45 protein-coding genes (2 of these 45 cut by a window edge) are annotated in these 57,671 nt (G+C 70.6%); 21 read left to right on the top strand and 24 right to left on the bottom strand.

Features of this window, described 5'->3' with window-relative positions:
- The 8 genes from uvrA to MMB17_RS17885 all read left to right on the top strand — a co-directional run.
- Positions 1–1,583, top strand: partial view of an excinuclease ABC subunit UvrA gene (gene uvrA, locus MMB17_RS17920; protein ID WP_238311131.1) — the 3' portion only. The gene continues 1,414 nt to the left of window position 1, outside the view; the window shows 1,583 of its 2,997 coding nt (coding positions 1,415–2,997); the start codon falls outside the window, past its left edge; its stop codon occupies positions 1,581–1,583.
- A gap of 521 nt (positions 1,584–2,104) precedes the next feature.
- Entirely contained in the window at positions 2,105–3,046 is a 942-nt protein-coding gene (locus tag MMB17_RS17915) for a transporter family protein (RefSeq protein ID WP_241099762.1), read from the top strand.
- 200 nt (positions 3,047–3,246) lie between these two features.
- The gene (locus MMB17_RS17910) at positions 3,247–5,154 is read left to right on the top strand and encodes a PhoX family protein (protein WP_241099761.1); all 1,908 of its coding nucleotides are present in this window, start codon (positions 3,247–3,249) and stop codon (positions 5,152–5,154) included.
- A gap of 64 nt (positions 5,155–5,218) precedes the next feature.
- A complete protein-coding gene (gene glyS, locus MMB17_RS17905; protein ID WP_241099760.1) occupies positions 5,219–7,393 on the top strand; it encodes a glycine--tRNA ligase subunit beta in 2,175 nt (724 codons plus the stop codon).
- A 60-nt stretch (positions 7,394–7,453) separates the two neighbouring features.
- Entirely contained in the window at positions 7,454–7,711 is a 258-nt protein-coding gene (locus MMB17_RS17900; RefSeq protein ID WP_338041749.1) for a type II toxin-antitoxin system ParD family antitoxin, read from the top strand.
- Complete coding sequence (locus tag MMB17_RS17895; RefSeq protein ID WP_241099759.1) at positions 7,708–7,998, top strand: type II toxin-antitoxin system RelE/ParE family toxin; 291 nt, start codon at positions 7,708–7,710, stop codon at positions 7,996–7,998. Before MMB17_RS17900 ends, MMB17_RS17895 begins: the two co-directional genes overlap by 4 nt.
- A gap of 18 nt (positions 7,999–8,016) precedes the next feature.
- Positions 8,017–8,502 (top strand): YaiI/YqxD family protein, encoded by a 486-nt coding sequence (locus MMB17_RS17890; RefSeq protein WP_241099758.1) that lies wholly within the window; start codon positions 8,017–8,019, stop codon positions 8,500–8,502.
- 97 nt (positions 8,503–8,599) lie between these two features.
- A complete protein-coding gene (locus tag MMB17_RS17885; protein ID WP_241099757.1) occupies positions 8,600–8,836 on the top strand; it encodes a hypothetical protein in 237 nt (78 codons plus the stop codon).
- Positions 8,837–8,923: 87 nt separating this feature from the next.
- Here the strand turns inward: MMB17_RS17885 and MMB17_RS17880 are convergent, their stop codons facing one another.
- Positions 8,924–11,071 carry a sodium-translocating pyrophosphatase gene (locus MMB17_RS17880; protein ID WP_241099756.1) on the bottom strand — a complete coding sequence of 716 codons (2,148 nt, stop codon included), beginning with the start codon at positions 11,069–11,071 and terminating at the stop codon, positions 8,924–8,926.
- A 295-nt stretch (positions 11,072–11,366) separates the two neighbouring features.
- The gene (gene otsB / locus MMB17_RS17875; protein WP_420847284.1) at positions 11,367–12,167 is read right to left on the bottom strand and encodes a trehalose-phosphatase; all 801 of its coding nucleotides are present in this window, start codon (positions 12,165–12,167) and stop codon (positions 11,367–11,369) included.
- A gap of 143 nt (positions 12,168–12,310) precedes the next feature.
- On the opposite strand from otsB, the gene MMB17_RS17870 reads away from it, so the two are divergent.
- Positions 12,311–13,534, top strand: coding sequence for a serine hydrolase domain-containing protein (locus MMB17_RS17870; RefSeq protein ID WP_238311124.1), 1,224 nt, complete (start codon positions 12,311–12,313; stop codon positions 13,532–13,534).
- An 85-nt stretch (positions 13,535–13,619) separates the two neighbouring features.
- Positions 13,620–14,108, top strand: a complete 489-nt coding sequence (cynS, locus tag MMB17_RS17865; protein WP_238311123.1) for a cyanase — start codon at positions 13,620–13,622, stop codon at positions 14,106–14,108.
- Positions 14,109–14,141: 33 nt separating this feature from the next.
- Here cynS and MMB17_RS17860 read toward each other — a convergent pair whose 3' ends face one another.
- The 7 genes from MMB17_RS17860 to MMB17_RS17830 form a co-directional block, all read right to left on the bottom strand.
- The gene (locus MMB17_RS17860; protein ID WP_241099755.1) at positions 14,142–15,077 is read right to left on the bottom strand and encodes a LysR family transcriptional regulator; all 936 of its coding nucleotides are present in this window, start codon (positions 15,075–15,077) and stop codon (positions 14,142–14,144) included.
- A gap of 228 nt (positions 15,078–15,305) precedes the next feature.
- Entirely contained in the window at positions 15,306–15,596 is a 291-nt protein-coding gene (locus MMB17_RS17855; RefSeq protein ID WP_238311250.1) for a formate dehydrogenase subunit delta, read from the bottom strand.
- Between the two features lie 109 nt (positions 15,597–15,705).
- Positions 15,706–18,561 carry a formate dehydrogenase subunit alpha gene (fdhF, locus tag MMB17_RS17850; RefSeq protein ID WP_241099754.1) on the bottom strand — a complete coding sequence of 952 codons (2,856 nt, stop codon included), beginning with the start codon at positions 18,559–18,561 and terminating at the stop codon, positions 15,706–15,708.
- Between the two features lie 10 nt (positions 18,562–18,571).
- On the bottom strand, positions 18,572–20,131 hold the full coding sequence (locus MMB17_RS17845; protein ID WP_241099753.1) for a formate dehydrogenase beta subunit: 1,560 nt from the start codon (positions 20,129–20,131) through the stop codon (positions 18,572–18,574).
- A complete protein-coding gene (locus MMB17_RS17840; RefSeq protein WP_238311119.1) occupies positions 20,128–20,601 on the bottom strand; it encodes a formate dehydrogenase subunit gamma in 474 nt (157 codons plus the stop codon). Before MMB17_RS17840 ends, MMB17_RS17845 begins: the two co-directional genes overlap by 4 nt.
- 257 nt (positions 20,602–20,858) lie before the next feature.
- Positions 20,859–21,083: a hypothetical protein gene (locus tag MMB17_RS17835; protein WP_238311118.1), complete on the bottom strand. Its 225-nt coding sequence runs from the start codon at positions 21,081–21,083 to the stop codon at positions 20,859–20,861.
- 140 nt (positions 21,084–21,223) lie between these two features.
- Positions 21,224–22,381, bottom strand: a complete 1,158-nt coding sequence (locus tag MMB17_RS17830) for a COX15/CtaA family protein (protein WP_241099752.1) — start codon at positions 22,379–22,381, stop codon at positions 21,224–21,226.
- Between the two features lie 137 nt (positions 22,382–22,518).
- Between MMB17_RS17830 and MMB17_RS17825 the strand changes: the two genes are divergently transcribed.
- The 3 genes from MMB17_RS17825 (at position 22,519) to MMB17_RS17815 (ending at position 24,159) form a co-directional block, all read left to right on the top strand.
- Positions 22,519–22,731: a DUF2842 domain-containing protein gene (locus MMB17_RS17825; protein WP_238311116.1), complete on the top strand. Its 213-nt coding sequence runs from the start codon at positions 22,519–22,521 to the stop codon at positions 22,729–22,731.
- Between the two features lie 202 nt (positions 22,732–22,933).
- Entirely contained in the window at positions 22,934–23,368 is a 435-nt protein-coding gene (locus tag MMB17_RS17820) for a hypothetical protein (RefSeq protein ID WP_241099751.1), read from the top strand.
- A gap of 236 nt (positions 23,369–23,604) precedes the next feature.
- Complete coding sequence (locus MMB17_RS17815; RefSeq protein WP_241099750.1) at positions 23,605–24,159, top strand: hypothetical protein; 555 nt, start codon at positions 23,605–23,607, stop codon at positions 24,157–24,159.
- A 30-nt stretch (positions 24,160–24,189) separates the two neighbouring features.
- Here MMB17_RS17815 and MMB17_RS17810 read toward each other — a convergent pair whose 3' ends face one another.
- Complete coding sequence (locus MMB17_RS17810) at positions 24,190–25,236, bottom strand: polysaccharide deacetylase family protein (RefSeq protein WP_241099749.1); 1,047 nt, start codon at positions 25,234–25,236, stop codon at positions 24,190–24,192.
- Between the two features lie 168 nt (positions 25,237–25,404).
- Between MMB17_RS17810 and MMB17_RS17805 the strand changes: the two genes are divergently transcribed.
- Positions 25,405–26,619 (top strand): GNAT family N-acetyltransferase, encoded by a 1,215-nt coding sequence (locus tag MMB17_RS17805; RefSeq protein WP_420847283.1) that lies wholly within the window; start codon positions 25,405–25,407, stop codon positions 26,617–26,619.
- Between the two features lie 69 nt (positions 26,620–26,688).
- On the opposite strand, the gene MMB17_RS17800 is transcribed toward MMB17_RS17805, so the two are convergent.
- Entirely contained in the window at positions 26,689–29,142 is a 2,454-nt protein-coding gene (locus MMB17_RS17800; RefSeq protein WP_241099748.1) for a GumC family protein, read from the bottom strand.
- Between the two features lie 197 nt (positions 29,143–29,339).
- Here MMB17_RS17800 and MMB17_RS17795 point away from each other — a divergent pair, with 197 nt between their 5' ends.
- The 3 genes from MMB17_RS17795 to MMB17_RS17785 all read left to right on the top strand — a co-directional run bounded on the left by MMB17_RS17795 (position 29,340) and on the right by MMB17_RS17785 (position 33,141).
- Positions 29,340–29,924 (top strand): polysaccharide biosynthesis/export family protein, encoded by a 585-nt coding sequence (locus tag MMB17_RS17795; RefSeq protein ID WP_238311111.1) that lies wholly within the window; start codon positions 29,340–29,342, stop codon positions 29,922–29,924.
- 319 nt (positions 29,925–30,243) lie between these two features.
- Entirely contained in the window at positions 30,244–31,467 is a 1,224-nt protein-coding gene (locus MMB17_RS17790) for a glycosyltransferase family 4 protein (protein ID WP_241102227.1), read from the top strand.
- A gap of 78 nt (positions 31,468–31,545) precedes the next feature.
- Positions 31,546–33,141: an undecaprenyl-phosphate glucose phosphotransferase gene (locus MMB17_RS17785; RefSeq protein ID WP_241099747.1), complete on the top strand. Its 1,596-nt coding sequence runs from the start codon at positions 31,546–31,548 to the stop codon at positions 33,139–33,141.
- Between the two features lie 9 nt (positions 33,142–33,150).
- Here the strand turns inward: MMB17_RS17785 and MMB17_RS17780 are convergent, their stop codons facing one another.
- Both MMB17_RS17780 and MMB17_RS17775 read right to left on the bottom strand, forming a co-directional pair.
- A complete protein-coding gene (locus MMB17_RS17780; RefSeq protein WP_241099746.1) occupies positions 33,151–34,371 on the bottom strand; it encodes a phosphopentomutase in 1,221 nt (406 codons plus the stop codon).
- 11 nt (positions 34,372–34,382) lie between these two features.
- Positions 34,383–36,047 (bottom strand): ABC transporter ATP-binding protein, encoded by a 1,665-nt coding sequence (locus tag MMB17_RS17775; protein WP_238311108.1) that lies wholly within the window; start codon positions 36,045–36,047, stop codon positions 34,383–34,385.
- 272 nt (positions 36,048–36,319) lie between these two features.
- Between MMB17_RS17775 and MMB17_RS17770 the strand changes: the two genes are divergently transcribed.
- Complete coding sequence (locus MMB17_RS17770) at positions 36,320–36,526, top strand: hypothetical protein (RefSeq protein ID WP_241099745.1); 207 nt, start codon at positions 36,320–36,322, stop codon at positions 36,524–36,526.
- Between the two features lie 373 nt (positions 36,527–36,899).
- Here the strand turns inward: MMB17_RS17770 and MMB17_RS17765 are convergent, their stop codons facing one another.
- From MMB17_RS17765 to MMB17_RS17755, 3 genes are all read right to left on the bottom strand, one after another.
- Positions 36,900–40,694, bottom strand: coding sequence for a hypothetical protein (locus tag MMB17_RS17765; protein WP_241099744.1), 3,795 nt, complete (start codon positions 40,692–40,694; stop codon positions 36,900–36,902).
- Between the two features lie 429 nt (positions 40,695–41,123).
- Entirely contained in the window at positions 41,124–42,119 is a 996-nt protein-coding gene (glpX, locus tag MMB17_RS17760; RefSeq protein WP_241099743.1) for a class II fructose-bisphosphatase, read from the bottom strand.
- Positions 42,120–42,301: 182 nt separating this feature from the next.
- Positions 42,302–43,624 carry a homoserine dehydrogenase gene (locus MMB17_RS17755; protein WP_238311102.1) on the bottom strand — a complete coding sequence of 441 codons (1,323 nt, stop codon included), beginning with the start codon at positions 43,622–43,624 and terminating at the stop codon, positions 42,302–42,304.
- 398 nt (positions 43,625–44,022) lie between these two features.
- Between MMB17_RS17755 and MMB17_RS17750 the strand changes: the two genes are divergently transcribed.
- Entirely contained in the window at positions 44,023–44,880 is an 858-nt protein-coding gene (locus tag MMB17_RS17750) for a manganese catalase family protein (protein ID WP_238311101.1), read from the top strand.
- 70 nt (positions 44,881–44,950) lie between these two features.
- On the opposite strand, the gene MMB17_RS17745 is transcribed toward MMB17_RS17750, so the two are convergent.
- Together MMB17_RS17745 and MMB17_RS17740 are read right to left on the bottom strand one after the other, a co-directional pair.
- Complete coding sequence (locus MMB17_RS17745) at positions 44,951–46,285, bottom strand: globin-coupled sensor protein (RefSeq protein WP_241099742.1); 1,335 nt, start codon at positions 46,283–46,285, stop codon at positions 44,951–44,953.
- 177 nt (positions 46,286–46,462) lie between these two features.
- Positions 46,463–47,140, bottom strand: a complete 678-nt coding sequence (locus MMB17_RS17740; protein ID WP_241099741.1) for a ceramidase domain-containing protein — start codon at positions 47,138–47,140, stop codon at positions 46,463–46,465.
- 111 nt (positions 47,141–47,251) lie between these two features.
- On the opposite strand from MMB17_RS17740, the gene xth reads away from it, so the two are divergent.
- On the top strand, positions 47,252–48,046 hold the full coding sequence (xth, locus tag MMB17_RS17735; RefSeq protein ID WP_241099740.1) for an exodeoxyribonuclease III: 795 nt from the start codon (positions 47,252–47,254) through the stop codon (positions 48,044–48,046).
- Between the two features lie 37 nt (positions 48,047–48,083).
- On the opposite strand, the gene MMB17_RS17730 is transcribed toward xth, so the two are convergent.
- The 3 genes from MMB17_RS17730 to MMB17_RS17720 are packed head-to-tail and all read right to left on the bottom strand — an operon-like array spanning position 48,084 to position 51,231.
- Positions 48,084–49,373, bottom strand: a complete 1,290-nt coding sequence (locus MMB17_RS17730) for a type III PLP-dependent enzyme (protein WP_241099739.1) — start codon at positions 49,371–49,373, stop codon at positions 48,084–48,086.
- On the bottom strand, positions 49,366–50,961 hold the full coding sequence (locus MMB17_RS17725) for an AMP-binding protein (protein ID WP_241099738.1): 1,596 nt from the start codon (positions 50,959–50,961) through the stop codon (positions 49,366–49,368). The genes MMB17_RS17730 and MMB17_RS17725 overlap by 8 nt, the downstream gene beginning before the upstream one ends.
- A gap of 6 nt (positions 50,962–50,967) precedes the next feature.
- Complete coding sequence (locus tag MMB17_RS17720; RefSeq protein ID WP_238311095.1) at positions 50,968–51,231, bottom strand: acyl carrier protein; 264 nt, start codon at positions 51,229–51,231, stop codon at positions 50,968–50,970.
- Between the two features lie 400 nt (positions 51,232–51,631).
- Here MMB17_RS17720 and MMB17_RS17715 point away from each other — a divergent pair, with 400 nt between their 5' ends.
- On the top strand, positions 51,632–52,216 hold the full coding sequence (locus MMB17_RS17715) for a hypothetical protein (RefSeq protein ID WP_241099737.1): 585 nt from the start codon (positions 51,632–51,634) through the stop codon (positions 52,214–52,216).
- 4 nt (positions 52,217–52,220) lie between these two features.
- On the opposite strand, the gene MMB17_RS17710 is transcribed toward MMB17_RS17715, so the two are convergent.
- The 3 genes in view from MMB17_RS17710 to MMB17_RS17700 are tightly spaced (each overlapping or abutting the next) and all read right to left on the bottom strand, a layout consistent with a single transcriptional unit that may run on beyond the window.
- The gene (locus MMB17_RS17710) at positions 52,221–53,120 is read right to left on the bottom strand and encodes a transglutaminase family protein (protein WP_241099736.1); all 900 of its coding nucleotides are present in this window, start codon (positions 53,118–53,120) and stop codon (positions 52,221–52,223) included.
- Positions 53,117–55,651, bottom strand: a complete 2,535-nt coding sequence (locus MMB17_RS17705; RefSeq protein WP_238311092.1) for a circularly permuted type 2 ATP-grasp protein — start codon at positions 55,649–55,651, stop codon at positions 53,117–53,119. The genes MMB17_RS17710 and MMB17_RS17705 overlap by 4 nt, the downstream gene beginning before the upstream one ends.
- On the bottom strand, positions 55,648–57,671 hold the 3' portion of the coding sequence (locus MMB17_RS17700) for a transglutaminase family protein (protein WP_241099735.1). Its footprint extends 1,249 nt past the window's final position; only the last 2,024 of its 3,273 coding nucleotides appear in the window; the start codon falls outside the window, past its right edge; the stop codon is at positions 55,648–55,650. The genes MMB17_RS17705 and MMB17_RS17700 overlap by 4 nt, the downstream gene beginning before the upstream one ends.

Below are 57,671 nucleotides of genomic sequence, written 5' to 3'. Positions count from 1 at the left end.
GCGAGGCCCATCGCTGGTTCTCGGAGATCGCCTCGAAGCTCACCGACAAGCAGAACGAGATCGCCGTCCGGATCCTCAAGGAGATCCGCGACCGCCTGACCTTTCTCGTCGATGTCGGCCTCGAATACCTGACGCTTGCCCGCGGCTCGGGTTCGCTCTCGGGCGGCGAGAGCCAGCGCATCCGCCTCGCCTCGCAGATCGGCTCGGGGCTGACGGGCGTGCTCTACGTGCTCGACGAGCCGTCCATCGGCCTGCACCAGCGCGACAACGAGCGCCTGCTCGGCACGCTCAAGCGCCTGCGCGACCTCGGCAATTCGGTGATCGTGGTCGAGCACGACGAGGACGCGATCCTGCAGGCCGACTACGTGGTCGATGTCGGCCCCGGCGCCGGCATCCATGGCGGCGAGATCGTCGCCCAGGGCACGCCCGAGCAGCTCCTCAAGGACCCGGCCTCGCTCACCGCGAAGTACCTCACCGGCGAACTCTCCGTGCGCACGCCGAAGGCGCGGCGCAAGCCCGGCAAGGGGGCGCTGAAGCTCGTCGGTGCCCGGGGCAACAACCTGAAGGACGTCGAGATCGAGATCCCGCTCGGCACCTTCACCTGCGTCAGCGGCGTCTCGGGCGGCGGCAAGTCCACCCTGGTGATCGACACGCTCTACAAGGCGACGGCGAAGAAGCTGAACGGCGCCCTGGAGCATCCGGCGCCCTTCGAGCGGCTGGAGGGGCTCGAGCATCTCGACAAGGTCATCGACATCGACCAGTCGCCGATCGGCCGCACGCCGCGCTCGAACCCTGCAACCTATACGGGTGCCTTCACCCCGATCCGCGACTGGTTCGCCGGCCTGCCCGAGGCCAAGGCCCGCGGCTACCAGGCGGGGCGCTTCTCCTTCAACGTGAAGGGCGGGCGCTGCGAGGCCTGCTCGGGCGACGGCGTCATCAAGATCGAGATGCACTTCCTGCCGGACGTCTACGTCACCTGCGACGTCTGCAAGGGCAAGCGCTACGACCGTGAGACCCTGGAGGTGAAGTACCGGGGCAAGTCGATCGCCGACGTGCTCGACATGACCGTCGAGGAGGCGGCCGAGCTGTTCAAGGCGGTGCCGGCGATCCGCGACAAGATGGAGACGCTGAACCGCGTCGGCCTGCACTACGTCCGCGTCGGCCAGCAGGCCACCACCCTGTCGGGGGGCGAGGCCCAGCGCGTGAAGCTCTCCAAGGAATTGTCGAAGCGCGCGACGGGGCGCACCCTCTACATCCTCGACGAGCCGACCACGGGCCTGCATTTCCACGACGTCGCCAAGCTCATGGAGGTGCTCCACGAGCTGGTCGACCAGGGCAACACGGTGGTGGTGATCGAGCACAACCTCGAAGTGATCAAGACCGCCGACTGGGTGATCGACATGGGCCCCGAAGGCGGGGATGGCGGCGGCACGGTGGTGGCGCAGGGCACGCCGGAGGAGATCGCCCGGTCCAAGGCGAGCCATACCGGCCGGTTCCTGCGCGAGGTCCTGGCCCGGCGCCCGGCCTCGGCCGCGGAATCGGCGCCGCCCGGCCGCACGAAGCGGCGCCAGGCGGCGGAGTGAGGCGAATCGCGGGACCGGATCTTCGCGTTCCGGTTGTCGGGCGCCGGGCGATTCGAACCGGGGAACCCGTGTGATCCGGGGTGACCCGGGCGCGGCCTGGTCACGGGCGGGGCAGGCTGCTGCCGGGGCTCGCCGCCGGACGGCGCCGGGAGCGCGCCACGACGTCGCCGCAGGCGCCCGCGCGTCCTGCGCCAAACGGCTGAGCTTCATGTGGTATTTTGCCGGAAGTGCGGGCCGTACAAGTGGACCGCCGGGTGACTAAGTATGCTTAACTCTTTGTTAAGCCCCTGTTGCGGCGCCGCAAAAATGCGACTTTTGCGCAACGGTAGGTTCCGAACTGCCGAGATTGCAGGCAACGCCCTGTCATTCCGGAGCGCAGTGTAGAATAGTTCCCGACGTTGAGACTTGAGGTGGGGCCGTAAGGGGGCGCCCGGCGCTGGCAGTACGGACGGGAAAAGTTCGGCTGAAGTCGACGGGGGCTACGGGGCGGTCGCCTGAAATCCTTGGGAAGGAACCAGAAAATGATGAAGAACTGGCTCGCCGCGGGCGCCTTCGCGCTCACGGCCGGTATGACGGCCACGGCCGCGCAGGCCCAGACGACCACGGTCCCCGGCGAGCAGGTCGGTCTCGCCACCGGCGCCCCGCTTCCGGAAGGCGTCTACGCCATCAACACCTTCACCTACCGCAGCCAGGACAACGCGGCGGTCGACACCGCGGTGAACATTCCGATCCTGCTGTGGTCGACCCCCTGGACGCCCTTCGGCGGCCGTATCGAGCTCGCCGTCGCTCCGCCGACCGTGTTCACCTTCAGCCGCGCTGCCGGCGGCCGTGACACCTCGATCAACGTCGGCACCTTCATCGGCGGCATCTGGGCGTTCGACCTCGGCGGCAACATCGGCGTCAGCGTCCTGTTCGGTACCTACCTGAACGAGCTCAACGCCGGTCGCGGCGGCGGCCTCAACATCCTGGCCTCCAACACCTACCGTGCCGGCGGCGCGATCAGCTACACCGGCGACGGCTGGAACCTGACCGCCAACCTGACCTACAACTTCTACGACACTCCCGGCCGCTTCGATGGCCCGAACGGCATCCCCGCCTTCTTCGGCCCGGTCGGCATCTCGGACGCGCTCAACCTCGACCTGACCGCGACCAAGAAGTTCGGCAAGTTCGAGATCGGCGCCATCGGCTACGGCACCGTCAACCTCGACCCGAACGCGATCACCTTCCCGGCCGGTCTGGGCGTCCTCGGCAGCCGCGTCGGTCGCGGTGGCCGCTTCGCCCTCGGTGGCCTCATCGGCTACGACTTCGGGCCGTTCACGGTGCAGGCCTACGTCGCCCGCGACGTCGTGACCTCGGCCGGCGTCTCGGAGAGCACGGACGGCTGGTTCCGCATCATCGCCCCGCTCTACACCCCGGCCCCCGCCGCGGCTCCGGCCCCGGCCCCGCTGGTCCGCAAGTACTGATTTCGCGCATCGGGGCGCCGCGCGGCGCCCCGCTGTCGATCTCGACGAGACCGCCCGGCTCCTGGCCGGGCGGTTTTTTCATGCCCGCCGTGCACCGGCCCTCGGCCGAGCCGGCGCGGGGGGCGTCGTCGGAGCGTCATCGGAGCGACATGCGGCGGCTTTAGCGCCGGGCTTGAACCCGATCGGAGAGTGAGGCCGCGATGTCCGACCCGAAAGCCGCCCCGAGCCTCGACGCGGTGATCGCCCGCCGCTTCTCCCGGCGCGACCTGATGCGCGGTGCGCTGGCCGCCTCCCTCGCCGCCGGGATCGGCTCCGAGGCGCTGTCCGGCCTCGCCGCCGCGGCCGAAGCCCCGGCCGAGACCCCGGCCTTCGACTTCCCCGAGCTTCCCGCCGGCGTCGACGCGCATCTGCATGTGGCCGAGGGCTACGAATCCCAGGTTCTGCTGCGCTGGGGCGACCCGCTCTTTCCCGATGCCCCGGCCTTCGACCCCGCCGCCCAGAGCGCGGAGCGCCAGGAGCGGCAATTCGGCTACAACAACGACTTCGTGGGCTTCATTCCCCTCGACGGCAGCGCCGCGCGCGGCCTGCTCGTGGTCAACCACGAATACACCAATGCCGAGCTGATGTTCCCCGGGCTGAACGCCGCCGACCGCAAGGGCGTGATCGCCGGCATCGGCGCGGATCAGGTCGCGATCGAGATGGCGGCCCATGGCGGCTCGGTGGTGGAGATCCGCCGGGAGGACGGTCGGTGGCGCCCGGTTCCAGGCTCCCCCTATACCCGCCGCATCACCGCGCGGACGCCGATCGCCCTCACCGGGCCGGCGGCGGGCCATCCCCGCCTCGTCACCGAGGCCGACCCGACCGGGCGGCGGGTCGAGGGCATGATCAACAACTGCTCCGGCGGCGTCACCCCCTGGGGCACCTGGCTCTCGGGCGAGGAGAACTTCCCCTACTACTTCCTCGGCGCCCTGCCCGAGGGCCATGCGGAGGCGCGCAACGCCAAGAGCATGACCATGGGCACGCCCCAATACGGCTGGGGCCGCTTCCATCCGCGCTTCGACCTCGCGAAGACGCCGAACGAGCCCAACCGATTCGGCTGGGTCGTGGAGATCGATCCCTTCGATCCAGCCTCGACCCCGAAGAAGCGCACGGCGCTCGGCCGCTTTCGGCACGAGGGCGCGGCCGGCATCACCGCGGCGGATGGGCGCTACGTCGTCTATCTCGGCGACGACGAGCGCTTCCAGCACGTCTACCGCTTCGTCAGCGCGGCCAGGGTCGCCCCGGATCGGGCCGGCAATGCCGATCTCCTCGATTCCGGTACCCTCAGCGTCGCCCGGTTCGAGGCCGACGGGACCGGGCGCTGGCTGCCCCTCGTCCATGGCCGGAACGGGCTCGATGCCGGCAACGGCTTCGACTCCCAGGCCGACGTGCTGATCGAGACCCGCCGTGCGGCCAAGCTCCTCGGCGCCACGCCGATGGACCGGCCCGAGGACATGGAGGCCAACCCGAAGACCGGGCGGGTCTACGTGATGCTCACCAACAACGCGAAGCGCACGGCCGAGCAGGTCGACGCCGCCAATCCGCGGCCGCTGAACCTCTTCGGCCACGTCATCGAGATCACGCCGGAGGGCGGCGACCAGACCGCGGAGACCTTCCGCTGGGAGGTGATGATCCAGTGCGGCGATCCCGCCAAGCCGGAGGTGAAGGCGACCTTCTCGCCGCGCACCACGGCGGATGGCTGGTTCGGCATGCCCGACAACTGCGCCTTCGACGGCCGGGGCCGCCTCTGGATCGCCACCGACGGCAACAACCGCCGTGCCACGGGCCGGGCCGACGGCATCTGGGCGATCGAGACGGAGGGGCCGCGCCGGGGCACCGCACGCCACTTCCTGCAGGTGCCGGTGGGCGCCGAGATGTGCGGCCCCTGCTTCACGCCGGACGACGAGACCTTCTTCGTGGCCGTCCAGCATCCCGGCGAGCCCGACGAGGAGGGTGCGCTCGGCAGCTACGAGAAACCCTCGACCCGCTGGCCCGACTTCGCGGACGGCGTGCCGCCCCGGCCCTCGGTGGTGGCGGTGACCCGGACGGGCGGCGGACGGATCGGCTGAACCGTCGCAGGTCGGATCATCTCCCGTCTCGACGCCGCCCGGACGGGCGGCTATTCCCGCGCCTATGCCTGACCTCCTTCTCGAACTCCTCTCCGAAGAGATCCCCGCCCGCATGCAGCGGCGCGCGGCCGAGGATCTGAAGAAGCTCGTCACCGACGCGCTGGTCGAGCGCGGCTTCCTCTACGAGGGCGCCAAGGCCTTCGCGACGCCGCGGCGGCTGGCGCTGCATGTGGCCGGCCTGCCGGCCCGGGGCGAGGCGGTGCGGGAGGAGCGGCGCGGTCCCCGCGTCGGCGCGCCGGAGGCGGCGGTTCAGGGCTTCCTGAAGAGCGCGGGGCTCGACAGCCTCGACCAGGCCACCACGGTCACCGACCCGAAGAAGGGCGAATTCTACCTCGCGGTGATCGAGCGGCCGGGCCGGGAGACGCTGGACGTGCTGGCCGAGATCCTGCCGGGCATCGTCAAGAGCTTCCCCTGGCCGAAATCGATGCGCTGGGGCGCGGCCTCGGCCCAGCCCGGCGCGCTGCGCTGGGTGCGTCCGCTGCAATCGATCGTGGCCACCTTCGGCCCGGAGACGGAGACGCCGGAGGTGGTGCCGTTCTCGGTCGACGGTATCGCGGCGGGCACCACCACCCGCGGCCACCGCTTCCTGGCGCCCGGCCCGATCGAGGTGCGCCGCTTCGACGATTACGTCCAGGCCCTGGAGCGCGCCCACGTGATCCTCGACGCCGACCGGCGCAAGGACATCATCCTGCACGACGCCAAGGATCTCGCCTTCGCCCGCGGCCTCGACCTCGTGGAGGACGAGGGCCTGCTCGAGGAGGTGGCGGGCCTGGTCGAGAAGCCGGTGGTGCTGATGGGCTCCTTCGACCCGCGCTTCCTGGAGATCCCGGCCGAGGCGATCCGGGCGACGATCCGCGCCAACCAGAAATGCTTCGTGCTGCGCAGGAGCGGCTCGGAGGAACTGGCCCCGGCCTTCATCCTCGTCTCGAACCTCGTCGCCTCGGATGGCGGCGCGGCGATCACCGCGGGCAACGAGCGCGTGGTGCGCGCCCGGCTCTCGGACGCGAAATTCTTCTGGGAGACCGATAAGGCGACCAAGCTGGAGGACCGCCTCCCGAAGCTCGACGCCATCGTCTTCCACGAGAAGCTCGGCACGCAGGGCGAGCGGATCGCGCGCATCGCCAAGCTGGCGCGCCGGATCACCGCTGAGATCGATGTTCACTACGACACCGCTCCTGTCGAGCGTGCGGCACGGCTGGCCAAGGCCGATCTCGTCACCGAGATGGTCGGGGAGTTCCCGGAGTTGCAGGGCCTGATGGGCCGGAAATACGCGACCCTTCAGGGCGAAGATCCACGCGTCGCGGCGGCCATCGAAGAGCATTACAAGCCCCTCGGCCCGAGCGATCGCGTGCCGAAGGACATCGTCTCCGTGGCGGTGGCGCTCGCCGACAAGCTCGATACCCTGGCCGGCTTCTGGTCGATCGACGAGAAGCCCACGGGCAGCAAGGATCCGTTCGGCCTGCGCCGCGCCGCCCTCGGCGTCATCCGGTTGATCCTCGAGAACGAGCTGCGGTTGTCGCTCTTGGACGGCCCGATCTGGGATGCCTTCGATGGGCTGCCGGGCAAGTTCGCCGTCGCCCTCACCCTGTCCGGGGACGAGGCGCTCGATGCGGCCGCGTTCGAGGGAGATCTCGTGGATCCGCGGGCCAAGGATCTCCTCGCCTTCTTCGCCGACCGCCTCAAGGTCTATCTGCGCGACCAGGGCGCGCGCCACGACCTGATCGACGCCGTCTTCGCCCTGCCCGGCCAGGACGACCTGCTGCTCGTCGTCCGCCGCGTCGCGGCCCTGGGCGAGTTCCTGGGCAACGACGACGGCAAGAACCTCCTCGCCGGCTACAAGCGCGCGGCCAACATCCTGCGCATCGAGGAGAAGAAGGACGGCGTCGCCTACGATGCCGCGCCCGACGCGGCGCTCGCCGCCTCCGGGCAGCCGGAGGAGCGGGCGCTGGCCGAGGCCTTGGCGTCGGCGCGCCAGGAAGCCTCCGCGGCGGTCGCCGCCGAGGATTTCGCCGGGGCGATGCGGGCGCTGTCGCGGCTGCGGGCGCCGGTCGACGCCTTCTTCGAGAAGGTCACCGTGAACGCCGAGGATCCGGCCCTGCGCCGGAACCGCCTGCTGCTCCTCAACGCCCTGCGCGCGGCCACCCGCGAGGTGGCCGAGTTCTCGCGGATCGAGGGCTGAGGGCCCTCGCGCGCCCTTCACAATCCCCCGGGGGATCGTCATGATCGCCCGGAGGAGCGCATGATGGCGACGCTGAACCTGTCCCTGCCCGAGCCGATGAAGGAGTGGGTCGAGGCGCAAGCGCGAAGCGGGCGCTTTTCCGATGCGGGCGAATATCTTCGGGCCCTGATCCAGCGGGATCGGGAGACCGCCGATGCCCGGGCCGAGCTGGAGCGGCTCGTCGCCGAGGGCTTCGACAGCGGCGTCAGCGAGCTCTCGATGGACGACGTCCTGGACATGGCGCGGCGGGAGGCACGCATCGCGTCGCAGACCCGGTGACGATCCGGCTCAGCCGCAGGGCCGTCGGGGACATCATCGAGATCTATACCCGGGGGGCGCAGGAATACGGAACGCAGCATGCGGAGCGCTACGGTGCCGGGCTGCGGGCGTTGTTCCGGTTGCTCGCCGCCAATCCGGGCATCGCGCGTCGGCGCACGGAATTCTCGCGCCCCGTTCGCCTGCATCCGTATCGCGCGCATCTCGTCGCCTATACCGAGCAGGAGGACGGCATCCTGATCGTCCGTGTGCTCCACAACCGGCAGGACTGGCCGCGACACCTGTCCTGATCCCATCCTGCAGGTGCCATGGAACAAGCTGCTCCGGCCTCTCCCATCGCGATCTACGTCGATGCCGATGCCTGCCCGGTGAAGGACGAGACCTTCCGCGTGGCGGCCCGCTACGGGCTGCACGTCTACGTCGTCGCCAATGCCTTCATGAACCTGCCGCGCGAGCCCTGGATCGAGCGCGTGGTCGTCGGCGACCGGCTGGACGAGGCGGATGACTGGATCGCGGAGCGGGTCGGCCCCGGCGCCATCGTGATCACCGCGGACGTGCCCCTGGCGAGCCGCTGCGTGAAGGCCGGCGCCGTGGCCCTGGCGCCGAACGGCAAGCCCTTCAGCGACTCCTCGGTCGGCATGGCGCTGGCGACCCGCAACCTGATGCAGGAGCTGCGCGAGGCCGGCCTGGTCACCGGCGGCCCGAAGCCGTTCTCGCGCCAGGACCGCTCGGCCTTCCTCGGCGCCCTCGACCGGGCGGTGATGCGCCTGCGGCGCGAGCGCGGCCTGTCCTGAGGGCGTAACCCCCATCACGAGCCGCTACCACACGTTGTGGAACGCTCTCGTTTGTTTCGCCGTTGCTCGCGATGAATCCACCCCTTTGGAGGAATTCATGCGCAAGAATCGTCTCTTCGCTGCCGCGGCCCTCACCCTGTTCGGCGTCTCGGGCGCCGTCGCCGAGACCACCGTGATCCACCGCGACGAGGGCGTCGTGGTCGACCGCCCGGCGACCACCTCCTCCACCACCGTCGAGCGCCGCGAGCATTCGGATGGCTGCGCCAGCAAGACGGTCTCGAAGGAGAACGACATGGGCGACCGCAAGACGGTCACCAAGGAGAGCTGCGACTGATCCCGGTCGGTCGGGTCCCCTGACGAAGGAACCCCGCCGCGGGCCACCGCGGCGGGGTTCTGTTGGCCGGGCGCGGCTCGGGCCGCGTCAGGAATGCGCCAGCACCGCCAGCAGCAGCAGGGCGATGATGTTGGTGATCTTGATCGCCGGGTTCACCGCGGGGCCGGCGGTGTCCTTGTAGGGGTCGCCGACGGTGTCGCCGGTCACCGCCGACTTGTGGGCCTCCGAGCCCTTGCCCCCGTGATGCCCGTCCTCGATGTACTTCTTGGCGTTGTCCCAGGCGCCGCCGCCGGAGGTCATCGAGATCGCGACGTAGAGCCCGGTGATGATCACGCCGAGCAGCATCGCGCCCACCGTGGCGAAGGCCTGGCTCTTGCCGGCGATCGACTGGATCACGAAGAACAGCACGATCGGCGAGAGCACCGGCAGGAGCGAGGGGATCACCATCTCCTTGATGGCGGCCCGGGTCAGCATGTCGACCGCCCGGCCGTAATCGGGCCGGTCGGTCCCCTGCATGATGCCGGGCTTCTCGCGGAACTGGCGCCGCACCTCCTCCACCACGGCGCTGGCCGCGCGGCCCACCGCCGTCATGGCGATGCCGCCGAAGAGATATGGGATCAGGCCGCCCAGCAGCAGGCCGACCACGACGTAGGGGTTCGAGAGCGAGAAATCGACGCTGACGCCCTGGAAGAAGCGGTACTGCGTCGGGCTCGCATGGGCGATGAAGTAGTTCAGGTCGGAGGTATAGGCGGCGAACAGCACCAGGGCGCCGAGGCCGGCCGAGCCGATGGCATAGCCCTTGGTGACGGCCTTGGTGGTGTTGCCGACCGCGTCGAGGGCGTCGGTCGCCTTGCGCACGTCCGAGGGCAGGCCCGACATCTCGGCGATGCCGCCGGCATTGTCGGTGACCGGGCCGAAGGCGTCGAGGGCGACGATGAAGCCGGCCAGCGCCAGCATCGCCGTGACCGCGATGGCGATTCCGAACAGGCCGCCGAGCGCGTAGGTCGCGATGATGCCCGCCACGATCACGAGGGCCGGCAGCGCCGTGGATTCGAGCGAGATCGCCAGCCCCTGGATCACGTTGGTGCCGTGGCCGGTGACGGAGGCGTCCGCGATCGAGCGCACGGGCCGGAAGTTCGTGCCCGTGTAGTACTCGGTGATCACGACGATGAGCGCCGTGATCGCGAGGCCGAGCACCGCGCAGCCGAACAGGGCGCCGGAGGTGAAGGTCACGCCGGTATTGGTCTTGAATTCGGTCCCGAAACCGCCGAGCAGGGTCAGGTTCACGAGCGCGATCGCCACCACCGAGAGCACGCCCGCGGCGATGAGGCCCTTGTAGAGGGCGCCCATGATCGACTGGTTGGCGCCGAGCTTCACGGCGTAGGTGCCGGCGATCGAGGTGACGATGCAGGCCGCACCGATGGCGAGCGGGTAGAGCATCATCGCTTCGAGCACGTTGCGGCCGCCCATATCGGTCTGGCCGGCGAAGAAGATCGCGGCGAGCACCATGGTGGCCACCGTGGTCACGGCGTAGGTCTCGAACAGGTCGGCGGCCATGCCTGCGCAGTCGCCGACATTGTCGCCCACGTTGTCGGCGATGGTGGCCGGGTTGCGCGGGTCGTCCTCCGGGATGCCGGCCTCGACCTTGCCGACGAGGTCGCCGCCGACATCCGCGCCCTTGGTGAAGATGCCGCCGCCGAGGCGGGCGAAGATCGAGATCAGCGAGGCGCCGAAGCCCAGGGCCACCAGCGCGTCGATCACCTCGCGGCTCGCCGGGGCGAGGCCCGCGCCGCGGGTGAGGTAGAGGTAGTAGAAGGCGACGCCGAGCAGGGCGAGGCCGGCCACCAGCATGCCGGTGACGGCGCCGGACTTGAAGGCGACCTCGAGGCCGCCGCCGAGCGACTGGGTGGCGGCCTGGGCGGTGCGGACATTGGCGCGCACCGAGACGTTCATGCCGATGAAGCCGGCGGCCCCCGAGAGCACCGCGCCGATCAGGAAGCCGATCGCCACCTTGATCCCGAGGAACCAGGCGAGAAGCACGAAGAGGACGAGGCCGACGAGGCCGATCGTGGCGTATTGGCGCCGGAGATAGGCCTGGGCGCCCTCGGCGATGGCCCCGGCGATTTCCTGCATGCGCTGCGTGCCGGCATCTCGCCGCATCACGTCGCGGATCGTGACGATTCCGTAGGCGATGGCGCACAGCCCGCCCAGTATGATCAGCAACAGTGCGGTCATTCCTCGTCCTTGGATTTTGGTTGTGATTGCCGAGCTTGGCCGGACGGCCACGGGACGTGGGTGCTCGGTTTCGGGCGCTCCTCCCTCAAGAAGCCTGCCTAGCTTGCCGAAGTTCAGCGGGAAGCGCAAACGCTGTTGTTGCGTCGCGGACAGCGAAGATTGTTGCGTCGCAAGATCTGCCGGCTATTCGTGCGCCCGCGCGGCGACGAATGCGGCGCAGCATGGAATGGATACAATTTTCGCGCGGGGCGAATCCCGCCCCGCGAAGGCCGCCGCGCCGCCTCGGAAACCGCGATCAGGCCGGCGGGAGCGCCTCGGGATCGATCGGCGCCCCGTCGGCCCAGTCCGTGAGGAGCGCGCGCACGGCCGCGGGCGAGGCGAGGCGGCGCTGCGCCCCGGTCTCCTCGTCGCCGACGCGCACGCTGACGCCGCCATCCGCGTTCACGCTGGCGAAGGCGATCTCGTCGGTCTTGTCGTCGCCTAGGAAGATCGCCCGGCGCCCCGCATAGGGGGCCGCCGCACCGAAGGCGCGGATGGCGTGGCCCTTGGTGGCGCTGGCGGGCAGGATCTCCCCCACCGCCTTGCCGAGCTGGAGCCGGTAGGCCGCCCCGAGATCGGCGGCGACCGTCCTGACGAGAGCCTGCGCCCGGCCCGCCTCCGCCTCGGCGGCGAGGCGCCAATGCACGGCGACGGAGGCGCCCTTGTCCTCGATCAGCACCTGCGCGAGGGGCGCGGTCTCGCGCTTGAGCCGCTCGACGCCGGCGCGCAGGTCCGGATGGTCCTCCGGCCGGCCGCCGCTGGTCGTGCCGGCCAGGCGGCGCTCGACGCCGTGCAGGCCGGCGATGTCGAAGCGGGCCGGGGCGAGGAAATCGTCGATGGTGGCGATCGGGCGGCCGGTGACGATGGCGAGCGCCCCGCCGAGGCGCGCCCGCAGGCGCTCCAGGACCGGCACCAGGGCCGGATCGACCCGGACCGCGTCCGGCCGCGGGGCGATCTCGACCAGGGTGCCGTCGAAGTCGAGGAAGAGGGCGAAGGCGTCGCTCGTCGTCACGCGGAAACTCCCGGGGTCGCGGCCGTGCAGGTCGGCCTCCCCCATCTAGGGCGGCCGTCCGTTCGGGAAGCCGCGCCGGCATGCCGGCGTCAAGCGTCCGAGCCCGCTCGCGGCCGCGGCGCCGTCTTGACCCTGCGCGCCGGCATCGCCCATGCGTGCGGCGCGAGCGTGCCGCGAGGACGAGACGAATGGCCGAGATCACGGTGAGCGACCCCCGGAGCCTCGGGCTCTGCCCCGAGCGGCTGGAGCGCGTGGATGCCTGGATGCGGCGCTACGTCGAGACGGGCAGGCTCGCCGGCCTCTCGGTGATGCTGTCACGCCGGGGCGAGACGGCCTTCTTCCGCGCCCACGGCATGGCGGACATCGCCCGCGGCAAGCCGTTCACCGCGGAGACGATCACCCGCATCTACTCGATGACGAAGCCGCTGACCTCGCTCGCGGTGCTGATGCTCTACGAGGAAGGCCGCTTCCAGCTCGACGATCCCCTCGCCCGCTACCTGCCGGACTTCGCCGAGATGCGCGTCGCCACCGGCGGCAACCGGGTGAAGCTCGAGACCGAGCCGGCCCTGCGCCCGATCACGATCCGCGACCTCCTCACCCACACCGCCGGCCTGACCTACGGCTTCATGGAGGCGACCCTCGTCGACGCCCTCTACCGGATCCACGGCATCGACTTCCAGGCCTCGGAGCATTCCCTGGCGGATCTGGTGGCGCGGGTGGCGCGCCAGCCGCTCCTGGCCCAGCCGGGGGCGGAGTGGAACTACTCGGTGGCGACCGACGTGCTCGGGCATCTCGTCGCCGTGCTCTCGGGCATGGACTTCGCCGCGTTCATGCGCACGCGCATCCTGGCGCCCCTCGGCATGCACGACACCGATTTCTCCGTGCCGGAGGCGAAGCACGGGCGCTTCGCCGCCAATTACGTGTTCGGCCGCGACGGCCGGCTCAAGGTCTATGACGACGCGGTCGGCAGCCGCTTCCTCGCGCCGCCGCCGGTGGCCTCGGGCGGGGGCGGCCTCGTCTCGACGGCGGCCGACTACATGCGCTTCTGCCGGCTCGTCCTGAACCGGGGCAGCCTCGACGGGGTGCGGCTCCTCGGCCGCAAGACCGTCGACCTGATGCTCATGAACCACCTGCCCGGCGACCTCGCGGCGATGGGCCAGCCGCGCTTCTCGGAATCCTCCTACACGGGCATCGGCTTCGGCCTCGGCTTCTCGGTGATGCTCGACCCGGCCCGGGCCCAGATCGTGGGCACGCCGGGCGAGGTCGCCTGGGGCGGGCTCGCCAGCACCTCCTTCTGGATCGACCCGGCCGAGGATCTCGCCGTGGTCCTGCTCGCCCAGCTCATCCCCTCCTCGGCCCTGCCGCTCCGGCGGGAATTGCGGGTGCTCACCTACGCCGCCCTCGTCGACTGAGACCCTGCTGGCTGCAAACTTGCACGCCGCGGAAGAGCCGGTCTCGCCGGCCTGTCGACAGATGATGCGTAGGGACGGAAACCCCATGAAGCGTGAAGACCTCACGGAGAAGCTTCTCGACATCAAGCGGGAGAAGGGCTGGACCTGGAAATACATTCAGGAGGAGATCGGCGGGATCTCGCCGATCCTGATCACCGCCGCCTGCATGGGCCAGATGAAGCTGCCCAAGGCGCAGGCGAAGAAGGCCGCCGAGCTGTTCGGCCTGAGCCAGGCCGAGGAGCGCATGCTCAACGAGGCGCCCTATCGCGGCTCGATCCCGCAGATGCCGCCGACCGACCCGCTGATCTACCGCTTCTACGAGCTGGTCATGGTCTACGGCACCACCTGGAAGGAGCTGATCCAGGAGGAATTCGGCGACGGCATCATGTCGGCGATCGACTTCAACATGACCATGGAGCGCGAGCCCAACAACAAGGGCGACCGGGTGAAGATGAACCTCTCGGGCAAGTTCCTGCCCTACAAGTATTACGGCAACGAGGACGGCGTGCCGGAATACGGCTTCAAGGAGAGCTGAGCCTCCCGCGGTCGCCGCGTCGCGCCCGGTCCCTCAGGGGCCGGGCGTGCCGTGCAGGAAGTCCCGGTCCGGATCGTGCCCGTCGAGGCTGCGGGCGACGCCGCGGGCGATGCCGATCAGGGCCGTCACCATCGGCGTCATCGGGTCGCGCCGGGCGGCGACGAGGCCGATCGTGTGCTCCAGGTCCGGCTCCACGATCGGGATCGAGCGCACCCCCTCCGTCGGGCCGAGGGCGTCGGCGAGGATCGCCGGCATGATGCTGGCCCAGCGCAGGGTGCGCACATGGGTCATCAGCACGATCATCGAGTTCGATTCGAGGCTCGGCGCCGGCTCGCCCCCAGCCTCGCGCAATTGCTGGTCGATGATGCGCCGGTTCTGCATGTTCGGCGTCAGCAGGCAGAGCGGGATCTTGGCCACCTCCGCCCAGGTCACGTTCGAGCGGTCGTCGTAGGGGCCGCCGGCGGCGGTGAGCAGGCGATAGCGCTCCCGGTAGAGGGGAACGGCGGTGACGCGGCCCAGCGGCTCGTTGTCGAGATAGGTCAGCCCGGCATCGGCCTCGAGATTCTCGAGCAGCGAGAAGATGTCGGAGGAGGTGGTGGAATCGATGGTGAAGCGCACGTCCGGGTAGCGCGCCCGGTAGGGCGTGGTCAGGGAGGCCACCATCGGCAGGGCGGTCGGCACCGCGGCGATGCGCAGATGGCCGGCGAGCCCCCGCCGCAGGGCCGCCACGTCCTCCTGCATGGCCCGCGTGTCGGCCACGATGCGGCGCGCCCAGGCCAGCACCTTGTCGCCTTCGTGGGTGAAGCCCTGGAAGCGCGAGCCCCGCTGCACGAGGCGCACGCCGAAGCGCTCCTCCAGGTTCTTCACCCCGGCCGAGAGCGTCTGCTGGGTCACGCCGCAGGCCTCGGCCGCGCGGCCGAAATGCTGCTCCCGGGCGAGCGCCAGCAGGAATTCCAGCTTGTCGATCAAGGCGCCGAGTCCCCTCTCGGGCCCGGGAGGGCCGCGCCCCAGCGGTGGTAGGCCGCCAGGCGGCCGCGCTCAAGGGAGAAGCTTCCTATCGGAACGGCGGCGAAACGCTGTCGGCCCGTTTCCGGCGGATGGGAGCGGCTCGCGCGGGATGCCCCTCTCCCCACAAGGGGGCGAGGAAAGGCGCGCGACCGGAGAGCGTTCGGAAACCCTTTGAAAGGCGGCCCCGGCTCAGCCCGCGTCGCTGGCGCCCTCGCCGACGAGCTGCGGATTGCGGGTCGCCGGGCGGATCGGGCTCTCCGAGGTGGATTCCTCGGTCAGGGCCTTGTGGACGAGGGCGTCGAGCCGGTCGCCGGCCGCGTCGGCATAGCCCGCGAGGTCCCGGCGCATCTTCGGGGTCCAGAAGGCCACGATGTGCTTGTGGATGCCGGCCACGGCCTCGTCTTCCGGATAGGAGCGGAAGAAGGCGGCGATCTGGTTCGCCATGCGCACCAGCTTGTCGTTGGAATTCGTCGCGCTCATCGCCTCGGGACTCATGCGGGTGTCGTGTCGTCGCCCCCGCGCGGGACGTCCCGCGCGGGGCGGCCCCTCCCCTCGCGGGGGGAGGAGCGCTTCGTCAGGTCCGGGGACCTTACTCCGCGGCCGCCTGGGCGATCCGGGTGAGGGAGAAGTCCTCCTCGTAGAACTTCGCCTGCCAGTCGGAGGGACGGTTCGTGCGCCGCACCTGCACCGCCGTCACCTTGTATTCCGGGCAGTTCGTCGCCCAGTCCGAGTAGTCGGTGGTGATGACGTTGGCGCCGGTCTTGGCGTGGTGGAAGGTCGTGTAGACGATGCCGGGCTGCATCCGCTCGGTGACCTTCGCCTTGAGGGCGATGTCGCCGGAGCGGCTCTCCAGGGAGACGAGATCGCCGTCGACGATGCCCCGGGGCTCGGCGTCGAAGGGATGGATCTCGAGCACGTCCTCCTCGTGCCAGCGCGAGTTCTCCGTGCGGCGGGTCTGCGCGCCGACATTGTACTGCGACAGGATGCGGCCCGTGGTCAGGATCAGCGGGAAGCGCGGGCCGGTCCGCTCGTCGGTGGCCACGTATTCCGTGATCATGAACTTACCCTTGCCGCGCACGAAGCGGTCGACATGCATCATCGGCGTGCCGTTCGGGGCCTTGTCGTTGCACGGCCACTGGATCGAGCCGAGCTCGTCGAGCTTGGCGTAGGAGACCCCGGTGAAGCTCGGGGTCAGCCGGGCGATCTCGTCCATGATCTCGGAAGGGTGGCTGTAGTTCATCTCGTAGCCGAGGGCCTTGGCGAGCAGGATCGTGCCCTCCCAGTCGCCGTAGCCGCCGAGCGGGGCCATCACCTTGCGCACGCGGCTGATGCGCCGCTCGGCATTGGTGAAGGTGCCGTCCTTCTCCAGGAACGAGGCGCCCGGCAGGAAGACGTGGGCGTATTTGGCGGTCTCGTTCAGGAAGATGTCCTGGATCACGATGCACTCCATGGCCTTGAGGCCGGAGGTCACGTGATGGGTGTCGGGGTCGGACTGGGCGATGTCCTCGCCCTGGATGTACATGCCCTTGAAGGTGCCATCGACGGCCTCGTCGAGCATGTTGGTGATGCGCAGGCCCGGCGCGTTGTCGAGCTTGGCCCCCCAGATCGCCTCGAAGCTCTCGCGGGTGGCGTCGTCCGAGACGTGGCGGTAGCCGGTGAGCTCGTGCGGGAACGAGCCCATGTCGCAGGAGCCCTGCACGTTGTTCTGGCCGCGCAGCGGGTTCACGCCGGCACCGACCTTGCCGATATTGCCGGTGGCCATGGCGATGTTGGCCATGCCCATGACCATGGTCGAGCCCTGGCTGTGCTCGGTCACGCCCAGGCCGTAATAGATCGCCGCGTTGCCGCCGGTGGCGTAGAGGCGGGCGGCCTGGCGGATCGCCTGCGGGTCGACCCCGGTCACGGCCTCGGCCGCCTCCGGCGAGTTGCGCTCCTCGGCGATGAAGCGGGCCCAGACCTCGAAGGCGTCGAGCTCGCAGCGCTCGCGGATATAGGCCTCGTCGATCAGCCCTTCCGTGATGATCACGTGGGCGAAGGCGTTGATGAAGGCGACGTTGGAGCCGGGCTTGAGCGGCAGGTGGTAGTCGGCCTTGATGTGGGGCGACTTCACCAGGTCGATCCGGCGCGGATCGGCCACGATCAGCTTGGCGCCCTCGCGCAGGCGCTTCTTCATGCGCGAGCCGAAGACCGGGTGGCCGTCGGTCGGGTTGGCGCCGATGACCAGGATCACGTCGGAATTCTCGACCGACTTGAAGTCCTGGGTGCCGGCGGAGGTGCCCAGCGTCGACATCAGGCCGTAGCCGGTCGGCGAGTGGCAGACGCGGGCGCAGGTATCGACGTTGTTGTTGCCGAAGGCGGCGCGCACCAGCTTCTGGACGAGGTAGGCCTCCTCGTTGGTGCAGCGGGACGAGGTGATGCCGCCGACCGAGTCCTTGCCGTACTTGGCCTGGATGCGCTTGAACTCGGAGGCGGCGTGGTTGATCGCCTCCTCCCAGGAGACCTCGCGCCACGGATCCGTGATCTTCTCGCGGATCATCGGCTTGGTGATGCGGTCCTTGTGGGTGGCGTAGCCGTAGGCGAAGCGGCCCTTCACGCAGGAATGGCCCTCATTCGCCTTGCCGCCCTTGTAGGGCACCATGCGGATGACCTTGTCGCCCTGCATCTCCGCCTTGAAGGCGCAGCCGACGCCGCAATAGGCGCAGGTGGTCACGGCCGAATGCTCGGGCTGGCCGAATTCGTGGACCGTCTTCTCCTGAAGGGTCGCGGTCGGGCAGGCCTGGACGCAGGCGCCGCAGGACACGCATTCCGACTGCATGAAGTTGGTCGGGCCGGAGGCCACGCGGGAATCGAAGCCGCGGCCGGCGATGGTGAGCGCGAAGGTGCCCTGGACCTCCTCGCAGGCCCGCACGCAGCGATTGCAGACGATGCACTTCGACGGGTCGTAGGTGAAGTAGGGGTTCGACTCGTCCTTGGGCAGGTAGCGGTCGGAGGAGGGCTTGACGTGGTTGTCGCCGTCATAGCCGTAGCGCACGTCGCGCAGGCCGACCTGGCCCGCCGTGTCCTGCAGCTCGCAATCGCCGTTGGCGGCGCAGGTCAGGCAGTCGAGGGGGTGGTCGGAGATGTAGAGCTCCATCACGCCCTTGCGCAGGCGGTGCAGCTTGTCGGTCTGCGTGTGCACGACCATGCCGTTCTCGGCCGGGGTGGTGCAGGAGGCGGGTGTCCCGCGCCGGCCCTCGATCTCCACGAGGCACATCCGGCAGGAGCCGAAGGGCTCCAGCGAATCCGTGGCGCAGAGCTTCGGGATCTTGGTGCCGGCATGCATGGCCGCGGCCATCACGGAGGTGCCGGCGGGGACCGTCACGCTCTCGCCGTCGATGGTCAGCGTCACGGTCTGCTCCGCGACGCGGATCGGCGTGCCGTAGTCGATTTCCTTGATGAGGGTCATGAACGCCTCCTCACTCGGCCGCGGCGGGGAGATCGCCCGCACGCCTGAAATCCTCGGGGAAATGGGTGATCGCGCTCATCACGGGCATCGGCGTCAGGCCGCCCATGGCGCAGAGCGAGCCGTCGGTCATGACCTCGCAGAGGTCCTCGACGAGCTTCAGGTTGGCCTCGGGCCGGATGCCGGCGATGACCTTGTCCATGGTCTCGACGCCGCGGGTGGCGCCGATCCGGCAGGGGGTGCACTTGCCGCAGGATTCCGCGGCGCAGAACTCGAAGGCGAAGCGGGCCTGCTGGGCCATGTCGACGGTGTCGTCGAACACCACGATGCCGCCATGGCCGACGAGGCCCTTGTTGGCCGCCATCGCCTCGTAGTCGAGGGGCGTGTCGAGCAGCTCGTCGGGGAAATAGGCCCCCAGCGGCCCGCCGACCTGCACCGCGCGGACCGGGCGCCCGGAGCGGGTGCCGCCGCCGAACTCCTCGATCACCTGCCGCAGGGTGATGCCGAAGGCGTACTCGATCAGGCCGCCCTGCTTGACGTTGCCGGCGAGCTGGATCGGCAGGGTGCCGAGGGAGCGGCCCATGCCGTAATCGGCATAGGCCTTGGCGCCGTGCTCCAGGATCCAGGGCACGGCCGTGAAGGTCATCACGTTGTTGACGAGCGTGGGCTTGCCGAGGAAGCCCTTCAGGGCCGGGATCGGCGGCTTGGCCCGCACGATGCCGCGCTTGCCCTCCAGGCTCTCGAGCAGGGAGGTCTCCTCGCCGCAGATATAGGCGCCCGCGCCCATCCGCACCTCGAGGTGGAAGCTCTTGCCCGAGCCCAGGATGTTGTCGCCGAGCACGCCGGCCTTCACGCCGTTGGCGATGGCATCGGCGAGCGTGCGCACGCTCTGCGGATATTCCGAGCGGCAATAGATGTAGCCGCGGGTGGCCCCCGTCGCGACCGCGGCGATGGTCATGCCCTCGATCAGGTTGAAGGGGTCGCCCTCCATCATCAGGCGGTCGGCGAAGGTGCCGGAATCGCCCTCGTCGGCATTGCAGACCACGTATTTCTGGTCCGCCTTGGCGAGCATCACCGTGTTCCACTTGATGCCCGCGGGGAAGCCGGCGCCGCCGCGACCGCGCAGGCCGGACTCGCGCACCTGCTCGACGATCTTGTCGGCCTCGAGCTTCAGCGCGGCCTCCAGGCCGCGATAGCCGCCATGGGCCCGGTAATCCTCCACCGAGACCGGATCGACCACGCCGCAGCGGTGGAAGGTGATGCGGTGCTGGCGCTTGAGGAAGGGGATCTCCTCCGGGTCGCCGAGGCGCAGGGCGTGCGCGCCGCCCGCGACGAGGCCGGCATCGAGCAGGGCGTCGACGTCGGAGGCCTTGACCGGGCCGTAGGCGATGCGGCCCTGCGGGGTCGCGACCTCCACCATGGGCTCCAGCCAGAACAGGCCGCGGGAGCCGGTGCGCACGATCTCGACGTCGAGGCCGCGGGTCTCGGCGCCCTTGAACAGGGCGCGGGCGACGCGGTTGGCGCCGAGGCCCAGCGCGACCGCATCCTGGGGGACGTAGATCTTGGTGCTCATTGACGGGACTCCGTCAGTGCGGCCTCGAGGGTATCGGCGGTCAGGTTCGCGATCGGCTCGCCGTCGACGAGGGCAGCGGGGCCGTTGGCGCAGAGGCCGAGGCAGTAGACCGGCTCGACGGTGACGTTGCCGTCGGCGGTGGTCTCGTGGAAGCCGCAGCCGAGGCGCTCCAGGATCTCCCGGTGGAGCTTGGCCGAGCCCATCGCCTGGCAGGCCTCGGCCCGGCAGAGCTTGACCTCGTGGCGGCCGGCGGGCGCCTTGCGGAAGTCATGGTAGAACGAGATGCAGCCATGCACCTCGGCGCGGGAGAGGTTCAGCGCGTCCGCGATCAGCGGGATCGCGCCCTCGTCGACATAGCCGAAGGTCTCCTGCAGGGCATGCAGGATCGGGAGCGTCGCACCCTCGAGATGCTGGTGCTCGGCGACGATCCCTGCGGCGCGCGTGGCGCTCCATGGCTCGGGACTGGCCATAATTTCCTACCCAGATTGGTTTTTTTCTAAGGCGAATGGACCAAAGTCCAACGCCGAATGCAATCAAGCGCTCCGGTCGCCTGACAGATAATTCCTGTTGAGCGGGGTGGTTCGACGGAAAACAGCCTGCAATCGGAACGGTTTTGCCGGTGATCTGGTATGCCATACACCAGATGCGGGCTTGTCATGTGCATGACGCAAGCCCGTCCGCCCCCGTGGGAGGCCGTTCCCCTCCCCTCGGCCCAGGGCGGCGGGGGCTACCGGTCCGGGAGGGCCAGCTTCACGGCGATGCCGTGCTGATCGTTCTCGAAGACATGGGCGACGTCCTCGACCGTCCAGCGCACCGGCTCGGCGCCGAAATCGAGGATGACGCATTCGCCGATGCGCGGCACCGACTCGCCGGGGCGGAAGGAGATGGTCCTGCGCATCAGGCCGGCCTTCGCGCCGTCGGGTGCCAGGAAGACCACGTCGATGCCTGTCATGACGGCTCCGGACCCGATGCGCCGGGCGACCGGGCTTCCGGCTGCGCACTCCATCACAGCCGCGCTCGATTTTGAAGAGCGCGGCCGGAAAAAGCTGTCCGGAGAGGGGGTTCCCGCCGTTTCCGTCGCCCGGGCGGCCCTCAGCGCCCGGCCAGGGCCTCGAAGCCGAAGGGCACCTCCGCCGGGCCGGTCGGCGCGCGGCCCGTGGAGGCCGCCGGTCCGACGCCGCGGCTCAGCCGGGCATGCACGGTCGCCATCACGAGGACGGCCATGGCGAAGACCTGGTGGCAGAGCGCCGCCCAGAGGGGCACCTGCAGCAGCAGCGTGGCGATGCCGAGCCCCGCCTGGGCCAGCGCCAGGGCGGCGACGCCGGCCGCCCGGCCCGCCGCGCCGCTCTGGCCCGAGAGCCGGGCGTCGAGGGCGTGCAGCAGGGCGACGAGGACGACGAGATAGGCCGCGAGGCGGTGGTTGAACTGCACCAGGGTGACGTTGTCGACGAAGTTCTCGATGAGGGGCTTGATCGCGAACAGGGCGTCGGCGGCGGGCACGAACACGCCGTCCATGTCCGGCCAGGTGTTGTAGATCAGGCCCGCCTTGGAGCCGGCGACGAGGCCGCCGAGGAAGATCTGGACCAGAACCAGCACGGGGAGCGCGCAGGCGCCGACACGGATCCGCGCCGGGGCCGGGGCGAGCGCCTGCCCGCGCAGGCCCGCGGCGAGCCAGACGAGGCCGGCCAGGATCAGGGAGGCGGTGGTCAGGTGCAGGGCGAGCTTGAGGGGCGCCACCGCGGTCATGCCCGGCTGCAGCCCCGAGGCGACCATGATCCAGCCGATAGCCCCCTGCAGGCCGCCGAGCAGCCCGAGGCCGAGCAGGCCCAGCAGCAGGCGGCCGCTCAGCGCCCGCCGCCACAGGAACCAGAAGAAGGGCAGGAAGAACACCAGCCCGACGATGCGCCCGAGCAGGCGGTGGCCCCATTCCCACCAGAAGAGCGTCTTGAAGTCGGAGAGCCCCATGCCCTCGTTGAGGATGCGGTACTGGGGCGTGCCGCGATACTTCTCGAACTCCGCCGTCCAGTCGGCCGCCGAGAGGGGCGGCATCGCCCCGGTCACCGGCCGCCACTCGGTGATGGAGAGGCCGGAGCCGGTGAGGCGCGTCGCCCCGCCGACCGCGACCATGGCCACCACGAGCAGCGCCAGCAGATAGAGCCACGCGCGCACCCCGCGCCGGGCGCGCGCCTCGGCCGCGGGCGCCGGCGGGATCTCGGATGCGCCTTGCGCGCCGGGGGCGAACGGTCTCATGGTCTGCCGCATCGTCTCGCTGCCGCCCCCGAGCACAGGGGCCGGCGACCCCTTACGGCAGGGCCGGGCGGGAGCGCAACGCGGGGGAGGTCGGGCCTGGTCTGTCCGCTCCGTCCGAGCCTTGGGGTGGAAAGTTCATGCGGCGTCGCACCCGGACCCTGGTCGGGACCTTCGGCATCCTCGCCTTCGTCACGGTCTACGCGCCCCTCGCCATGGCGCTCGCCGACAGCCGGATCTCCCAGACCCCGCCCCTGGTGCAGGCGCTGCTCTACTCGATCCTCGGCATCGCCTGGATCTTCCCGCTGATGCCCCTGATCCGCTGGATGGAGCGGCCGGACGATCCGGCCTGAGGCCGGTTCCGGAGGCGGAAAAACCGGCGCCGCCCCCGATGGGGAAGAAAGACGCCCTGAAGACCGGTGCGAGCGACCGGAACCGCGGGGCCCCCGTTTTTTTGCCGCACTCGGGAGCGAGAAGGCGGATGGTCTCCAAAATGCCAGGCTTTCGCGGCCCGGTTCCCGGCCGCATGCTCTCCCCCAAGGTCGCGCCCCCTTCATGCCACGCCCCCTCCCCCTCGGCCTCCTCGCCTGCCTGGTCGCGACCGGGGCCCTCGGCCAGGGGACACCGCGATCGGTCGGGGAATGCGAGCGGCTGAAGAACGACCTCGCCTACAATCAGTGCCTCGCCATGTTCGGGCCCCCCGCCAAGAACGTCGCCGGGGGCGACGGCCTGCCGAGCGCGCCGCCGGTGGCGACGCCGACGCTCAACACCGGCGGCGCGACCGCGAGCGCCGATCCCGCCTCGACCGCCACGGGATCCACCATCGCCGGCATCCCCGCGGTGGAGGAGCCGGTGATCGAGACCGGCCGGCGCGGGCGCCGGGGCCGTTACACCCGCCGCGGCGGACGGCAGGTGGCGAGCTTCACCGTCGGGGGCGACGACGCCGCGGAGTCGGGTTCGGGCCGGCGCCGCTATCGCCGCCACCGCTGAGGAGGCCGCGCCGGCGCCGCCGCCCCGATGCAATCGGGCCGGGTGGGATCCGCAAGGCGCCAATAAAAATTGCGTGCCGTGTCGCGCGACGAAAGTCATGGTCGCGATAAAGATCGTTCCATGACGCAGATCGTCAGAACAGCCGTTGACGTGAATCTTCGAAAAACCTAGCTCAAGGCCAAGCTTTGCCGCGGGGCGGACCGCAGCGGCCGGCGCAGGCGCGAGGGGCTGGGATCATGCGGATCGGGTGGGCAACGCTGTGCTGTCTCGCCATGCTGACGAGCGGCGCCGCCGCGGCGGCGAAGAAGCTGCCCTCCGGCGAGTATTTCGATTATTACGCCCAAGTGGACGATTGGGGTATTCGGCGCGTCGCATCGGACGAGGCGGTGCGCAAGGTCCTGTATTGCGAGGCAACCTGGGTCCGTGAGGCGGACTTCTACCTGTACCTCACCCTGGATGCCGGTCGGAAACAGTTCTCCTACGGGATCCCGGTGCCCATTCCGAGCGGGCAGAAGCAGGCGACGATGCGCGTCTGGTTCAACGGCGACAAGGCGCATGCGGCGGAGGTGCAGGCCGCCTACGTCAACACCCCGATCAGCGGCGCGGGAGAGGACGGTTACCTGGTCGCCGTCGAGAACGGGGAGGCCTCGGCCACCCTCGCGCGCCTCGCCAAGGCCCGGACGATCACGTTCGCCTATCCGTTCGAGGGCAGGACCCGCGTCGAGTCCTTCCCCTACAAGAGGGTGGCGAAAGCGCTCGGGAAGCTCGCCGATTGCGCGGACGGGCGCTGATCGTCCGTCACTCTGCCGCGGGGGCCCGCCCTAGCCGACATTCACCCGGCGGCCCCGGTTCCAGGCGAGGAAGGGCACGCCCGAGAGCAGGCTCGCGAGCGCCGCCTCGGTCTGGTGGAGGCCGTTGACCGAGACCCGCGGCAGGGCGTGGAGATGCTCGGTATGGGCGGCGAAGAGGTGGCCCGGCCGCGTCGTCACCGCCGTTTCGAAGCCGAGATCGCGGGCGAGGGCGAAGTCCCGCGGGCCGGCGGAGGTCGGATCGCCCACGGGGAACGAGAGGTGGCGCACCGGCCGGCCGAGTTCCGCCGCGATCCGGGCGCGGCTCTCCGCCATCTCCCGGCGGGCGATCTCGGCCGGGTGCTTGGCGAGCATCGGATGGGTGAGCGTGTGCGCGCCGATGGTGACGGCCGGATCGGCCGCGAGGCGGCGCAGTTCGTCCCAGCCGAGGCAGAGTTCGCGGGCGAGGGTTCCGGGCGCGAACCCCGCCTGCCGGCACAGATCGGCGATGGTGGCGCGCAGTTGTTCCTCCGGTCCCGCCCGCAGCAGGCGGTAGAGCGTGTCGAAGGCCCGCGTCTTCTCCGCGGCGTCCCGGGCCGGCAGGTCGAGGCCGGCGGCGCTCACCCGGTCGAGGGCGGCGACCGCCCGCTCCAGCTCGATCCACCAGAGCCGCCCGGTCCCGTCGGCGAAGCCCGTCGTCACGAACAGCGTCCAGGGGGCGCCGTGCCGGGCGAGCACGGGGGCGGCATGCACAACGTTGTCGCGGTAGCCGTCGTCGAAGGTTAGCACGGCGAAGGGCCGGTCGCTTCCCCCGGCCAGCCGGTCGGGCAAAGCGTCGAGGCCGATCAGGTCGAAGCCGCGGGCCTTCAATTGCCCGAGCGTCCGGTCGAGGAAGCCGGGCGTGATGGCGAGCAGGGCGTTGGGCGCGAAGCCCCCCGGGGGCTCGGGGCGCACGTGGTGGAAGGTCAGGATCACCCCCCGGCCCCGCGCGGCGGGGGCGAGCCAGCGGTCGGCCCCGAGGGCGCGCACCGCGGCGAAGCCCGCGCGGAAGAGCCGGTGGCGGTGACGCGACGACAGCATGGCGATCCCGACTTCGATCCCGGCGCGAAGGCTTAAGCCTAGCGGGCAGGCGAAAAGCATTCGTTACCCATGCCCCGCGGAAGCCGCGGCGGGGCGGCCGCTATCAACCGCCGCTTCAGGGCCGGGCCGCTAGATCGCGGGGGCGGGTGGGCGACCCGGAGGACGGCCATGACGGCACTCGCGACGCAACTCACGGGATCGACCACGATGCTGGAGCGCAGCGACCGCGATCTCGTGCCCGAGCTGCACCGGTCGCTCGCGAGCGTGGAGCCGGTCTGGCGCGCCCTGGAGGCGGAGGCCGCCCCCTTCGCCACCCCCTATCAGCGCTTCGACTGGGTCAGGGCCTTCGTCGAGACGGAGCTCGGCACCGAGCCGCAGGCGCAGGCCGGGCGGCTGCGGGTGATCGTCCTGCGCGATGTCCGTGGGCGGGCGCGGGCGATCCTGCCGCTGACCGTCTCGCGCGCCCATGGGGTGAGCACCGCCCGCGTCGTCGGCGCCAAGCACGCCAATTTCCACATGCCGTTCTTCGCCTGCGCGGAGGCCGCCGCCCTCGTGCCGGAGAGCCTGACCGCGGCCCTGGTCGCTGCCGGCCGCGCGGGCGGCATCGACCTCTTCCTGCTCGACCACCAGCCGCGGGTGTTCGACGGCATGCCCAATCCCCTGAGCGCCGGCGGCCATCCCTGCCCCAGCGACGCCTATGGCATGCGCCTGGGCCCCGATGCGGAGGCGACGCTCAAGCGCGCCTTCAGCGGCGACGCCCGCAAGAAGCTGCGGGCCAAGGAGCGCAAGCTCGTCGAGGCGCATGGGCCGGTCCTGCACCGGGTCGCGACGACGCAGGAGATGGTCGACACCATCCTCGACGCCTTCTTCGCGCAGAAGGCGGCGCGCTTCGCCGCGATGGGGATCCTCGATCCCTATGCCGACCCGGCGGCCCGCCGCTTCGTGCAGGCGGCGACCCGGATCGCGCCGGGACGCGTCCCCGCGATCGAGGTCCATGCGCTGGTGGCCGAGGCCTCGGGACGGGTCTTCGCCACCTTCGGCGGGGCGGTGGACGCCCGGCGCTTCAGCGGCATCTGGACCTCGTTCGATCCCGATCCCGAGATCGGCCGGTCGAGCCCGGGCGACCTGCTTCTGTCCAAGCTGATCGGCCAGCAGACCGAGGCCGGGCGGCACGCCTTCGACCTCGGCGTGGGCGAGGCCCGCTACAAGGCCAATACCTGCGACGAGACCATCGAGCTCGTGGAGCGCATCATCCCGGTGACGCTCGCCGGCCGCGCCCATGCCTGGATCGCGCTCGGGCGGCTCGAGGCCCGGCGCCGGATCAAGCGCTCGCCCCGCCTGCTCGCCGCGGTGCAGCGCCTGCGCCGTCTCAGGACCCGCTGACGCCTCCTCGCGCTTGGCGCCCAGGAGCGAGGAGAGGCCGGCGGCCGCTGCGATCGTGCGGAAGCGGTCTCAGGCCGATCGGCGCAGGGGCAGTTCCTGCTGCGCCGTCGCCGGCTGGGAGCGGGACCGGCGCGGGGCCGGCGCCGGGATGTTGTCGCGGGCGACCAGGATCTGCCGGGCGCCGCTCTCCTCGGCGAGCCCGTAGAGGGCGACGAGGCCCGGATCGTCGGCGGCGGCGTTCGAGGCGATCACCACCGTGTCCATGCAGGCGGCCACCGCCGTGCAGAGGGCGTTTCCGGCCTGGGCGTCCGCGACGCGCAGGCGGCAGACCACCCAGTCATAGGCCTGGGCCAGGGCGTTGAAGCCGATGGCGAGGCCCTGCGGCTCCTCCACCAGCACCTGCGGGTCGAGGATGCCCCGCCCGACGACGTGGAGCCGCGAGCCGGGCAAGGCCTGGATGATGTCGCCGAACCCCGCCTCGCCCGCCACGAGATCGGTCAGGCCCGGCCGCCGCTTGCCCGCGGCCTTGCCCTCGAGATCGAGGGTCAGGGTGCTGCCGCGCTTCGCCAGGGTCCGGGACAGGACGTCGAACAGGCCGCCCTCCCGTTCCGGCTTGGTCTCGATCACGAGCAGGCAATGGCCGGCCTCGACGGCGACGCCGTCGAGCCGCGCGAGCAGGGCGTCGAGCTCGTAGGCGCTGTCCGGGGCGCTCACCTGCGGTTGTGTCTTGGCGGCGGGGGCGGGCTTGCGGGGCGGGGCCTGGGAGGTGGGCGGTGCGATCGGCAGCATCGCCGCCGCCGCCGCGACCGCCTGCGAGACGGCTTCGGAGCCTCGCGAAACGGCTTGGGAGACTTTTGCGACGGCTTCGGAGCCGGCTTCGGAGCCGTGCGAGGCGGTTTCGGCGCTGGCGGCGGTCTGCTCGGCCGCCGCGGGCATCGGTGCGAAGGCCGGCGCGAAGCCGGGGGAATCGGGCCGGCGCGTCGGCGGCAGCGGCTCCGGATAGGCCAGGCGCCCCCGGTCCGGGGCGGTCTCGTCCGCCTCCCAGGCCTCCAGATCGCTCTCCGTGAGCCGGCGCCGGCCGCCGCCGGGGCCGCCCGGTGTGGTCAGGAGATGGCGCGCCACCACGCCGCCCGCGGACAGCAGCAGGGCGAGCAGCGTCGCGAAGGCGAGGATCGGCAGCTTCTTGGGGAAGGAGGGCAGCTCCGGCACCACGGCGCGGGAGACGATGCGGGCATCGGCCGGGCTCGCATTCCCGGCGTCGCGCGCGGCGGCCTCGCGGTAGCGGGCGAGATAGGATTCGAGCTGCTCGCGCTGCACCTTGGCCTCGCGCTCCAGCGCCCGCAGCTCGACCTCGCTGCTGTTGCCCTGGGCGACCACCGTTTGCTGCCCGTCGACCGCCGCCTGCAGGCTCTCCACCCGGGCCCCGGCGATCTTGGCGTCGTTCTCCATGGTGCGCACGATGCGCTCGGCCGCCGCCTTGATCTGCGTCTCGAGGTCGTCGAGCTGGGCCTTGAGTTCCTTGATGCGCGGATGGGCCGGCAGGAGCGTGCGCGATTCCAGGGCGAGCTGCGAGCGCAGGGTGATCCGGCTCTCGATGGTGCGCCGGATGAGCTCGTTGTTGGCCACGTCCGGGATCTCGAAGGCCCGGCCCTCCTTGATCATCTCCTTGAGCATCCTGACGCGGGCGCCGAGATCCGCCTTGATGGTGCGCGCCTGGGACAGTTGGCTCGACAGCTCGGAGAGCTGCTGGGCGCTGAGCGGCTGGGTGCCGGTGCTGCCGGCGCCGATCAGGCCATGGCTCGCCCGGTAGGATTCGACCCGCGCCTCGGCCTCGGCCACGCGCTTGCGCAGGGCCTCGACGTTGGTGCCGAGCCAGGTCGAGGCGTAGCGGGCCGTGTCGACGGCGGCCGCCGCGAGGGAGGCGATGTAGACTTCGGCCACGGTGTTGGCGGCCTCGGCGGCGAGCGCCGCGTCCTTCGCCTTGAACTCGACGGCCAGGATGCGCGACTTGCCCACCGGATAGACCAGCAGGTGGTCGAGATAGGTGTCGAGGATGCGGTCCTCGGCCGCGCGCTCGCTCGGGGCCGCGACGATGCCGAGCATCATCAGGAAGCTCTTGACCGGGCCCGGGCTGCTCGCCTCCGGATCGAATTCGGGATTGCCGACGAGCTTGAGCCGGCGGATCGCCTCGCGGGCGAGGTCGCGGGACATCACGACCTGCACCTGGCTCGCCACCGCCTGCTCGTCGATGGGCGTGTTCTGCTCGTTGCGCTCGGCGGCGTTGCGGGCGAAGGCCGGGTCGCGGCTCTCCAGGATCAGCTTGGCCTCGCCGGTATAGCGCGGCGACACCGTCTGCACGAACACGCCCGCCCCGAGGGCGACGGCGAGGGTGGGGACGGCGATGAAGGCCCAGCCCCGGCGCAGGACGCGGGCGAGCTGCGGCAGGGCGAGCCCCTCGCCCTCCCCGCCTCGGGCGAAGGCGGGCGGCGTCGGATCGGTCGTCAGGTTGATCGAACGGGGCATGCCTGGATCTTCGACGCGGAGCGGGCAACCGGCCCGAGCAGACCGACCGGTTTGGGCCATTAGAGAGCGTTAAGGTTGACCGGCCGTTAAGGGACGAAGGTCTCGGACGAGGCGCCCGATGCGCCGGAGCGGCCTCGGGTGAGGGTTCATTAACCATGAGCGCTTAGGTCTGGGCCCTAGACACCCTCTCCTCGGCGATGGCGATGCACAGGCGCGCTCTTCTCCTGGCCCTCACCTCGACCCTGGCGCTCGGCGGCTGCCTGCGTCCGAGCTTCCGCACGGACGAGCTGGACGCCACCGGAACCGGATCGATCGGCGCCCGCTACACCCTCGCCGCTGGCGACCGGCTGCGGGTGATCGTGTTCGGCCAGGACAATCTGTCCAACATCTACGCCGTCGATGGCGCCGGCCGCATCGCCATGCCGCTGATCGGCACGGTCGTCGTCGGCGGCCAGAGCACGGCCCAGGCGGCGCGGGCGATCGAGGCGAAGCTCGCGGCGGGTTTCGTGCGTGAGCCGCACGTTACGGTTGAGGTCGACGCCTACCGACCCTTCTACATCCTGGGCGAGGTCACGACCTCCGGCCAGTACCCCTACGTCAACGGCATGACCGTCGAGACTGCGGTCGCGATCGCGCAGGGCTTCGGTCCCCGCGCCGCCCGCGACTATGCCGTGCTGACCCGTCCCGGCGCGGGGCCGGAGGGCCTCGTCAACGGTATCGTGCCGATGAGCTATCCCGTCCGGCCCGGCGACACCATCGTCATCAAGGAGCGCTTCTTCTAGGGCCAAGCTCACGGGCACCGAACCGGTTTCAGGTCGGCGCGGAGCGCTCCGGAGATCGGCGCAATTCGACGGCCGCCCTTAACGCAGCCGTCACCAAGCGGGGCGAAACCAGCCCTGTCCGGCCCTCCTCTGGGGACGGTGCGCCCTTGCGGCCGGTCCCCTTAACGGCTCGACCATCCTTGCCACCCAGGGTGGCTGGCGATCGAACGCCGCGATCCTGCACCGCCCCGTGAGGGGCCGGCTCAGAGATCCGCGCCGCGAACTTGCCGCCGGAGCCCTCCCCGTGGTCGCCAGTCTGAGCCCCCTCCCCGCCGCCCCGATCCATGCGGAGACTCTGTCCGGCAGCGGCGCCGCATCCGTCGAGCGTCATCGCATCCTGCACGTGTTCCGCGCGCCGGTGGGCGGCCTGTTCCGGCACGTGATGGACTTGGCTCGCTTGCAGGCGGAGGCCGGGCATGCTGTCGGCATCGTCTGCGATGCCTCGACGGGCGCCGAACGGGCGGCGCGCGCCCTCGACGAGCTCGGTCCCAGTCTCGCCCTCGGCGTGAAGCGGCTGCCGATGCGGCGCAATCCGCATGTCACCGACCTGCGAAACATGCTCGCGGTGGCGGCCCATGCCGAGGCTCTGGGCGCGACGGTGCTGCACGGCCACGGCGCCAAGGGCGGCGTCTATGCCCGGGCCTGCCCCGTCGAGCCCGGTACCCGCCCCCTGATCCGCGCCTACACGCCCCATGGCGGCAGCTACAATTACAAGCCGGGCACGCCCCTGCATAAGCTCTACATGGCCGCCGAAGGGCTGCTCGCCCGGCGCACCGACGTGTTCCTGTTCGAGAGCGAGTATGTGGCCGGGCGTCACCGCGCCTATGCCGGGGGACCCGCCCGGCTCACGCGGATCGTCCATAACGGCATCGCCGAGAGCGAGTTCGCCCCCGTCGAGCGCGCGGCCGAGCCGTACGACCTCGTCTATATCGGCGAGTTGCGCGAGGCGAAGGGCATTCCCTACCTCCTCGAGGCCGTGGCGTCCCTGCGGGCCGCCGGCCGTTCCCTCTCGCTCCTCCTCGTCGGATCCGGGCCGGACGCGGAGCTTCTCGCTGCCCAGGCGGAGCGCCTGGGGCTCGCCGACGCCGTGACCTTCGAGCCGCCCCAGCCGATCCGCCCCGTCCTGGCGCGGGGCCGGGTGATGGTGGTGCCCTCGCTGGCCGAATCCCTGCCCTACGTCGTGCTGGAGGCGGCGGCCGCCTGTCAGCCGCTGGTGGCGACCCATGTCGGCGGTGTGCCGGAGATCTTCGCCGGCACCGACCATCCCCTCGTGCCCCCGCGGGACTCCGCCGCGCTGGCGGTCGCCATCGATGCGATCCTGCGTCAGGCGCCGGAGGTTCGCGCCGCCGAGGCCGAGCGCCTGAGCGCTTCCGTCAGGACGCGCTTCTCGATGAAGCGGATGGGAGCGGACGTGCTCTCCGGTTACGCGGCGGCCTTCCAGGCCCGGGCCCGCGCCGTCGCCCTCCCGTCCGGGCACGGGGCCTTCGAGACGGCGGGCCGTTAAGCGTTCCGAGAGCGACCGCTGCAATCATTGTGGTGCGGGGAGTGGGATGAGCCCTGCCGGGTATTTTGGAAGACGGCCATGAGCGCCTTCGACGTCCGTGACCTCCTGAAAGTCGCCGGCGAGCCCGGTGCCGTCCGCGCTGATTCCGGCGTGGTGCCCCTTCCGAGGGGCGACGGGTTCGGGGAAGTCTTCTCGGAGGGGCAGGCGGGCTCCCCGCCTCCGAGCGCTGTCGCCCCCGCCGAGGCCCAGGCCCCCATGCAGAAGGGGCCTCTGCTCTCGTCCGTGGTGCTGGCCGGCATCGTGCGCCTGGCCGAACTTGCCCTCATCGCCGTGTTCGGCGCTGGCGTGCAGCTCCTCGTGCTCGGGGACGCGGTGCCGTTCGGGATGGCCTATCTCTCCGCGATCCTCGGGATCGCCGTCATCGCGGTCGGGCTGTTCCAGGCGGGTGGCCTCTACCGTCTCGGTGCTTTCCGCGGCTTCGCCAAGAGCGCCGTCAAGCTCGTCGCCGGCTGGACGCTGACCTTCCTGCTGGTCGCGGCCGCCCTGTTCCTCGCCAAGATCGCCGACCATTACTCCCGGATCTGGCTCGGCAGCTTCTATGTCTGCGGCCTCGCCCTGCTGCTCACGGGGCGGCTCGCCCTCGCCCTGTTCGTGACCGACCAGATGCGCCGGGGCCGCTTCGACCGCCGCACTGCCATCGTCGGCGGCGGCCCTGCGGCCGAGGAGCTGATCCGTGCCCTCGACGCCTCGGAGGAGAGCGGCATCCGCATCGTGGGCGTGTTCGACGACCGCGGCGACAACCGTTCCTCGGATGTGGTCGCCGGATATCCCAAGCTCGGCAATGTCAGCGATCTCGTCGCCTATGCCCGCCGGGCCCGGCTCGACCTGATCGTCTTCACCCTGCCGATCTCGGCGGAGGCGCGCATCCTGCAGATGCTCGCCAAGCTCTGGGTGCTGCCGATCGACATCCGCCTCTCGGCGCATGCGACCAAGCTGCGCCTGCGTCCGCGGGCCTATTCCTATCTCGGCTCGGTGCCGCTCCTCGACGTGTTCGACAAGCCGCTGGCCGATTGGGACGTGATCGCCAAGACGGTGTTCGACCGCGTGGTCGGGCTCGCGATGCTGCTCGTCCTCTCCCCGATCATGATCGCGGTGGCGATCGCGGTGAAACTGACCTCGCGAGGGCCCGTGCTGTTCCGGCAGAAGCGCTACGGCTTCAACAACGAGCTGATCGAGGTCTTCAAGTTCCGCTCGATGTATGTCGACCAGGGCGACGCCACCGCCGCGAAGCTCGTCACCAAGGGCGACCCGCGGGTGACGCCAGTGGGGCGCTTCATCCGCAAGACCTCGCTCGACGAGCTGCCGCAGCTCTTCAACGTCATCAAGGGCAACCTGTCGCTGGTCGGTCCCCGGCCTCACGCCCTCCAGGCCAAGGCGGCCAACACCCTCTACGATCAGGTCGTGGACGGCTATTTCGCCCGCCACAAGGTCAAGCCCGGCATCACCGGCTGGGCGCAGATCAACGGATGGCGCGGCGAGACCGACACCTCGGAGAAGCTGCAGCGGCGCGTGGAGCACGACCTCTATTACATTGAGAACTGGTCGGTCGCCTTCGACCTCCAGATCCTGCTGACCACGCCCTTCGCGCTCTTCAAGACCGAGAACGCGTATTGAGGGAGCCGCTCACCACCAGGAGCGGCCCGCCGGCAGCGGCGGAATCCCCAGATGCGCCGCGACCGAGGCACCGATATCGGCGAAGCTCTCCCGGCGCCCCAGCGCGGCTGGGGCGAGGCCGGGGCCGAAGGCGAGGATCGGCACCTGCTCGCGGGTATGCTCGGTGCCGTGCCAGGTCGGATCGTTGCCGTGATCGGCGGTGATCAGGCAGAGATCGCCGTCCCGCAGGAGGGCGCGGATCTCCGGCACCCGGGCGTCGAAGGCCTCCAGGGCGGCGGCATAGCCCGGCACGTCGCGGCGATGGCCGTACTCCGTGTCGAAATCCACGAGGTTGAGGAAGACGAGGCCGCCCTCCGGCAGGGCGGTGAAGGCGCCGAGCGCGGCGTCGAGACAGGCGGCGTTGCCCGCCGGTTTGATCTCCTGCCCGGTGGCGCGGTGGGCGAAGATGTCCCCGATCTTGCCGACGCTGACCACGGCCCTCCCCTCGGCGGCGAGCCGGTCGAGGAGTGTGTCGGCGGGGGGCGCGACGGAGAAGTCCTTCCGGTTCGCCGTGCGGCGGAAGCTCGCCCGGTCGCTGCCGAGGAAGGGCCGGGCGATGACGCGGCCGACGCGGTACGCGTCGCAGAGGTCCCGGGCGATGCGGCAGGTCTCGTAGAGGCGCGCGAGCCCGAAGGCGTCCTCGTGGGCGGCGATCTGGAAGACGCTGTCGGCGGAGGTGTAGCAGATCGGCTTGCCCGTCCGCAGGTGCTCCTCGCCGAAGGCCTCGATGACGGCGGTGCCCGCCGCGTGCCGGTCGCCCAGGATACCGGGCAACCCGGCCTGTTCGACGAGGGCCGCCACCAGCTCGGGCGGGAAGGCGGGCTGTGTGTCGGGGAAATGGCCCCAATCCTCGCGCATCGGCAGGCCGGCGATCTCCCAGTGGCCGGACGGCGTGTCTTTGCCGGCTGCGGTCTCGACCGCGTGGCCGTAGGCGCCCCGTACCGCGCCCGAGGGCGCGAGGCCCGGGGGGAGGCGGCCTGTGGCGCCCTCGCAGGCGAGGCCGAGGCCGAGGGCGGCCAAATTCGGCAGGCACAGGGGGCCGGCGCGCAGACCGGCCCGGTCGCCGCCGCCCACCGCGCAGCATTCGGCGATGTGGCCGACCGTGTCCGCGCCGGCATCGCCGTAGCGGGCGGCATCGGGGCCTCCGCCGATGCCGACGGAATCGAGGACGATCAAGAGAGCACGGGGCATCGTGACGGGTCTCAGGCCGGAAGCGGCTCGGCCTCGGCGAGGGCGTCCGCCTCCATCTCGAAGGCGGCGGCGAAGAGGGCACGGGTATACTCGGTCTTCGGCGCGGAAAAGATCTCCGCGGCCGGTCCTTCCTCGACGACCTTCCCGTTCTGCATCACCAGCACGTAGTTCGAGAGGGCGCGCACCACCTTCAGGTCATGGCTGATGAAGAGATAGGCGAGGCCGCGCTCCCGCTGCAGGTCGCGCAGCAGGGTCACGATCTGGGCCTGCACCGAGCGGTCGAGCGCCGAGGTCGGTTCGTCGAGCACGACGAAGCGAGGCTCGAGCACGATGGCCCGGGCGATGGCGATGCGCTGGCGTTGGCCGCCGGAGAATTCGTGCGGGTAGCGGTCCATGGCGGCCGGGTCGAGCCCCACATCCGTCAAGGCCTTGGCCACGGACGCCCGACGGGCGGCCTTGGAGCGCACCAGCCCCTGCACTTCGAGGCCCTCCGCGACGATGTCGCCGACGGACATGCGCGGCGACAGGGAGCCGTAGGGATCCTGGAAGACCACCTGCATGTGCCGGCGCAGGGGCCGCATGGCCCCGGGGCCGAGGGCCTCGATGGCCCGGCCGAGGAAGACGATCGGCCCTTCGCTGCGGGTCAGGCGCAGCAGGGCGAGGCCGAGGGTGGTCTTGCCCGAGCCGGATTCGCCGACGACCCCCACGGTCTCCCCCGCCCGCACCCGCAGGCTGACCCCGTCGACCGCCTTGACGTGGCCGGTCACCCGCCGGAGCAGCCCGGTCTTCAGGGGGAACCAGACCTTGATCGGGCCGGCCTCGACCAGCCGCTCGGCCGCCTCCGGCACCGGGTTGGCGCGGCCGGTGGGCTCGGAGGCGAGCAGGCGCTGCGTGTATTCGTGGCGCGGGTGGCCGAACACCTCGGCCACCGGGCCGGCCTCGACGATGCGCCCGCGCAGCATCACGCAGACATGGTCGGCGATGCGCCGCACGATGCCGAGATCGTGGGTGATGAACAGCATGGCCATGCCGAGCCGCTTCTGCAGGTCGGCGAGCAGCGCCAGGATCTGGGCCTGCACCGTCACGTCGAGGGCGGTGGTCGGCTCGTCGGCCACGAGCAGGTCGGGCTCGCAGGCGAGCGCCATGGCGATCATCACCCGCTGGCGCTGGCCGCCGGAGAGCTCGTGCGGATAGGCGCCGAGCCGCCGCTCGGCATCGCGGATGCCGACGAGGTCGAGCAGTTCGAGGATGCGGGCCCGGGCCTTGCGGCCGCTCAGGCCCCGATGCAGCGCCAGCACCTCGCCGATCTGCCGCTGGATCGTGTGCAGCGGGTTGAGCGAGGTCATGGGCTCCTGGAAGACCATGGTGATGTCGGCCCCGCGCACCTGCCGCAGGTCGCGCTCGGGCAGGCCGAGCAGGTCGCGGCCCTTGAACAGGATGCGCCCGCCCGGGTGATGCGCCGCCCCGTCGAGGAGCCGCAGGATCGAGAGGGCGGTGACCGACTTGCCGGAGCCGGATTCGCCCACCAGCGCCACGGTCTGCCCGGGCCGGATCGCGAAGCTGACCCGGTCGACGGCGAGGCTGTCGCCGCCGCGGGTGCGGAAGGCGACCGAAAGGTCCTCGACGGAGAGGAGGGCGTCGGCGCGCCCGGGCGCGGTGTCGGCGGAGATTGGCATCGCCCCCCTTATAGCGCGCCGCGGCCCGGGCGCGATGGGCTGCGCGGATCCGCCCGGCCGCAGCGTCCCGATTCCGAAAACGCCGCCCGCCCCCTCCCGGCACGAGGCCCGCGTGGAGGTGCCGGCGCGGCGGCTTTTCGAAATTCTCGAACGGTTCGATCGAATTTATTCCGCTGTTCCGGCGCGGGGGCGAGGCCCAGATACCGCTCATCGGATGACGGCCACGGCGACAGCCACCGGGCCGCACCACGACGACCAGAATGGAGCCCCTCATGACCCGCATCGCCTCCGCCGCCCTCGCCCTCTCGCTGGCCGCCGCCACCCCGGCCTTCGCCCAGAGCTACACCGCCCCGGCCGGCATCGCCGCCCAGGCCGCCGTCTCCGGCGGCACGGTCTCCGGCACCGCCGTCGCCCAGACCCAGCCGAGCCGCGACGTCACCGCCACCGGCACGGTCACCCACCGCCCGGCCCGCCGCTAAGGCTTGGCGCCTTGCACCCCACGCGGGCGCATGACGAAAAAGCCGGCCCCGCAGAACGCGGGGCCGGTTTTTTTGCGAGGTGAGGCGGCCAGCATCTTGTTTCGACCCTAAGCGGAAGTTGGGTGCGTCTGCTTTCGGCAGTTCAAAGATATCAGCTAAGCGTAGCCGCCTTCTAAGCGGCAGGTCGCAGGTTCGAGCCCTACCGAGATCGCAACACCGCTTCTCTTCAAGAAGAAGGGCTTTTCAGGATCGGGCAAGGCCATCCGCAAAGGCTCTTTGCGGCTCTTGGTTACCTTGGAGTCGAAGGAAGTGTTCGCACAGACAAAGCTCCATTCCAGCTTCGTCCAGATCGAGAGACCTGAGCCTTCCATCATTATTCGAATCGGCTATCGCGCTCCCTGGCCTCGGCCTGCTCACTTTGGCGCGCACGCTCGACCCTAGCTCTCAGCGTCTCCCGTGCGCGCTCCATCGGCCCTGTGAGCACCGGCAACGCGGCGATGTCGAGTCGCTCAAGAAGATCGAGACGCAATGCGAACTCCATCGCCAGCGATCCGCTCCAGCTCGTCGGGCGCAGACGTTCGACAATTGTATCGAAGATCAAGAGGGGATCGGGGGCGTTCGATAGCAGGTGTCGCACCAAGCCTGTCCAGCTGAGTGGCGTCTCCTTGTCTAGCCGCTCGTACAGCTGCACAAAGGCCGCTGCGAGAGGGAAACGCTCTGCTGGTTTGTGGCTGCACCATGCGAGCACTACGTCGTCGGACACCGCGTTCATGGGAATCTTGCCCGGGCGCGGGAGTTCGTTCAGCAATTCGGCGCTCCTCCGACGCGAGATCTCGTCGCCTGAGAACAGCGTGTCGAGCATCTCGATCGGGTGGACCTCGAAAAGCGCCTGCATGAGGTCGTCGTACTCGTAGTGACCGATCTCGTAGCGGGCCATCGCCTGCATCATCGTCTGGCAAAGGTTTCGCACGGTTGACCGCCCGCCCTCGCCCGCAAGCGAAACGCGGACCATCAGCGCCAACTCATGGTCCTCAAGCGAGGGGCGCCTGCGCTCGCGCTCGAACTGAAAACCCGAGAGCAGCGCGCGGCCAGTCTCGACGAGATCGGGGCCGATCTCCCGCTTGTTGCCGCGGTCGAGGTAAAATCTCATGTGGAGGATCTGCCGCGCGATTGCGTTCCCCCCCTCGATCTCGGCAATCCTCACGAGAAGGCGCTTCAGTTCCGGTTCCGCTATGACGCTCGAAACGCTGCCGTATGCGAGCCGGGCAAATCGCTCCACTGGGGTTACCCCAGTCGCGAGCGCGTGATGGAGCCGAGCCAGCGCAGCGTCGTCGAACGCCACATTCGATTGCAGGATGGGGAAGAATGGGGCGAGGACGGGATTTTCCAGCGCCTCATCGAGTAGCGCCCGTGCGAGGGCGGCGTCCCGCCGTTCGACACCGATCAAGAACCCGCACAAGACGGCGATACCTGGTTTCGAGGTGGCAGCGGTGTGTGCGACCAGAGCATCCCAGGTCGTCCGCAGCGCCTCGGACATATCGGCCAAGCTCTCTCCGAAGTATCCAACCTTGTAGCTGTCACCCTCGGCCAGATCAGGCAGTAAATCTTGGAATGCTATATCGTCAGAGACGATCTCCTGGGCCAAACGCTTGATCAGCGTGATCTCGTGCGTTCCGGTGTCATCATCTTCGACTGGATCATCGAGATCTCTACTATGTCCGCCCCCGTGTAGGACGACGTGGCGTACCTTGTCGATCGTGGTTCGTGGGCGCAAGGCGTCTTCGAGTGCACCGAGTTCGGCCAGCGTATCCGGCGGGAGATGATCGCCGTCATAGATGCGCGTTTGTCGGACGGCGATCCACCCGTCGCGCCAGAAGCCGCGCACACCGACGATGGCATGGATGAGACGCGTCAACTCAGCGGCTTGGCCTCCCCGCACCCAGAGACCCCGGAATGCGCGGGCGATAACATCCCGCACGCCATCGGAGACGGGGCCGTCCGCGTATAGGAACGGCGCTGCGAGCCCGAGCGCGGCTCCGTACCATTCGCGAATTTCCTGGCCGTTGCGCGGGTGTAGGCCGTAATCGCGCGAGCGCGCGCCGAACTCGAAGTTATAGCCCGAGGTGAAAAACTCAGTCCTTAAAACTGCCCGCAGCAGCCTGACGCCGAGGTGCTGTTCGCTTTCGTCCGTGGAACGCAGCAGCCGTCCGACGACTGTGAGGCGCAGTTCAAGAGGCGCCCGCGTTCCCGACAGCCTGATAGGAAACAGCGATTCCAGGATCTCGGCGGCGTCGCCCCCCAGGTGATTTTCCTTCGGCAGCCGAGCTACCTGCACGAGGAGCGCTGCGGCACGTTCGAAATACGCCGGCTCGTACGCGAGCGCACGGAGCAACCGGACAAATGGGGTACATCTCCGCAGAGAGTCGTCGTCTGCCCCATAAATCGCGGTTTCCAACGCGGCCAACGCCGCATCCGGCGCAACTGGAGCGACGTTGGTTAGCACTGCGATCCCGAGTTCGTTGAGGTGCGTAATATCGGCGAGCAAGCCACCCGGTGCGAGCCACGATCGCACGATATCGCGGGCCTCCTCGCTGGCGTCGAGGTAGCCGAGACGCCGGGAGAAGGAGCGCAGAACGCGGTCCGTGGCGGTCTCCGCCAGCGCCGCCATCAGCCGGAAGCGTGGGATCTCTTCAAGCGCGGTGGTCGCGAGGCGGTTAGCGACGGCGTGCGGAAGCACCGCCCGCCATGGTCCGCGCGCCTGCACAAGCTGACGCCTCTTCAGTTTAATCGCAGCGGTTCGCACGTCTTCGGCTGTACGACCGATCAGACTGCCTAGGATTGGCAGTTCGGCGTCGTCGCCGTCGAGTGCCTCGCCCTCGAACGAGTAGAGTAGGGCGCAGACTTGCGCGATCGGCAGTAGCGACGTGTCCGGGGTGTCGCGCTGCTCAAACAGCCGCCGAAACAGTTCCTTGTCGCCGAGGCTCGCGACAGTCCCGCTTCTGGGCGCGACCTCAGCTAGCGCCAGCGCGATGCGTGCGTTGCCACCTGAGAAGTCTGCGATGGTGCGGACGTCAACCTGCGACAGAGAAGGGAAGCGTTGGACCAGCAGTTGCTCGATGATCGCCGGAGACGACGTCTCCAGGATGAAAACGTCGGTGCCTTCGGGCTCGCCGTCCTGAATGTCGTACTCGATCGTGAGCAGACTGACCGTCGAGCCCTCCGCCTTGACGATCTCGGTCAATCGCCTGTGCGTCCCCGGCGGGCAGTTGTCGATCACGAGGATCGCGCGGGTGCGATTGGCGATCAGGTCGGAAACAAGCCCGACCGGCGACGGATCGGGCTCATCGCCGATATCGGCATAGAACGCCAGCGATGGGTCGAGGCTACGGTTGCCGACGCTCGAATCGAACAGCGCCTCGGCGAGCCGCGTCTTGCCTACGCCAGACAGCCCCACGAGGCGCACGGATTTTCTCGGCTCGCGCAGCTCAACCCGCATACGCTCGATGCCGTCAGCTGCGCTCAGGCCGTTGCCCTCACTGACAGCGCTCGTCCTGACGCGAGCGGCATCGTCGAGAAGGTAGGCTGGATCCGCCCCAGGGGGCTGCGACGACCATCGGCCGAACGGGCGCCAGCCGCCCAACGAACGGCCGATCCGGGCGCGAACCCAGAGCGTCAGAGCCGGGTGATCGCGGACCCAGGTCGCTACGCGCGTCTGGTCGTAGAAGTCTATAGTCAGGCCAACGGTGGAAGGGATGCCGTGCAGAGCCTCCTTCATGGCCATCCTCCGGCTCGTAAGCTCCCGATCGGCAGTCTTGGCGCCAGAGCTGACAATGACGTAGGCGCCCCCCTCTTCGGCCAGTGCGACGATTGCCGGGCGGAGGGTGTCACTCGGGCGCATCTCTTTGAGGATTGCTGCCCGCTTCATGTCTGACTTCTTGGATTGGTAGACTGTGGCGGGCCTAGGGATGAAGCCGCCAATGGTGGTCTCAGGCGGAAGCGCGACGCGCACGTCCACGCCACCGTCCGGGGCGTCTTGATCCCCGCCCGCAGTGACCGCAGTGGTGTGAAGTCCCCTACGGCGCAGCTCTGCCTCGCACAGCAGATTGATCAGTGCACGGAGATCGCCGTCGCTTAGGGCGGCGATGTCATCGCCAGTGACCTCGAACATCCGAACTATGTAGGGTCGCCGTAGGTCTCCGGCAGCCGCGAGATGCGGTGGAGTTGGCGATAAAAGTGCGGGCTTGAGCGGTCAGATGTGGGATCGCCTGCTGTCGGCCGTTGAGCTGATGCCTGCTCATGGCGCTTTCCTGGCGCACGGCACCCAACATTCGAGCAACTGCCTTCCCCCTGAACAGACCTTCGCTGCCCTGGCAGGAGCTTCGCTCCGTTTGTCGTAGCAGGGTGTCCCGCCAAGTCTCTTGCTTCTCTCCAAAGTCGGCACGCCGGCCGCCTCTTGGTTGGGGCCGACAGGAGGTGGACCAAGCCTTTCGCGAAAGCGCCCGAAGGCGCTTCGACTCGCCCGCGCGCTCACTGGCTTTCGTCCCTGGAAGGACGCTGCTCCGCCGCGCCGCGGATTCCTGCGGCCGGGCGGGCCGCTCTACCCTTCCACCTCGTCCCGCAGGCGGTGCTCGCTGGCGATGCGGCGGACGGTGCCGGTGTTGGAGCGGTAGACCACGGTCTCGGTCTCGAGCCGGCCGGGGCGGAAGCGCACGCCGGCGAGCAGGGCGCCGTCGGTGACGCCGGTGGCCGCGACGATCACGTCGCCCCGGGCCATGTCGTGCATCTCGTATTTCTTGTTCGGGTCGGTGATGCCCATCTTGGCGGCGCGGGCGCGCTTGTCGGCGGAATCGAGGATCAGCCGGCCCTGCATCTGGCCGCCGATGCAGCGCAAAGCCCCGGCCGCGATCACGCCCTCGGGGGCGGCGCCGGAGCCCATATAGATGTCGACGCCGGTCTCATCCGGCTTGGTGCAGTGGATGATGGCGGCGATGTCCCCGTCCGAGATCAGGCGGATGCCCGCCCCCGTCGCCCGCACCGCGGCGATCAGGTCGATGTGGCGCGGCCGGTCGAGGATGATCGCGGTGATCTCCGAGGGCTTCACGCCCTTGGCCTTGGCCAGCGCCGTGATGTTCTCCGCCGGGCTCGCGTCGAGATCGACCGTGCCGGGGGGATAGCCGGGGCCGATGGCGATCTTCTGCATGTAGACGTCGGGGGCCGCGAGCAGGCTGCCCTTCTCGGCGATCGCCATCACGGCGATGGCGCCCGGCATATCCTTGGCGCAGAGGGTGGTGCCCTCCAGGGGATCGACGGCGATGTCGACTTCGGGTCCCTCCCCCGTGCCCAGGGACTCGCCGATATGGAGCATCGGCGCCTCGTCGCGCTCGCCCTCGCCGATCACCACCGTGCCGGCGATGGGCAGCCGGCCGAGCTCGGCGTGCATGGCGTCGACGGCGGCCTGGTCGGCCTCCTTCTCCTTGCCCTGGCCGCGCAGGCGGGCGGCGGCGATGGCCGCCTGCTCGGTCACGCGCACCAGCTCCAGGGTCAGCCCGCGGGCCGTGCCGCCGCTGAAGATCCCGCTCTCGACCGCCGCCATCTCGTGTCCTTCCCTGGGCCAAGCCGCGGTTCTTCGCGCCGCGGATCCCCCGGTCTCACCGATCCTGAAGCCTTTTTCCAGGCGCGCGTCGCAGGGGCAGGATCAAGGGCCTGCAGCATGGGGACGATGCCGTGGAAAAACCAGTATCCCCCGGGAGGGAAACGCCGGCCACGGCCCTCGCCTCACTCCCGCTCGATGCGGATGAGCTGGGGCGTCTCGGCCAGCAGCCCGTCGGCGGCGATGGCGTCGAGGGCGGCGCGGATGTTCCCCTCGGTCGCCGCGTAGGTGATCAGCACCAGGGGCACCGGCCGGCCGGAGCGGCCATGCGGATCGCTCGAGGCGTCCTTCTCCAGGCGGCGCTGCACGATGCTCTCGATGGAGATCTCGCGCTCGGCCATGCGGGTGGCGACGCCGGCGGCCACGCCCCGGCGGTCATGCACCGTGAGGCGGACATAGTAGCCGCCCTCGTGACGCTGCATCTCGACCCGGCGGGGCGGCGAGAGCCGGTCGACCGGCCGGCCGAAGACCGGGCGGTTCAGGCCGCTGGCCACGTCCGCGATGTCGGCGACGACGGCGGAGGCCGTGGCGTTGCCGCCGGCCCCGGGGCCGATCAGGGTCAGCTCGCCGACCGCGTCCGCATCGATGGTGACGGCGTTGGTCACGCCCATGACCTGGGCGATGGCGGAGGCCTTGGGCACCATGGTCGGGTGCACCCGCTGCTCGATGCCCGCCTCGGTGAGCTGGGCCACGCCGAGCAGCTTGATCCGGTAGCCGAGCTCGTCCGCCATGGCGAGATCGAGGGGCTGGATGGCCGAGATGCCCTCGACCGAGACACCCTCCGCGTCGATCTCCACGCCGAAGGCGAGGCTCGTGAGGATGGAGAGCTTGTGGGCGGTGTCGAAGCCCTCGACGTCGAAGGTCGGGTCGGCCTCGGCATAGCCCAGCGCCTGCGCGTCCTTGAGGCAGGCCTCGAAGGTCAGGCCCTCGGCCTCCATGCGGCTGAGGATGTAGTTGCAGGTGCCGTTGAGGATTCCGTAGACGCGGCTGACCGCGTTGCCGGCGAGCCCCTCGCGCAGGGCCTTGATGACGGGGATGCCGCCGGCCACGGAGGCCTCGTAGGCCAGCGCCACGCCGCGCGCCTCGGCCGCCCGGGCCAGGGCGGCGCCGTGGCGGGCGAGCAGCGCCTTGTTGGCGGTGACGACGTGCTTGCCGGTGCCGATCGCGGCCTCGACCACGGCCTTGGCCGCCCCGTCCGCGCCGCCGATCAGCTCGACCACGCAATCGACCTCCGAGGCGGTGGCCAGCGCCACCGGATCGTCGAACCAGGTCAGGCCCGAGAGATCGACGCCGCGGTCGCGGTGGCGGTCGCGGGCGGAGACGGCGGTTACGCGGATCGGCGCGCCGATGGCGGCTTCGAGCGCGTCCGCCCGGCGCGCGATCATCTGGACGACGGAGGCGCCGACGGTGCCGAGGCCGGCGATGCCGAGGCGAAGGGTCTGCTTCACGGGCTCGTGCGTCATGGCTCGACCGGATGGCTCCACCGTTGAAAGGGCCGCGTCCCCGCGCATCGGCGCGGGCCGGGGCCGTTCCGAAGGTCCCTTGACGTGCCGGCGGCCTGCGAGCGGCCGCGCTCGGGAGAGCGCCGTCCTTCTGCAACGATTTGGCGGGGGGCGCAAGGAAACCGCCCCATCCCCGCCCGGAGGCGTGCCGGAGAAGCCTCTCCCATCGATGGGGCGCGACAAAGACGCGTCACATCAAAAAGCGCGCGCGGCGGCTGAACAACCTTCGGCAGAGCCGGTTTCCCGGGCACCGGCAGATGCCTCCTGAAGAGCATCCGCCAAGTTTCGCCAAGATCTGAAAAGTTCCGTCAACCCGGCGATCAACAAGCGCGAGGAACGCGACGATGTATTATTTCGACAAGCGCCTGCAGTATCCTGTGAAGGTCGAGAGCCCCGATCCGGTCTTCGCGCGCATGCTTCAGCAGGCCATCGGTGGTGTCGAGGGCGAGATCCGCGTCTGCATGCAGTACTTCTTCCAGGCCTGGGGCTCGCGCGGGCCGACTACGAAATATCGCGACATGCTGCTCAACACCGCGACCGAGGAGATCGGCCATATCGAGATGCTGGCGACCGCGGTGGCGATGAATCTCGAGACGGCCCCGAGCAAGGTGCAGGAGGCCAGCGCCACGGATACGGTGGTGGGCGCGGTGATGGGCGGCGAGAACCCGCGCCATCTCATCGAGGGCATGCTGCATCGGCACATCCTCTCGACGGGAATGGCCGCCTTCCCGGCCAACAGCGAGGGCGTGCCCTTCGACATGAGCCACATCTACGCGAGCGGGAACCTCGCCGCGGACATGTATTGCAACGTCGCCGCCGAGGCGACGGGGCGCACGCTCGCGGTGCGCCTGTTCAACGCGACCAACGATGCTGGCATGCGGGACATGCTGCACTTCATGATCGCCCGGGACACGATGCACCAGGAGCAGTGGCTCGCGGTGATCGAGGAACTCGGCGGCCCTGCCGGCGCCCTGCCGATCCCGAATTCCTTCCCGCAGAGCAAGGAGCACGAGAAGTTCAACTACAACTTCTTCGCCACGGCTGCGGACGGCTCCCCGCCTCCGGAGGGCCGCTGGACCCACGGCCCGTCCCTCGACGGCAAGGGCCAGTTCAGCGTGTTCAAGAACCAGCCCATGGGCGAGGAGCCGGTGCTCGGCCCGGCCCGGCCCGACAGCGGCGCGCAATCCGAGCAGATCGCCTGAGCGGCGGGAACGAAAGGGGCTGGGCGCTGGGTCTCGTTCCGCGCCCGGCCCTGCGATGCGAAGCCTGTCCTCAGGCCGCCCGGGCGCGGGCGAGGAAGGTGTCGATGTCCTGGCGCAGGCGGGCGATCTGCTGATCGAGGGTGGCGCGGGCGGTGCCGACCTGGCTAGCGGCGTCCGTCGCCGTGCGGGTCGAGCCGCCGAGCTCCTCGATCGAGCGGGCCACCGTCTGGGTATTGCCCGCGGTCCGCTGGATCGTCGCCGCGATCTCGCGGGTGACCGCTTCCTGCTCCTCCACCGCGGCGGCGATGGCGGTCGCGATGCCGTTCACGTCGCCGATCACCCGAGCGATCTCCTGGATGTCGCCGGCGCTCTGCTGGGTCGCCTTCTGGATCGCGGCGATGCGGCTGCCGATCTCGGTGGTGGCGCGGGCGGTCTGCTCGGCGAGGGTCTTCACCTCGCTCGCCACCACGGCGAAGCCGCGGCCGGCGGCGCCCGCCCGGGCGGCCTCGATGGTGGCGTTGAGGGCGAGCAGGTTGGTCTGGCTCGCGATCTGGCTGATCAGCTCGATCACCTGCCCGATCTGCTCGGCCTGCGCGGTCAGGCTCGAGACCGATTCCCGGGTGCGCTCGGCGGTCTCGACGGCGCGGCTCGCCACCTCGGCGGAGGCGGTCGCCTGCTGGCCGATCTCCTTGACGGAGGAGGCGAGCTCCTCGGCCGCGGCGGCGGAGGTCTGGATGTCGGCGGAGGTCTGCTCGGCCGCGCCCATCACCGCGCCGGCGAGCGCGTTGGCGTTCGCGGTGGCGCCGTCGAGGGCGTGGGCGCTGTTCGAGAGCACGCCGCTCGCCTGCTCGGAGACGCGCAGGGATTCGCCGACGGATTCGGAGAAGGTCGCTACCGCCTCCGACAGCAGGGCGCCGCGCTTCTGGCGCTCCTCCACCAGGGTTTCCTGATAGATCGAGATGGCGAAGTCCATGTCGAGCATCACCGCCTTGTTGAGCACGGCGATGCGCTCGGCCAGGGCTCGGCCGTTGAAGCGGTGGCCGGCCGAGAGATGCGCGACCAGGGCGTTCAGGACGAAGGCGTAGCCGCCGATATACCAGCGTGGCTCCAGGCCGATCTTGTGGTGGACGAGGCCGATGCGGCGGATGCCGGCGACGTAATCCGCGTCGAAGTTGCCCGAGAACAGGCGTTTCCAGTGGTTCGACTGCGCCGAGACGAGGCGGCTCTGGTGGTCGCCGAGCAGGGCGGCGAGCTGCGGCACGCCGCGCAGCTTCACGTAGAACTGCTCGAGGACCTGCGGCAGAGCCGGCTCGATCAGTGGCCAGAGAGCGACGAGGTCCTGCCGGGCGCGGGCATCGATGCCGAGGAACGCGAGGCGTTCCGAGATCTGAATGGTGTCCTGCACGACCGTCCTCATAAGCTTATCGAAGTTCTCATAAGGTTTCGGCAGTTAATAATCTGTTCTGGATTGTAGCGATCGCAATCTGTGGTTGGCGCCTGGATGATCGGTTTCCGATCTTCCCTGCCGGTTTCGTCCTCTCGCGCAGCCAGCCGCCTCCGTCATCGCTCGCGGCATGGCGAATCATTTTGTCGACCGACATCTCCGGGCCGCCTGGACGAGTCGGAACAGGACTGCGGCGTTGCAGAGATGCCAGAGCGGGTGCGTCCCGGTGGGCAGCACCGGGCAGAGCGCAGCATCCATCGTCCGGAAGACGAGGGAGAGGCCGAACAGGGCGCCCGCCCCCAGAAGGGCACGCCCGGCCCGGCGCCGCCGTTCCTCCCCCGAGGCCAGCAGCGGCGCCCCGACGCCGAACAGCGCCAGCAGGGCCGGCAGGTAATCGATCGAGCCGTTGCTGAGCGCGGCCAGGGAGCGCCCGGTCAGAGCGTCGAGGGTCGGCGTCAGGCCGAAGGAGAAGGCGGCGAAAGCGAGCGTCGCCGCGAAGCCCGCGACGGGGCCGAAGCCGTGGAAGCGGCGCAGGGCCAAGAGGAAATAGGCGTAGATGAAGAGCCCGATCGGGATCACGTCGGCGAGCATCGACCAGCGGTCGGCGAAGGTGTGGAACAGGAAGGAGCCGATCCCGACCACGCCGACGAGCAGGCTCAGCGCCCGGGTCGGGGCGTCGCCCCGCGCCTGCCGCCAGGCCAGCGCCGCGGCGACGAGGAAGGCGGCGTTCGAGACCGCGTTGAGCGGCTCCGCCCAGAAGCCGGCATCCTGGCGCTCGCAATAGGCGCGCACCGGCTCGAACCAGGAAGCGTCCATGGAAGAGCCCCGCCTGTCCCGTCCTCGATCGACGCGTCGGCTTGCCAGGGCGGCGCGAAGGCCCGATGACGGGGCCGCCGGCGCCCGGGGCGGGGCCACGCGGGACAGGCCATGCGGATCACCACCTGGAACGTCAACTCGATCAAGCAGCGGACCGGCCACCTCCTCGACTTCCTCGCCCAGGAGAAGCCGGACGTGGTCTGCCTGCAGGAGCTGAAATGCCAGGAGGCGGGCGTTCCCCGGGCCGAGATCGAGGCCGCGGGCTACGCCGTCGAGGCCCTGGGGCAGAAGGCCTATAACGGCGTCGCCCTGCTGGTGCGCGCGCCGCTGGCCTACGACGAGGTGCTGCGGGGCCTGCCCGGCGACCCGGACGACGAGCAGGCCCGCTACATCGAGGCGGTGGTGCGGGGCGAGGGCGTTCCCCCGGTGCGGATCGCCTCGATCTACCTGCCCAACGGCAACCCGGCCCCGGGGCCGAAATACGATTACAAGCTCGCCTTCCTGGAGCGGCTGCGGCGCCATGCCCGCGCCCGGATGGAGACGGAGGTGCCCCTGGTGCTCTCCGGCGACTTCAACGTGATCCCCGCCCCGGAGGACGCCGCCGACCCGGCCGCCTGGACGCAGGACGCGCTGTTCCTGCCCGAAACCCGCCGCGCCTTCCGGGCGCTGCTCGCGGAGGGCTTCACCGAGGCCCTGCGCGCCTGCGACCCGCGGGCCGGCCTCTACACCTTCTGGGACTACCAGGCCGGGAGCTGGCAGCGGAATCTCGGCATCCGCATCGACCACCACCTGCTCTCGCCCCAGGCCGCCGACCGCCTCGTCTCGGTCTCGGTGCAGAAAGCCCTGCGCGGCCTCGAAAAGCCCTCCGACCACGTGCCGGTGACGGTGGAACTCGCCGAAGGCTGAGCTGCTCGGCCGCGCGATGGGCGCGGCCGCCCTCCCCTCAATCGCCCGCCCGCGCGCGGATCACCCGGGCCTGTCCCCCCTCCACCAGCACTTCCGCCGGGGTGGGATGGGAGAGGAAGCCGGTGGGGCTGGCGGTGAGCGCATAGGCGCCCGATTGCAGCACGGCGACGAGGTCGCCCTCCCGCAGCTCCGGGAGCGGGGCGGCCCGGGCCAGGATGTCCAGGGGCGTGCAGAGAGGGCCGGTGACGGTCCAGGGCTGACGCGCCGCGCCTGCCCGCTCCGCGACCGGAACCAGGGGAAAGTCCCGCTTGACCACCTGGCCGAGATTGCCGGAGGCGGCGAGGTGGTGGTGCATGCCGCCATCGGTGATGGCGAAATGCTGGCCGCGCGAGGACTTGGCCGCCCGCAGGCGGGCCACGTACAGCCCCGCCGGCCCGACGAGATAGCGCCCCGGCTCCAGCAGGATGCGGGCGCCGCCGAGATTCATCGCGTCCCGCTCGGCCCGGAGGGCGTCGAGGCCGGCCGTGAGCTCGGCCAGGTCGAGGGCGGAATCGCCGGGGAAATAGGGGATGCCGAGGCCGCCGCCGAGATCGATCGTGTGGAGGGGGCGCCCGATCCGGCCGGCGAGGCGGGCGGCGAGACCGAGGCCGTGGCGCCACTGGGTCAGCAGCGTGGCCGCCTGGAGGGTCTGGGTGCCGGCGAAGAGATGCAGGCCCGTCAGCTCCAGGCCCGGGGCCGCCTCGACCCGGTCGATGGCCGTGTCGAGATCCTCCTCGTCGAAGCCGAAGGGCGAGGGCTTGCCGCCCATGCGCATCGCCCCGCCCTGGGCGGCGGCGTCCGGATTGACCCGGATCGCGACGCGCACTTGGCGCCCCAGCCGGGTGGCGATGGCGGAGAGGCGCTCGACCTCCTCGGCATTCTCCAGATGGATCTCGCCGATGCCCGCCGCGACCGCCCGCTCCAGCTCCGCCGCGCCCTTGCCCGGGCCGGCGAAGAGGATGTCGCTGGGGGCGACGCCGGCCTGCAACGCCGCGGCGAACTCGGCCCCGGAGGCGATCTCCGCGCCGGCCCCCTCCTCCCGGAACACGGCGATCACCGCCGGGTTCGGGTTGGCCTTTACCGAATAGACCACCTCCGCGAAGCCGCGCATGGCCATGCGCAGGGCGCGGTAGGTCGCCCGCATCAGCCCGGCATCGTAGACGAAGAGCGGCGTGCCGTGGGCCTCGGCCAGCGCCGCGACGTCGACGCCCCCCGCCCGGAGCTTGCCCTCGGCATAGGGGAAATGCGCCGCGACCAGCCGCTCGGCGAGGCTCGGCCCCTCAGGCATCGACGGGCCGGCGCTCGGCGCGGGAGGCCTCGTGGGCCGCGATCTGGGCGGCCTCGGCCTGGGTCTGGGCGGCGACGCGCTCGGCGGCGAGTCGCTTGTAGTCGACCTTGCCGTTGGGGGTGGTGGGCAGGGCGCTCACGCTCTCGATGGCCCGGGGCACGAGATGGGGCGCGAGCACCGCCCGCAGGTGCTGCATCACGTCGAGGCCGTTCCCCTCGCCCCGGCCCTCCGCCGGCACGGTGATGGCGTGGATGCGCTGGCCGAGGCCGGGATCGGGCAGGCCGATCACCGCCGCCGCGCCGAAGGCCCCGGTCTCCATCAGGGCCGCCTCGACCTCGCTGGGGCTCACGCGAAACCCCTGCGTCTTGATCATCCCGTCCTCGCGGCCGAGGAAGCGGAAATAGCCCTCCGCGTCGGCCACCACGAGGTCGCCCGAGCGGCAGACGAGGCCCGGCTCCTCGCCCGGCGGCGGGAAGGGGTCGGGCACCAGCACCCGGGCGGTGTCCTCGGGGCGGTTCCAGTAGCCCAGCGACACCGTGGGCCCGCGGTGATGCAGGATGCCGGGCTCGCCCGGGCCGGCGCGATGCCCGTCCGCGGTCAGCGCGAAGATCTCCGTCTCGGGGATGGCGCGGCCGATGGAATCGGGCCGGGCGTCGATCTCGTCCGGCGGCAGATAGGTGGAGCGGAAGGCTTCGGTGAGGCCGTACATCAGCACCACCTGGGTGTGCGGCAGGGCCGCACGCAGGCGCGCCACCGTCGCCACGGGCAGCGCCCCGCCGGAATTGGTGACGTAGCGCAGGCTCGACAGATCGGCCTTGGCGAGGCGCGGGGCGGCGCGGGTGAGCAGGGTCCAGAGCGTCGGCACCCCGGCCAGCCCGGTGATGCGGTGGGTCTCGATGGCGCGGACCACGTCGTCGCCGAGCCGCACGTTCTGCAGGACGATGCGCGCCCCCTGCTCCACGCTGGTGAGGAGCTGGTTGAGCCCGTAATCGAAGGAGAAGGGCAGCACCGAGAGGATGCGCTCCTCCGGGCCGATGCCGAGATAGGTCCGCACGATGCGGGTGCCGGCGAGCAGGTTGGCGTGGCTCAGCATCACGCCCTTGGGCAGGCCGGTGGAGCCGGAGGTGTAGAGGATGGCGGCCAGCCCCTCCGGCCCGGCCTGGGCGGGGCCGGGCGCGGGCGGCCCCCGGCGGACATCCTCGCCGACGAGGAGCGTCAGGCCGGGCAGATCGTCGAGGGCGCCCTCGAGCGCGGCATGGTGGGCCGCGTCGGTGACGAGGACGCGCGCCTCGCAATCGGCCAGGATGTGGTGGACCTGGCGCGGGCGCAGGGCCGGATGGATCGGCACCACCACGCCGCCCGCCGCGCTGACGGCGAAGAGGGCGACGCATTCGGGGATGGATTTCGGCAGGAACAGGGCCACCCGGTCCCCGGGGGCGAGCCCGGCCGCGGCGAGCCGGGCGGCCAAGGCCGCCACCGCGTCGCGATAGGCCCCGTAGGTGAGTTCGCGCGCGCCCTCGACCACCGCGACGCGCTGCGCGGCGCAGGCCTCTCCTTCGAGGAGGTGGTGGAGCAGGCTCGGGGCCATGAAGGGTCAGTCGCCGGAGCGCCGGTCGTCGATGTAGAGGGCGAGGGCATCGACGCTCTCGAAATTCGACAATTCGAACGAGTCCTCGTCGATCTCGACACCGAAGCGGTCGCCGAGCTCCATCATCAGGTCGAGGATGCCGATCGAGTCGAGGGCGTCGCTGGTGACGAGGGAGGTCGAGCCCGTCACCGAACCCGGCGGCAGGGTCGGATTGCGGGCGGCGATGAAGGCGAAGATCGCCTCGCGCACCTCTGACGCCGTCTGAGCCAAGGCTCCGCGCTCCCTCGAAATCCCGCGGCCCTTCTTCGAGCGGGTCGCGCTGGGATTGGCGGATTAGGCCATCGGGCGCCGGAAATCCACCGGGGGCGAGCGGCCGCGGGCGATGCGGACTTGTCTGCCGCTTTTCTGCGCAGTCCAAAGTCCATTTTGAATACAGGGATTATCTTCGCGCAACGAGCACGTGTGCTCCTGCACACAGGGCAGATCATGGGGCGCCTATCTTCATGATCATGTCGTCAAAGCATCTTCGCCATCAGCTGTTCCGCGCGCTGCTTATTCCGCATAGTCAAGCGCGCGCAGGGATGCCGGCGGCGATCGGCCCGACCTGCGCGCTTCCGCCGCCCTGCGCCCGCCTGACCCGCCGTCTCCTCTGCCGCGGGGAGTCTGGCGCGTGAGCACCAAGCTCGATCTCACCCATCGCGACCACCGCATCATCGCGGCGGTGCTCAGGGGCCGGGCCGCCGCACAGGTCTATCGCGGCGACCGCCTCGCCACCCGGGAGCGTTTCGAGAGCGCCAGCGTCGAGGGAGCGGCCGACGCGGCCCGCGCCTGGATCGACCGCCAGAACGACCCCGCCGAGGCCCAGCGCCGGGCGCCGGAGGTCGGCACCGCCGACGAATACGTCGCCCATTTCGCCCGGAACCCGCCCGAGGGACGGCTGCGCCGGATGCTCGTCGCCCATGCGGCCGCGCCGGAGCGCATCCTCTCCTCCGACGCCCTGGCCGAGGCCGGCGGCTGGAACAGCGTCTGCGCGGCCCACGCCCATTACGCCGCCTTCGGCGAGACCCTGGCGGAGGTCCTGAGCCTGACCCTGCCCCGGCGGGAGGACGGCGCCCCGGTGCGGATCTCGGCGGTCGCCAGCGCGATCCAGGAAGGCCCGCCCCTGCCCTCCGGCGCCTGCCACTGGCGCCTTCACGAGGAAATCGCCCAGGCCCTGGAGCGGCTGAACATCGCGCAGCGGCCGGCGCCGACGTGAAGATTCACGCCACCAATTCGTCTTCCGGCACCACGTCCACCTCCACGCGCAGGCGCTGGGCGCCGGAGGAGGAGACGATGCCGTCGATCGGGGCGACGTCGCCGTAGTCGCGGCCGCGGGCGACGACGATGTGGTCGTCGCGCACGCCGCAGGCATTGGTCGGGTCGAGGCCCATCCAGCCGAGGCCCTCCGGGCCCGGGCCGCACCAGACCGAGGCCCAGGCGTGGCTGGCATCGGCCCCGCGCAGGCGCGCCGTGCCGGGCGGCGGCCGCGTGCGCAGGTAGCCGCTGACATAGGCCGCCGGCAGGCCGAGGCCGCGGAGCCCCGCGATCATCACATGGGCGAAGTCCTGGCAGACCCCGGCCCGCAGGGCGAAGGACTCGGCGAGCGGCGTGCTGACGCTGGTCGCCCGGGCGTCGAAGCGGAAATCGGCGCGGATGCGCAGCATCAGGTCGTAGGCGGCGCCGTAGAGGGGGCGGCCGGGCGTGAAGCTCGCCCGGGCATAGTCCGTCACCGCGGGGACGAGGGGCACCCGCGGGCTGGGGAACAGGTAATGGGCGGGTCCCTGCGCATCGAGGCGGGGGGCGGCGAGCGCCGCGTCGCGCACGCGCTCCCAGCTCGGGCCGGAATCCGGGTCGGGCAGGGGCGGCCGCTCCACCAGGACGCGGGAGGTGGCCTCCACCGCGAATTCCTTGTGCGGCTCGTCGATGAGGAGGGAGACCAAATCGAGCCCGAAGAAGTCGCGGCGCAGCACCCGGCTGCGCGGGACCGGGGTGATCGCGATCTCGCTCGCGAGCACGCGCTGGCCCTCCCCGTCCCGGGGCTGGAGGCGCAGGGTGCAGTGGGCGTAGCGGACCGCCTTGGCGTAGCGGTAGCTCGTCAGATGGCGCAGGGTGTAGATCACGCGAGGCCGGTCAGCTTCTCGGGCCGCAGGGCGTCGAGGCCCCGGGGGAAGTAGCGGCCGGCCACCGCATCGGCCAGCGCCTCGATCGCGCTGCCCAGCTCGGCGAGAGTCGCCCCGTCCAGCTCGCTCGCCGCCGCCGTCTCGAAGCGGGTGGCGAGCTGCAGGGCGAGCCGGCGCTGCGGCTCGATCAGCCCGTCGGCGCGCAAGGCCGGAAGCGCATCGAGATGGCGCACCACCGCCTCGATCTGGAAGGCGACCGAGCGGGGGTTGTAGGGGTCGAGCATCACCATGTCGCAGACGGCGTCGCGGGACACCCCGGCGAGATAGCGGGCGCTGTAGGAGATCTGGGAATCGGCCAGCGCCAGCAGCACGCCGAGATCCTCGGCCCGCGCCGCCTCCCCGGCGAAAGCGAGGGCGAAGGTGCAGGTGTTGATCGCCCGCTCGATGCGCCGGCCCATGTCGAGGAAGCGCCAGCCGGCGGCGTGGTTCATGTTCTCCTGGGCGAGCCCGGACAGGGCGGCGAAGTGGCTCAGCGCCCGCTCGGCCCGGCCGAAGAGCTGGGATTCGGAGGGCTCCCAGGCCTCGCCGAAATCGAGGATGTCGCGCAGGTCCGTCAGCGCCCGCCAGGATTCGGCGGGCATGCGCTCCCGCAGGGAGGCGGCGCAGCGCCGGGCCGAGAGCAGGTGACTGAGAGCCGAGCCGCCGATCGTGCGCCCGCTCAGGGCCTCCTGCGCCAGGGCGGCGGGGGGCAAATCGGGCGCGCTTACCGATTCCCACTCGTCGAGCAGGGCGCGGATGCGCAGGGCGGTGGGCGCCCCCGACTCGCCGCAGCTGTCGCCGACCACGGCGTTGCCGAAATGGCCGAGATGGACCTGGACGAGACGGATCACCGCCTCGGCCCGCTCCAGATAGCGGCCGAACCAGAACAGGTTGTCGGCGGCCCGGGCCGGCAGGTGGCCGGCGATGCGGCGGATGCGCGGGGCGGTGGTGGCGAGGAGGGGCGGCGAATCCACGGGGGCGTCGGCCAGCACCCAGACATCGGCCGACTTGATGCCGGCGCGCATCTCGATCGGGTCGTCGCCCTCGTTCTCGGCGGTCCGGCAGAAGGCGCTCGGCATCACCCGCCAGCCCTCCGGCGTGGCGGCGGCGAAGACGCGCATCACGAAGGGACGCGGCACGAGGTGGTCCCCGTCCCAGGCCGGCATGGTGGAGAGGGGCGCGGCCTCCTCCCCGACCCAGTCGAAGGGCCGGTCGAGCAGGGCGGACAGGGCCTCGGCCCGGGCCGCCTCCAGGGCCTGCGGCGCCAGGATGGCGTCGCGCCCGGCCCCGCGCACGGGGGTGGCGGCGGGGCGCAGCGTCAGGGTGTCGAGATGGGCGCGGATATGGGCGAGGCCCTCCGGGTCGCCGCCCCACCAGGCGGGCGGGCCCGCGAGCCGCAGGTCCTCGCCGATCAGCCGCCGGGCGAGGCGCGGCAGATAGGGGGCGAGGGCGCCGGATTCGACCACGCCGGAGCCCGGCATGTTGCCGATCACCACGTCGCCCCGGCGCAGCACCTCCAGCACGCCGGGGATGCCGAGGCGGGAATCCGAGCGCAGCTCCAGCGGGTCGAGATAGTCGGCATCGATGCGCCGCCAGATCGCGTCCGCCCGCTTCAATCCGGCGACGGTGCGGACATGGACGAGCCCGTCCTGCACGATCAGGTCGTCGCCCTCCACCAGGAGGAAGCCGAGATAGCGGGCGAGCGCCGCCTGCTCGACATAGGTGCTGGAATAGGGGCCGGAGGTGAGCAGGCAGATCCGCGGGTCCGAGCGGGCGCAGGCCACGGCCAGGCTCTCGCGGAAGGCCTGGAAGAAGGCCGGCAGGCGCTCGACGAAGAGGTCGGAGAACAGGTCCGGGAAGGCGCGGCCGAGCACCATCCGGTTCTCCAGGGCATAGCCGAGGCCGGAGGGCGCCTGGGTGCGGTCGGCCAGCACGCGCCAGCGCCCGTCCGGGCCGCGGCCGACATCGGCCGCGTAGAGGCGCAGGAAGCGCCCGCCCGGGGCGGCGACCCCGTGCAGGGGCCTCAGGAATTCCGGGCTGCCCGCCACGATGGCCGCCGGCAGCAGGCCCTCGGCCACGAGCCGGCCCTCGCCGTAGATGTCGGCGACGATGCGCTCCATCAGCTCGGCGCGCTGGACGATGCCGGCGGAGAGCTCCGCCCAGTCCGCGGAATCGATCACCAGCGGCATCGAGCCGAGGGGCCAGGGATGCTCGCGCTTGTCGCCATAGACCCGGTAGGAGATGCCGGCGTCGCGGATATGCCGCCCCGCCGAGAGGAAGCGGGCGGCGACCTCCCCCTCCTCCAGGGCGGCGAGCCGGGCGAGGACGCGCGGCCAGGCCCCGCGCAGGCCGCCGCCCGCGTCGAGCATCTCGTCGACGACGCCCGGACGGCGCAGATAGCCCTCCGTCCAGCGGCGCAGCCGCGCGCCCGCCTCGCCCGCGGGGTCGAAGAGCGGCGGATCCTGCAAGGCCAGCGCGTCCAGGGGGCTCATCGCGGAGCGGGCGTGCGCAGGTCGAGGGTGAGCGGGAACTCGGACGTCCGCTCCTCCGCCGGCATCGTCACCCGGCCCGGGGTGTGGCCGATCGCCTCGAAGCGGGCGAGGCGCCGGCCCTCCGCCTCGTAGGCGTTGACGGGGAAGGACTCGTAGTTGCGCCCGCCCGGATGGGCGACGTGGTAGCGGCAGCCGCCGATCGAGCGCTCGCTCCAGGTGTCGAGGATGTCGAAGGTGAGCGGCCCGTGGGCGGGGATCGTCGGGTGCAGGGAGGAGGCGGGCTGCCAGGCCTTGAAGCGCAGGCCGGCCACGGCCTCGCCGCTCGCGCCGGTGCCGGTCATCGGCAGGCGGCGGCCGTTGCAGGCGATGACGTGGCGGCCGGGCACGAAGCCCTCCACCTTGACCTGCAGCCGTTCGACCGAGGAATCGACGTAGCGCACCGTGCCCCCCGACGAGCCTTCCTCTCCCAGGACGTGCCAGGGCTCCAGCGCCTGCCGCAGCTCCAGCCCGACGCCGCCATGCTCGACACGCCCGAACACGGGGAACCGGAACTCGTGCTGCGCGGCGAAGGCGACGGGATCGAAAGCGTAGCCGCCCCGGTTCAGGTCTTCCAGCACGCTCAGGAAATCCGCCCAGAGGAAATGGGGCAGCATGAAGCGATCGTGGAGCGCCGTGCCCCAGCGGACACAGCCGCCGCTCTGCGGCTCGCGCCAGAGCCAGGCGACGAGCGCCCGCAGCAGGAGCTGCTGGGCGAGGCTCATCCGGGCGTCCGGCGGCATCTCGAAGGAGCGGAACTCGAGCAGGCCGAGGCGGCCGGTCGGGCTGTCCGGGTTGTAGAGCTTGTCGATGCAGATCTCGGCCCGGTGGGTGTTGCCGGTGACGTCCGCCAGGATGTTGCGGAACAGCCGGTCGACCAGCCAGTGCGGGATGTTGGGCTGGTTCGGCCCCGGCACCTGGGCGAGGGCGATCTCCAGCTCGTAGAGGCCGTCGTGGCGGGCCTCGTCCATGCGCGGGGCCTGGCTCGTCGGGCCGACATAGAGACCGGCGAAGAGGTAGGACAGGCTCGGATGGCGCTGCCAGTAGAGCACCAGGCTCTTGAGCAGGTCGGGCCGGCGCAGGAAGGGCGAATCGGCCGGGGTGACGCCGCCGAGCACGACGTGGTTGCCGCCCCCGGTGCCGGTGTGGCGCCCGTCGATCATGAACTTCTCGGCACAGAGCCGGGTCTGGCGGGCTTCGCCGTAGAGGCTGGTGGTGATGTCCACCGCCTCCCGCCAGGAGGCGGCCGGGTGCACGTTGACCTCGATCACGCCGGGATCGGGGGTGACCTTGATGGTGTTGATCCGCGGGTCGTAGGGCGGCTCGTAGCCCTCGAGATGGATCGGCCGGCCGATCGCGGCCGCGGCCGCCTCGAGATGGCCGGCGAGCTCCAGATACTCGTCGACCCGCTCCAGCGGCGGCATGAACACGTGCAGCACCCCGTCCCGGGCCTCGCAGGCCAGCGCCGTGCGTACGGCCACGCCCTCGATGCCGGCGCCGTTGCCGCGGTCCGGGCCGCCCTTGCCGTCGCTGAAGCACGCCTCCGGCAGATCGCCCCGCGCCTCCAGGGGATCCTGCGCGAAGTAATAGGGATAGGAGCCCGGCGGCACGTAGGGCAGCGCGGAGAGGGGCAGGCGGAAGCCGAGGGGGGAATCGCCGGGGGTGAGGAAGGCGCCGCCGCGGCGGAAGACCCAGCGCTCGGAGATCCAGCGCCGTCCCTCGGCCACCGCGAGGCTCGCGAGCGGCAGGGCGTAGCCGACCGGGTTGCCGAGCCCCCGGCCGAAGACCCGGGCGAAGCGCGCATCGGTCTCGGCGCTGCCGCTATGGACCGCGGCGGTGGTGACGTTGACGGGAAGCTCCGCCTCCCGCGCCTCCCAATAGTCCCTGTCCTCGTAGGCCGGGAAGGCGAAGCCGGAGAGGCCGAGGCGCTTGGCGAGGGCCTCGATCAGCCGGTGCGAATCCTCGACGGTCGCCGCGCGCGGGC

Source organism: Methylobacterium organophilum, assembly GCF_022533465.1.
GTDB classification, from domain to species: Bacteria; Pseudomonadota; Alphaproteobacteria; order Rhizobiales; family Beijerinckiaceae; genus Methylobacterium; species Methylobacterium organophilum.
This window is presented reverse-complemented; position numbering and strand designations above follow the sequence as displayed.

Coding starts and splice junctions, on each gene's coding strand:
- MMB17_RS17915 (WP_241099762.1), top strand. CDS start 2,105: ATGATGAAGAACTGGCTCGCCGCGGGCGCCTTCGCGCTCACGGCCGGT.
- MMB17_RS17910 (WP_241099761.1), top strand. CDS start 3,247: ATGTCCGACCCGAAAGCCGCCCCGAGCCTCGACGCGGTGATCGCCCGC.
- glyS (WP_241099760.1), top strand. CDS start 5,219: ATGCCTGACCTCCTTCTCGAACTCCTCTCCGAAGAGATCCCCGCCCGC.
- MMB17_RS17900 (WP_338041749.1), top strand. CDS start 7,454: ATGATGGCGACGCTGAACCTGTCCCTGCCCGAGCCGATGAAGGAGTGG.
- MMB17_RS17890 (WP_241099758.1), top strand. CDS start 8,017: ATGGAACAAGCTGCTCCGGCCTCTCCCATCGCGATCTACGTCGATGCC.
- MMB17_RS17885 (WP_241099757.1), top strand. CDS start 8,600: ATGCGCAAGAATCGTCTCTTCGCTGCCGCGGCCCTCACCCTGTTCGGC.
- MMB17_RS17880 (WP_241099756.1), bottom strand. CDS start 11,071: ATGACCGCACTGTTGCTGATCATACTGGGCGGGCTGTGCGCCATCGCC.
- otsB (WP_420847284.1), bottom strand. CDS start 12,167: ATGGGGGAGGCCGACCTGCACGGCCGCGACCCCGGGAGTTTCCGCGTG.
- MMB17_RS17870 (WP_238311124.1), top strand. CDS start 12,311: ATGGCCGAGATCACGGTGAGCGACCCCCGGAGCCTCGGGCTCTGCCCC.
- cynS (WP_238311123.1), top strand. CDS start 13,620: ATGAAGCGTGAAGACCTCACGGAGAAGCTTCTCGACATCAAGCGGGAG.
- MMB17_RS17855 (WP_238311250.1), bottom strand. CDS start 15,596: ATGAGCGCGACGAATTCCAACGACAAGCTGGTGCGCATGGCGAACCAG.
- fdhF (WP_241099754.1), bottom strand. CDS start 18,561: ATGACCCTCATCAAGGAAATCGACTACGGCACGCCGATCCGCGTCGCG.
- MMB17_RS17845 (WP_241099753.1), bottom strand. CDS start 20,131: ATGAGCACCAAGATCTACGTCCCCCAGGATGCGGTCGCGCTGGGCCTC.
- MMB17_RS17840 (WP_238311119.1), bottom strand. CDS start 20,601: ATGGCCAGTCCCGAGCCATGGAGCGCCACGCGCGCCGCAGGGATCGTC.
- MMB17_RS17835 (WP_238311118.1), bottom strand. CDS start 21,083: ATGACAGGCATCGACGTGGTCTTCCTGGCACCCGACGGCGCGAAGGCC.
- MMB17_RS17830 (WP_241099752.1), bottom strand. CDS start 22,381: ATGAGACCGTTCGCCCCCGGCGCGCAAGGCGCATCCGAGATCCCGCCG.
- MMB17_RS17825 (WP_238311116.1), top strand. CDS start 22,519: ATGCGGCGTCGCACCCGGACCCTGGTCGGGACCTTCGGCATCCTCGCC.
- MMB17_RS17820 (WP_241099751.1), top strand. CDS start 22,934: ATGCCACGCCCCCTCCCCCTCGGCCTCCTCGCCTGCCTGGTCGCGACC.
- MMB17_RS17815 (WP_241099750.1), top strand. CDS start 23,605: ATGCGGATCGGGTGGGCAACGCTGTGCTGTCTCGCCATGCTGACGAGC.
- MMB17_RS17810 (WP_241099749.1), bottom strand. CDS start 25,236: ATGCTGTCGTCGCGTCACCGCCACCGGCTCTTCCGCGCGGGCTTCGCC.
- MMB17_RS17805 (WP_420847283.1), top strand. CDS start 25,405: ATGACGGCACTCGCGACGCAACTCACGGGATCGACCACGATGCTGGAG.
- MMB17_RS17800 (WP_241099748.1), bottom strand. CDS start 29,142: ATGCCCCGTTCGATCAACCTGACGACCGATCCGACGCCGCCCGCCTTC.
- MMB17_RS17795 (WP_238311111.1), top strand. CDS start 29,340: ATGGCGATGCACAGGCGCGCTCTTCTCCTGGCCCTCACCTCGACCCTG.
- MMB17_RS17785 (WP_241099747.1), top strand. CDS start 31,546: ATGAGCGCCTTCGACGTCCGTGACCTCCTGAAAGTCGCCGGCGAGCCC.
- MMB17_RS17780 (WP_241099746.1), bottom strand. CDS start 34,371: ATGCCCCGTGCTCTCTTGATCGTCCTCGATTCCGTCGGCATCGGCGGA.
- MMB17_RS17775 (WP_238311108.1), bottom strand. CDS start 36,047: ATGCCAATCTCCGCCGACACCGCGCCCGGGCGCGCCGACGCCCTCCTC.
- MMB17_RS17770 (WP_241099745.1), top strand. CDS start 36,320: ATGACCCGCATCGCCTCCGCCGCCCTCGCCCTCTCGCTGGCCGCCGCC.
- MMB17_RS17765 (WP_241099744.1), bottom strand. CDS start 40,694: ATGTTCGAGGTCACTGGCGATGACATCGCCGCCCTAAGCGACGGCGAT.
- glpX (WP_241099743.1), bottom strand. CDS start 42,119: ATGGCGGCGGTCGAGAGCGGGATCTTCAGCGGCGGCACGGCCCGCGGG.
- MMB17_RS17750 (WP_238311101.1), top strand. CDS start 44,023: ATGTATTATTTCGACAAGCGCCTGCAGTATCCTGTGAAGGTCGAGAGC.
- MMB17_RS17740 (WP_241099741.1), bottom strand. CDS start 47,140: ATGGACGCTTCCTGGTTCGAGCCGGTGCGCGCCTATTGCGAGCGCCAG.
- xth (WP_241099740.1), top strand. CDS start 47,252: ATGCGGATCACCACCTGGAACGTCAACTCGATCAAGCAGCGGACCGGC.
- MMB17_RS17730 (WP_241099739.1), bottom strand. CDS start 49,373: ATGCCTGAGGGGCCGAGCCTCGCCGAGCGGCTGGTCGCGGCGCATTTC.
- MMB17_RS17725 (WP_241099738.1), bottom strand. CDS start 50,961: ATGGCCCCGAGCCTGCTCCACCACCTCCTCGAAGGAGAGGCCTGCGCC.
- MMB17_RS17705 (WP_238311092.1), bottom strand. CDS start 55,651: ATGAGCCCCCTGGACGCGCTGGCCTTGCAGGATCCGCCGCTCTTCGAC.